47 protein-coding genes and 3 tRNA genes (2 of these 50 cut by a window edge) are annotated in these 57671 nt (G+C 45.3%); 24 read left to right on the forward strand and 26 right to left on the reverse strand.

The genetic code is table 11. The annotated features are described in order from the left end of the window. From rho to FEM33_RS18145, 4 genes are all read left to right on the forward strand, one after another. Positions 1–765, forward strand: the final stretch of a protein-coding gene (rho, locus tag FEM33_RS18135) for a transcription termination factor Rho (RefSeq protein ID WP_139013389.1). 1050 nt of this gene lie to the left of the window's left edge; only the last 765 of its 1815 coding nucleotides appear in the window; its start codon lies beyond the left edge, outside the window; its stop codon occupies positions 763–765. Positions 766–897: 132 nt separating this feature from the next. Next, on the forward strand, positions 898–1416 hold the full coding sequence (locus tag FEM33_RS18140) for an OmpA family protein (RefSeq protein ID WP_139013390.1): 519 nt from the start codon (positions 898–900) through the stop codon (positions 1414–1416). Positions 1417–1438: 22 nt separating this feature from the next. Further along, on the forward strand, positions 1439–1612 hold the full coding sequence (locus tag FEM33_RS26445; protein WP_161597183.1) for a hypothetical protein: 174 nt from the start codon (positions 1439–1441) through the stop codon (positions 1610–1612). A gap of 18 nt (positions 1613–1630) precedes the next feature. Beyond that, complete coding sequence (locus FEM33_RS18145; protein WP_139013391.1) at positions 1631–2140, forward strand: helix-hairpin-helix domain-containing protein; 510 nt, start codon at positions 1631–1633, stop codon at positions 2138–2140. Positions 2141–2199: 59 nt separating this feature from the next. Here the strand turns inward: FEM33_RS18145 and htpG are convergent, their stop codons facing one another. Continuing rightward, positions 2200–4038, reverse strand: a complete 1839-nt coding sequence (gene htpG, locus FEM33_RS18150; protein ID WP_139013392.1) for a molecular chaperone HtpG — start codon at positions 4036–4038, stop codon at positions 2200–2202. A 237-nt stretch (positions 4039–4275) separates the two neighbouring features. Here htpG and FEM33_RS18155 point away from each other — a divergent pair, with 237 nt between their 5' ends. Then, the gene (locus FEM33_RS18155; protein WP_139013393.1) at positions 4276–4827 is read left to right on the forward strand and encodes a hypothetical protein; all 552 of its coding nucleotides are present in this window, start codon (positions 4276–4278) and stop codon (positions 4825–4827) included. Positions 4828–4901: 74 nt separating this feature from the next. On the opposite strand, the gene FEM33_RS18160 is transcribed toward FEM33_RS18155, so the two are convergent. After that, complete coding sequence (locus FEM33_RS18160) at positions 4902–7409, reverse strand: TonB-dependent receptor (protein WP_139013394.1); 2508 nt, start codon at positions 7407–7409, stop codon at positions 4902–4904. A gap of 271 nt (positions 7410–7680) precedes the next feature. On the opposite strand from FEM33_RS18160, the gene FEM33_RS18165 reads away from it, so the two are divergent. Next, positions 7681–8403, forward strand: a complete 723-nt coding sequence (locus tag FEM33_RS18165) for a DUF6962 family protein (RefSeq protein ID WP_139013395.1) — start codon at positions 7681–7683, stop codon at positions 8401–8403. A 77-nt stretch (positions 8404–8480) separates the two neighbouring features. On the opposite strand, the gene FEM33_RS18170 is transcribed toward FEM33_RS18165, so the two are convergent. Next, on the reverse strand, positions 8481–9116 hold the full coding sequence (locus FEM33_RS18170) for a peroxiredoxin (protein WP_139013396.1): 636 nt from the start codon (positions 9114–9116) through the stop codon (positions 8481–8483). Positions 9117–9648: 532 nt separating this feature from the next. On the opposite strand from FEM33_RS18170, the gene FEM33_RS18175 reads away from it, so the two are divergent. From FEM33_RS18175 to FEM33_RS18185, 3 genes are read left to right on the forward strand one after another with little or no spacing between them, the layout of a single operon-like run. Beyond that, positions 9649–10827, forward strand: a complete 1179-nt coding sequence (locus tag FEM33_RS18175) for a cysteine desulfurase family protein (RefSeq protein WP_139013529.1) — start codon at positions 9649–9651, stop codon at positions 10825–10827. Beyond that, the gene (locus FEM33_RS18180) at positions 10793–11995 is read left to right on the forward strand and encodes an XdhC family protein (protein ID WP_139013397.1); all 1203 of its coding nucleotides are present in this window, start codon (positions 10793–10795) and stop codon (positions 11993–11995) included. Before FEM33_RS18175 ends, FEM33_RS18180 begins: the two co-directional genes overlap by 35 nt. Then, on the forward strand, positions 11995–12609 hold the full coding sequence (locus FEM33_RS18185) for a nucleotidyltransferase family protein (protein WP_229214304.1): 615 nt from the start codon (positions 11995–11997) through the stop codon (positions 12607–12609). Before FEM33_RS18180 ends, FEM33_RS18185 begins: the two co-directional genes overlap by 1 nt. 83 nt (positions 12610–12692) lie before the next feature. Here FEM33_RS18185 and pgl read toward each other — a convergent pair whose 3' ends face one another. The 14 genes from pgl to FEM33_RS18255 form a co-directional block, all read right to left on the reverse strand. Further along, entirely contained in the window at positions 12693–13424 is a 732-nt protein-coding gene (pgl, locus tag FEM33_RS18190; RefSeq protein WP_139013398.1) for a 6-phosphogluconolactonase, read from the reverse strand. Between the two features lie 3 nt (positions 13425–13427). Beyond that, entirely contained in the window at positions 13428–14936 is a 1509-nt protein-coding gene (zwf, locus tag FEM33_RS18195) for a glucose-6-phosphate dehydrogenase (RefSeq protein ID WP_139013399.1), read from the reverse strand. Between the two features lie 12 nt (positions 14937–14948). Next, the gene (gene gnd, locus FEM33_RS18200) at positions 14949–16364 is read right to left on the reverse strand and encodes an NADP-dependent phosphogluconate dehydrogenase (RefSeq protein ID WP_139013400.1); all 1416 of its coding nucleotides are present in this window, start codon (positions 16362–16364) and stop codon (positions 14949–14951) included. A gap of 233 nt (positions 16365–16597) precedes the next feature. Continuing rightward, complete coding sequence (locus FEM33_RS18205) at positions 16598–16879, reverse strand: hypothetical protein (RefSeq protein WP_139013401.1); 282 nt, start codon at positions 16877–16879, stop codon at positions 16598–16600. Between the two features lie 161 nt (positions 16880–17040). Beyond that, a complete protein-coding gene (locus FEM33_RS18210) occupies positions 17041–17274 on the reverse strand; it encodes a hypothetical protein (RefSeq protein WP_139013402.1) in 234 nt (77 codons plus the stop codon). Positions 17275–17422: 148 nt separating this feature from the next. After that, entirely contained in the window at positions 17423–19342 is a 1920-nt protein-coding gene (locus FEM33_RS18215; protein ID WP_139013403.1) for a T9SS type A sorting domain-containing protein, read from the reverse strand. A 219-nt stretch (positions 19343–19561) separates the two neighbouring features. Beyond that, a tRNA-Ala gene (locus FEM33_RS18220) sits at positions 19562–19635 on the reverse strand. 126 nt (positions 19636–19761) lie between these two features. Continuing rightward, the gene (locus tag FEM33_RS26865; protein WP_262710591.1) at positions 19762–19896 is read right to left on the reverse strand and encodes a hypothetical protein; all 135 of its coding nucleotides are present in this window, start codon (positions 19894–19896) and stop codon (positions 19762–19764) included. 93 nt (positions 19897–19989) lie between these two features. Further along, entirely contained in the window at positions 19990–20541 is a 552-nt protein-coding gene (locus tag FEM33_RS18230; RefSeq protein ID WP_139013404.1) for a 3'-5' exonuclease, read from the reverse strand. Positions 20542–20672: 131 nt separating this feature from the next. Continuing rightward, positions 20673–21695 (reverse strand): energy transducer TonB, encoded by a 1023-nt coding sequence (locus FEM33_RS18235; RefSeq protein ID WP_139013405.1) that lies wholly within the window; start codon positions 21693–21695, stop codon positions 20673–20675. A gap of 36 nt (positions 21696–21731) precedes the next feature. Continuing rightward, complete coding sequence (locus FEM33_RS18240; protein ID WP_138282045.1) at positions 21732–22085, reverse strand: PadR family transcriptional regulator; 354 nt, start codon at positions 22083–22085, stop codon at positions 21732–21734. A gap of 89 nt (positions 22086–22174) precedes the next feature. Further along, entirely contained in the window at positions 22175–22645 is a 471-nt protein-coding gene (locus FEM33_RS18245) for an Lrp/AsnC ligand binding domain-containing protein (protein WP_138282044.1), read from the reverse strand. Between the two features lie 616 nt (positions 22646–23261). Further along, positions 23262–25064: a RagB/SusD family nutrient uptake outer membrane protein gene (locus FEM33_RS18250; protein WP_139013406.1), complete on the reverse strand. Its 1803-nt coding sequence runs from the start codon at positions 25062–25064 to the stop codon at positions 23262–23264. 19 nt (positions 25065–25083) lie between these two features. Next, the gene (locus FEM33_RS18255) at positions 25084–28455 is read right to left on the reverse strand and encodes a SusC/RagA family TonB-linked outer membrane protein (RefSeq protein ID WP_139013407.1); all 3372 of its coding nucleotides are present in this window, start codon (positions 28453–28455) and stop codon (positions 25084–25086) included. Between the two features lie 772 nt (positions 28456–29227). On the opposite strand from FEM33_RS18255, the gene FEM33_RS18260 reads away from it, so the two are divergent. From FEM33_RS18260 to FEM33_RS18280, 5 genes are read left to right on the forward strand one after another with little or no spacing between them, the layout of a single operon-like run. Beyond that, the gene (locus tag FEM33_RS18260) at positions 29228–30532 is read left to right on the forward strand and encodes an SWIM zinc finger family protein (protein WP_139013408.1); all 1305 of its coding nucleotides are present in this window, start codon (positions 29228–29230) and stop codon (positions 30530–30532) included. Continuing rightward, positions 30529–31992, forward strand: a complete 1464-nt coding sequence (locus FEM33_RS18265; RefSeq protein WP_139013409.1) for a DUF5691 domain-containing protein — start codon at positions 30529–30531, stop codon at positions 31990–31992. Before FEM33_RS18260 ends, FEM33_RS18265 begins: the two co-directional genes overlap by 4 nt. Positions 31993–32001: 9 nt before the next feature. Next, on the forward strand, positions 32002–33084 hold the full coding sequence (locus FEM33_RS18270) for an ATP-binding protein (protein ID WP_139013410.1): 1083 nt from the start codon (positions 32002–32004) through the stop codon (positions 33082–33084). A gap of 45 nt (positions 33085–33129) precedes the next feature. Then, the gene (locus tag FEM33_RS18275) at positions 33130–35364 is read left to right on the forward strand and encodes a DUF5682 family protein (protein WP_139013411.1); all 2235 of its coding nucleotides are present in this window, start codon (positions 33130–33132) and stop codon (positions 35362–35364) included. Between the two features lie 9 nt (positions 35365–35373). Beyond that, positions 35374–36507, forward strand: a complete 1134-nt coding sequence (locus FEM33_RS18280) for a VWA domain-containing protein (protein ID WP_139013412.1) — start codon at positions 35374–35376, stop codon at positions 36505–36507. A 236-nt stretch (positions 36508–36743) separates the two neighbouring features. On the opposite strand, the gene FEM33_RS18285 is transcribed toward FEM33_RS18280, so the two are convergent. From FEM33_RS18285 to FEM33_RS18295, 3 genes are all read right to left on the reverse strand, one after another. Continuing rightward, positions 36744–38279: an IS1182 family transposase gene (locus FEM33_RS18285; RefSeq protein WP_139013413.1), complete on the reverse strand. Its 1536-nt coding sequence runs from the start codon at positions 38277–38279 to the stop codon at positions 36744–36746. 399 nt (positions 38280–38678) lie between these two features. Then, positions 38679–38752: transfer RNA gene (locus FEM33_RS18290), tRNA-Asp, on the reverse strand. A gap of 164 nt (positions 38753–38916) precedes the next feature. Continuing rightward, positions 38917–38993 (reverse strand) — tRNA-Asp (locus FEM33_RS18295). A 158-nt stretch (positions 38994–39151) separates the two neighbouring features. Between FEM33_RS18295 and FEM33_RS18300 the strand changes: the two genes are divergently transcribed. The 4 genes from FEM33_RS18300 to radC all read left to right on the forward strand — a co-directional run bounded on the left by FEM33_RS18300 (position 39152) and on the right by radC (position 43456). Further along, positions 39152–40252 (forward strand): Nif3-like dinuclear metal center hexameric protein, encoded by a 1101-nt coding sequence (locus tag FEM33_RS18300; protein WP_139013414.1) that lies wholly within the window; start codon positions 39152–39154, stop codon positions 40250–40252. Positions 40253–40353: 101 nt separating this feature from the next. Continuing rightward, positions 40354–41100 (forward strand): zinc ribbon domain-containing protein, encoded by a 747-nt coding sequence (locus FEM33_RS18305; RefSeq protein WP_138282037.1) that lies wholly within the window; start codon positions 40354–40356, stop codon positions 41098–41100. 61 nt (positions 41101–41161) lie between these two features. Then, entirely contained in the window at positions 41162–42694 is a 1533-nt protein-coding gene (locus FEM33_RS18310) for a hypothetical protein (RefSeq protein WP_139013415.1), read from the forward strand. A 57-nt stretch (positions 42695–42751) separates the two neighbouring features. After that, positions 42752–43456 (forward strand): RadC family protein, encoded by a 705-nt coding sequence (gene radC, locus FEM33_RS18315; protein ID WP_139013416.1) that lies wholly within the window; start codon positions 42752–42754, stop codon positions 43454–43456. Here the strand turns inward: radC and FEM33_RS18320 are convergent. The 4 genes from FEM33_RS18320 to FEM33_RS18335 all read right to left on the reverse strand — a co-directional run bounded on the left by FEM33_RS18320 (position 43453) and on the right by FEM33_RS18335 (position 46892). After that, positions 43453–44268 carry a PdaC/RsiV family protein gene (locus FEM33_RS18320; RefSeq protein WP_139013417.1) on the reverse strand — a complete coding sequence of 272 codons (816 nt, stop codon included), beginning with the start codon at positions 44266–44268 and terminating at the stop codon, positions 43453–43455. The two genes, radC and FEM33_RS18320, sit on opposite strands and share 4 nt — an antisense overlap. Before the next feature lie 27 nt (positions 44269–44295). Next, entirely contained in the window at positions 44296–45030 is a 735-nt protein-coding gene (locus FEM33_RS18325; protein WP_139013418.1) for a LytR/AlgR family response regulator transcription factor, read from the reverse strand. Positions 45031–45076: 46 nt separating this feature from the next. Next, complete coding sequence (locus FEM33_RS18330; RefSeq protein WP_139013419.1) at positions 45077–46138, reverse strand: sensor histidine kinase; 1062 nt, start codon at positions 46136–46138, stop codon at positions 45077–45079. 109 nt (positions 46139–46247) lie between these two features. Further along, positions 46248–46892 carry a histidine phosphatase family protein gene (locus FEM33_RS18335; RefSeq protein ID WP_139013420.1) on the reverse strand — a complete coding sequence of 215 codons (645 nt, stop codon included), beginning with the start codon at positions 46890–46892 and terminating at the stop codon, positions 46248–46250. Between the two features lie 84 nt (positions 46893–46976). Here FEM33_RS18335 and FEM33_RS18340 point away from each other — a divergent pair, with 84 nt between their 5' ends. The 6 genes from FEM33_RS18340 (at position 46977) to FEM33_RS18365 (ending at position 55436) form a co-directional block, all read left to right on the forward strand. Then, positions 46977–47402, forward strand: coding sequence for a hotdog fold thioesterase (locus FEM33_RS18340; RefSeq protein ID WP_139013421.1), 426 nt, complete (start codon positions 46977–46979; stop codon positions 47400–47402). 48 nt (positions 47403–47450) lie between these two features. After that, complete coding sequence (locus tag FEM33_RS18345; RefSeq protein ID WP_139013422.1) at positions 47451–48698, forward strand: chorismate-binding protein; 1248 nt, start codon at positions 47451–47453, stop codon at positions 48696–48698. Between the two features lie 137 nt (positions 48699–48835). Then, positions 48836–49936, forward strand: coding sequence for an efflux RND transporter periplasmic adaptor subunit (locus FEM33_RS18350; protein WP_139013423.1), 1101 nt, complete (start codon positions 48836–48838; stop codon positions 49934–49936). A gap of 30 nt (positions 49937–49966) precedes the next feature. Then, positions 49967–53056 carry an efflux RND transporter permease subunit gene (locus FEM33_RS18355; RefSeq protein WP_139013424.1) on the forward strand — a complete coding sequence of 1030 codons (3090 nt, stop codon included), beginning with the start codon at positions 49967–49969 and terminating at the stop codon, positions 53054–53056. Positions 53057–53115: 59 nt separating this feature from the next. After that, entirely contained in the window at positions 53116–54447 is a 1332-nt protein-coding gene (locus FEM33_RS18360; RefSeq protein ID WP_139013425.1) for a TolC family protein, read from the forward strand. A 149-nt stretch (positions 54448–54596) separates the two neighbouring features. Further along, positions 54597–55436 carry a CvfB family protein gene (locus FEM33_RS18365; protein WP_139013426.1) on the forward strand — a complete coding sequence of 280 codons (840 nt, stop codon included), beginning with the start codon at positions 54597–54599 and terminating at the stop codon, positions 55434–55436. 60 nt (positions 55437–55496) lie between these two features. Here FEM33_RS18365 and FEM33_RS18370 read toward each other — a convergent pair whose 3' ends face one another. Both FEM33_RS18370 and FEM33_RS18375 read right to left on the reverse strand, forming a co-directional pair. Beyond that, positions 55497–56768 (reverse strand): amidohydrolase family protein, encoded by a 1272-nt coding sequence (locus FEM33_RS18370; RefSeq protein ID WP_374756438.1) that lies wholly within the window; start codon positions 56766–56768, stop codon positions 55497–55499. 79 nt (positions 56769–56847) lie between these two features. Continuing rightward, a protein-coding gene (locus tag FEM33_RS18375) for an amidohydrolase family protein (RefSeq protein ID WP_139013428.1) crosses the window boundary here: on the reverse strand, positions 56848–57671 show its 3' portion. The gene runs 2206 nt beyond the window's last position; the window shows 824 of its 3030 coding nt (coding positions 2207–3030); its start codon lies off the right edge, out of view; it ends in the stop codon at positions 56848–56850.

A 57671-nucleotide genomic window follows, 5' to 3' on the forward strand; every position in this document is an offset into this window, starting at 1 on the left:
TTTGCACCGATCGGGAAAGGACAGCGTGGTATGATTGTGGCGCAGCCTAAAACCGGTAAAACGGTTTTGCTGAAAGAGATCGCCAATGCAATCACCCGTAATCACCCGGAGGTTTTTCTGCTTATACTTCTGATTGACGAACGTCCGGAAGAAGTTACTGACATGCAGCGCAGCGTGCGTGCCGAAGTAATTGCTTCCACATTTGACGAACAGGCTGACCGCCATGTGAAAGTGGCCAGTATCGTTCTGGAAAAAGCAAAAAGAATGGTTGAATGCGGTCATGATGTTGTGATTTTGCTGGATTCAATAACCCGTCTGGCGCGTGCGTACAATACGGTTGTTCCGTCTTCCGGTAAAATACTTTCCGGTGGTGTGGATGCCAATGCACTGCATAAGCCAAAACGTTTCTTCGGTGCTGCCAGAAACGTGGAACACGGCGGATCTTTAACCATCATTGCAACGGCCCTGATTGATACAGGTTCCAAAATGGACGAAGTTATCTTTGAAGAATTCAAAGGTACCGGTAACATGGAACTGCAGCTTGACCGCAAACTTTCAAACAAACGCGTATTCCCGGCCATTGATGTAATGGCATCCGGAACACGCCGCGAAGATCTGCTTCTGGATAAGGAAACGCTTAAGAAAGTCTGGATTCTCCGAAAACATATGTCGGATATGAATGCCATGGAATCCATGGATTTCCTGCTCGAACATATGAAAGGAACCCGGAACAATGAAGAGTTTCTGATTTCCATGAACCGATAAGTAAAGAAGCCCGGGTATATATCCGGGCTTTTTTGCTTTTTAGTATGTACTGTTGCAAGTTACAGGCAGGAAAGTTATTTTTAGAAAAGCAATAACAACTTTCAGGGTACATAAAATTTACTCTCAGGGAAAATGTTTAAAAGCAGGGCGTTCTGGTGGATACTTCTGGTTGCCTGGATGACTGGGGCAACTTACTGGCATGTCTGCAAAATAAAACAGCTTTGCGGCGTTACGCCTTATTACCGTTCCACAACTGTGGATGAATCCTCGCTCAACATCACGGACGGAAACAAACTGAACCTGGAATCTACCGGCAATATTACCTTTGCAAAATCACAGGCAGCCGCCAATTATGATGCCGCCAAACCGGAACTTGATTCCCTGGTCAGATACCTGAAAGCAAATCCGGCGAAATACGTGATGATAAAAGGTGCTTATCTGCCGGACGAAAAGAACTATACAACTTTTTCCAACCTCGGGCTGGCCCGCGCCTCCAACATTAAAAAATACCTGATCATTCAGGGTTTGCCCGATTCCATATTCACGATTTCAAGTCAGGTACGATCGAATAACGGAAACAGGAAAGATGCCATAGTCGGAGGAATCGAATTTCAGTTTTCCAGCCGCCGCTTACCCTCGCTCGTTCAATAATCCATTTTAAATTTCTGAGACCATGTTTGATCTTAATCCATACGGAAATTCCAGCGCTCCCTGGCAACATATCATGATGATCGCCGTTACGGCTTGCCTAGGTTTTCTTGCTGCCTATATGCCCGGCAAAAAGAAAGTGAGTGAAATGGAACATAAACTCAAACGCATCAGCAGCGAACTGGAAAGCTATCAATAAACAGCAATATCTTTTACAATGGAACTAAATCCCCAGAGCTTGTCAGGAGCAATTGCAGAAATACTGATCTTGCTATTCATTGCAGCAAGTACCGGATGGCTGTGCGCCAGAGCGATTATCAACAAACAGCTTTACAAGATCAATCTGGAAATCACGCAGAAAAAAGCGGATCTTGCCCATTACAAAATCACGCATCATGAACACACGTTTGAACCGACCGTAGCCAAAGTTTCCAAAACTGTTTATCCCGATCATATCAAAACAATTGCTGAACCCGATAATTTTCTGCTCATTGAAGGCATCGGACCAAAAACAGTAGAACTGCTGAACAAGGAAGGAATACTCACTTTTGAACAGCTGGCAGGAACTTCGGCCATTATGCTTTCCGGAATCCTGAAAAAGGCCGGCCCCAGGTTTCAGATTCAGGACCCGACGTACTGGCCGCAGCAGGCAAGTTTTGCAAAAGACGGGCAATGGGAAGAGCTGAAAGAGTATCAAACCTATCTGACAGCAGGAAAAAGCAACTAATTAGAACCAAAAAGGCCCGCACGCAAATGCAGGCCTTTTTTGCTAATATCAATTAGAACTTACAAACTTGTAACGGTTCTCTGGATAAACTTGGTCAGATCATTTCCTGTCAGCAATCCTTGTGAAAGCAATGCAAGATCGTAAACCTGTTTTGCAAGTGATTTCTGATCTTCTTCACCTTCCGTTTGAAGAATACGGCTGATCACCGGATGATTGGAGTTCAGGGAAACAGTATACATCAGCGGCATGTCACCAAACATAGAACGCTGTCCGGAACTTGCCTGCATGTCCGTCATACGGCGCATGAATTCAGGAAATGTAATGACAACCGGCAGCTCGTCAACCGGCATGGCTTCCACCTGAACGTGTGCACTTTTGCTTCCGGCCACTTCTTCAAACACTTTCTTCACTTTTTCCTGATCGTCACTCGAAAGGATGCTTTCCAGCTTGACATCTTTTTCAACCAGTTTGTCGAGCGTATCGGCATCCACACGTTTGATGCTGATTTTTTCAAGTTTCTGTTCCAGTGCGTTGATAAAGTGCGAATCAATGACGCTGTTTAGTGTCAGTACGTCATAACTTCTTTTCTTTGCCGACTGGATAAATGCATCCTGCTTGTTTTCGTCCGTGGTGTAAAGGAAAATCTGCGTGTCATTTTTGTCGGTCTGATTTTCCTTGATGTGTTCGCGGTATTCTTCAAAAGTGAAGTATTTGCCGTCTGTATTTTTCAGCAAACAGAAATCTTTGGCTTTTTCGTAGAATTTGTCATCGCTAATGATTCCGTATTTGACAAACAGGCCGATGTCATCGAATTTTTTCTCAAAACCTTCACGGTCATTCTTGAAAATTTCGGATAACTTGTCAGCCACCTTACGCGTAATGTAACCGTTTATTTTTTTCACATTTCCGTCGGCCTGCAGGTAACTTCTGGAAACGTTCAGAGGAATATCCGGCGAATCGATCACACCGTGCAACAACTGAAGAAAATCGGGAACAATGTCTTTAACTTCGTCCGTAATGAAAACCTGACGGCTGTAAAGCTGGATTTTTTCACGCTGTCCCTGAAAGTCGTTTTTCAGTTTCGGGAAGTACAGAACGCCGGTCAGATTAAACGGATAATCCACATTCAGGTGAATCCAGAAAAGCGGATCTTCGCTGAACGGATAAAGTTCTTTATAGAAAGCCAGATAATCTTCATCGCTCAGATCGGAAGGGTTTTTGGTCCAGATCGGGCTCGGATTGTTGATTATCTTATCTTCAAATTCAATTTCAACAGGCAGGAATTTGCCGTATTTTTCAAGAATGCCGCGCAGACGGTGTTCATCAAGGAATTCTTCGGAATCCGCAGCAATGTGTAGGATTATATCAGAACCGCGTTCCGTTTTGTCGGCTGCCGACAGTTCAAATTCGGTAGAACCGTCGCATTGCCAGCGAACGGCTTCGCTGCCTTCTTTATAGGATTTGGTTACGATTTCAACATTTTCCGCAACCATATAGGCCGAATAGAAACCTAGACCAAAATGGCCGATAATGCCTTTATCTCCTTTTCCGTCTTCGCCTTTGTCCTTGTATTTTTCAACAAACTCGGTCGCACCGGAAAAAGCAATCTGATTAATATATTTCTTGATCTCGTCCGCCGTCATACCGATCCCATTGTCGCTGATGGTGATCGTTTTGGCTTCTTTGTCAAGTTTTACAACAACTTTAAGATCGCCCAGTTCGCCGTTGAATTCGCCATACGAAGCCAGTTTTTTGATTTTCTGCGTAGCATCAACAGCGTTGGAAACCAATTCTCTTAAAAAAATTTCGTGGTCCGAATAAAGGAATTTTTTAATTATCGGAAATATGTTCTCGGTATGAATGCTTAAGTTCCCTTTTTCCTGAATCACTGATTCCATAGTTATTCTGTTTTGGTTTTATATTTTAGAATTGCTTTCTGTGTTGCAATACTGCGTAAAAATATGCGTTCCAATTACAATCATATTTCCGGTAAGCTGACACATTGTCAGGAATGCATCATTATGAAGAACGACAGGCAACAGACTGGTAACTGACTTGCTTTTTTCTTAATATTGCGGCGAGGAAACTGCTCAATCAAATTTTCAAACAAGTTCTTAAGAACACGAATTACAAGTATGAACCTGATTAAAAAACTTATTGCCGGCGTGCTGTTGTTCAGCGGGATATCTGCATGTACTACAATGAATTCCGTTCCTTTGTCCAATTACACTGTCTTTACAGAAGATTTGCGGAGAGACCTGGAAGCCGCCAATATTCCAATCAGTAAGGTTCAGTTTTTCAATGACAAAGCCATCAATATCCGCCGGGAAGTTTCCGACCCGAACGATATCAAGGTCAATCCGGAAGGCCAGATTACCATGAGCAACGGCAAAAGCATCCAGACGATCAATGTGCTTCCGTTTACGCCCGGCGTTGCACTGAGTTCGGATAACGGCGTTATAAACGTTTCCTGGGACGATACGCAACAGGATACCAAAGGAATGAAGTTCAACCTGAGTGGCCAGCACTATTTTCTGGACATTCTGCCAAACAATAAATTTGAATACAAAGAGCGTACATTCGATTTGCAGGGCGGAAGCGGAACGCGTCTCTTCGTAAAAAAAGACCTTTTGAAGCAGGTTAAAAATGAAAGGGAAACGCTGAAAGGAAGAAAAGTAAATCAGTAATTTATATAAAAGATAACGAAAAAAGTCCGGAACGTACGCTCCGGACTTTTTTCGTTAACAGAAGTGAAATAAAGTTATTTCTGCGCATCGCCGCCGCCAACAACATCCGTATTGTCTACCGATTTTGTCTTTTTCTTAGGCGCATTGAAGTTCATTTTTCCGATGGAATAATTGAAAGTGATTTTGAAGTTCCGGTTGTAAAGCTGCGTCTGTCCGGTTTGTATAAACTGTGCCGAATTCAGGTCAGAAGTGAAACGCACGCCTTTGGTAGCAAAGTTTTCAGCAGCAAATCCGATGCTTCCTTTTTTGTTTGCGAAATCCTTCTTGAAGCCCAGCGAATACATGTAAAAACCTGTACGCGTTCCCTGTAACTGGATTTCCTTGCCTCGGTAAAAGCCGAACGCCTGCAAACCCCAACCCTGCGGCAGTGAAAGTTGCGACATCAGCCTTCCGCCATAATTGAAACCTGAATTGCTGATGAGTTCTGAAGTGCCGGATTCCGTGACAGCCTGTCCTTCCAGGTACGAATGCAGGACGTCAACGCTTCCGTTCAGAGTCCATTTGGGAGTCAGATATACGTTTGCAAAAACGTTCATACCGTATGCCTGCTGCTTTCCGATATTCTCAAAAGTGGTTACAATGGCGCCTTGCAGCGTATCCACGGCCATTCTGACCTGCGTAATGGAGTTGTTGGTCTGCCGCATGAAAACGGACGCATTTACATATGTTTTCTTGATATTCGTACTCATTGCAAGTTCAAAATTATCCGTCAGTTCCGGGCTCAGAGCCGGATTTCCCGTACTGATACTTTGCGGATTGGAAAGGTTCACGTTCGGGTTCAGCTGCTGGATTCCCGGCCGCTGGATTCTGCGGTTATAAGCGGCTTTCAGCGTTGTACTTTCCGAAATGCTTTTGGATACGTTGATACTCGGAACGATGTTTCCGTAATTCGGAATGGCTACACTGCCTTTTTCACCCAGATCAGCCGCTATTCCTGTAAATTCATACCTTGTTCCCACCTTGAAAGTATACTTGTTTTTGGTCGAAAGCGAGTAGGAAACATAGCCCGCCGCTACATTCTGGTTGTAATTCAAAACGCCCGACGGATTGTTTGTGCTTAGCGAAAAATCACCCGATTCCGTCGCAGTCAAGTATTTAAAGTTGCTGTTTACCGTACGGAAAATGCCTTTTACACCAAACTCCACAAGCTGATTTTTACCTACCGGCGTTTGATAATCTGTTTGTAAAGTAAATTCTGTATTGTAATTCTTGTTATCGTTTTTCAGTCTGCCGCTGATCGCGCCGGATTCGTTCAGCAAGTCTGTGTTGAAATTGTTGGTTAAATTCGTTCTGCTGTAAAGTGTTGAAATGCTCCACTCCTGCTGCGGTTTGAACGTCCGGATGTAATCCACGTTCATATCCACGGTTCCGGACAAATCCTTGCGGTCTACTTTCCGCTGCGAGTTTTGGTCCAGAATGCTGTTTTCAAACTGGCTGATGTAAAGATTCTGTTTTTGAATAAAGTTTCGGGTTCCGTAACGCAGCCCGGCGGACAATGCCTGATTTTTGCCCAGATCATAATCCCAGCCCAGCGTATACTGCCCGAACAACCCTCTGTCTTTGGCATCCGAAGTCTGCTTAGTCAGATATGCATTGCCGTTTGAAAAAGTAGTCTGATCCAGCAACGATTCTGCTTTATTGTAAAATGCACGCCCAAATCCGCCGAGTGTAAAACCCATTTTACCTTTGCGGTAACTGCCGTTCAGGCCGAGGTTGGTGCCGCGGTTGCCGACGCCGGAATCAATGTTCAGCGTAAGTCCCTGCAGATTGTTTTTCTTGGTTATAATGTTGATGATCCCGCCCGAGCCCTCTGCATCGTATTTGGCCGAAGGCGAAGTAATGACTTCAACCGATTTGATCATATCGGCCGGAATCTGCTTCAATGCATCCGCTACGTTGCTGGCAATGATGGTTGAAGGCTTGTTGTTGATGAGTACGCGGATGTTGGAACTCCCTCTCAATGACACATTTCCGTCCAGATCTACGGAAAGCATCGGGACTTTTCTCAACAAATCGGAAGCATCGCCGCCTTTGGAGGTAATGTCTTTTTCAGCATTGAAAACCAGCCGGTCCACTTTTTCCTCGATCAGCGATTTCTCACCCGTAATCGTAACTTCTTTCAGGTTCTGGATGCTCGATGACAACTGAATGGAACCCAGTTCAATGTCTTTGCCTTTTTCAACTTTGATGTTGTCGATGGTTTTGTCCTTGAAACCGATAAAGGAAATAAGCAGCTTGTAATTGCCGGGAGCAACTTTCGTAATGGAGAATTTACCGGTTTCGTCAGCCGTGTTTCCGTCAATGGCCTTGTTGTCGGAAGCACTGAATAATGCAACACTTGCAAACTCAACGCCTTTGGCAGCAGCTGAATCCAGTACAATTCCCGAGATTCTGGAACTGCCTTTTACGGCCTGCTCACTTGTTTCCTGCGCGGGAGCCTGCGCCATTGTTTTGCCTGCACAAACTGTCAGCATGACTGTCAGCAAAACAATCCGGAATTTTGATAAAAACGTTCTTTTCATAATACAGACTGGAAGGAAAGAGGGCTTATTTGTTGTCTCCTGTTTAAATACAATTTTCATTACAAAGAAATAACAACTTTGAAACTTCAAATTTTATAATAGACAGAAAAGACGTTTTTGTCTGCGAAAAGGCATTTTCAGCATTTCGGTACCGGATCAGTCAACCGGACTTTGCGTAATTATTTGAATATTTGCAAACTGGTATAATTTTATTGCAGCTCCTTGCAGCCACCGATTTGTTCACTTCTTACTCAAAAAAACGCCTCAGTACATGAATGATGTTGCCATTGATTTCAGCAAGGTTCATCAGATCCAGGTTTTCGGAATTACCATTTTAGAACCTTCGACTGTTATCTCAAGCCTGATGATGACTGTCATTTGTATCTATGCGTTTGTTCAACTTGGCAAGCTGCAGCGTACGCACCGCATGTACAAACAGCTTCAGTACTTTTTTCTTTTTATGGGAATTGCTACGGCCATTGGCGGCGTTCTGGGACATGGCTTTTTGTATATGACCGGCATGCGGGGCAAAATCCCGGGCTGGTTTGCCAGTATGATCGCTGTCGCATTGATGGAACGCGCTGCTATCTGGCATGTAAAACCTCTGCTGCAACGAAGAGGCGGACTGATCCTCGGCTGGCTGAATTATGTGGAACTGGCCATTTTCTTTATACTGACTTTTGTTACGCTCAACTTTCTGATTGTCGAGATACATGCATTTTACGGACTGTTCCTGATGCTTTTTATGATTGAGATCTATGTTTACAAACGAAAGAAAGATCCGGGCAGCAAAGATGTATTCATCGCCACCTTTTTAGGGGCTGCATCCGCCGGCCTGCACGCGCTCAAATTCAGTTTCGGGCCGTGGTTCAACTATAATGACATCAGCCATATTACAATGGGCGCTTCCATCTGGTTCTATTATCAGGCAGCCAGGCATATGGTTTATTATGGTGAAGAGGTAACCAAGCCGGAAGAAGTAATTGAAAACTGATTTCCGTATAATATATAAACAAAAATGAGGGTGTCCGCTTGGACATCCTCATTTTTGTTTACCGCTTTTCAGCAGAATTATTTATTAGGCTGAGGCGTATAACGCAGATAAGGTTTAACGATATTCAGACCTTTCGTAAATTTCTTTTCAGCATCTTCGGTACTTACAGCAGGCACAACGATCACGTCGTCACCGTCATTCCAGTCGGCCGGCGTGGCAACGGAATAATTGGCAGTAAGCTGAAGAGAATCTATTACACGGAGAATTTCAGTGAAATTACGGCCTGTGGATGCCGGGTATGTCAGCGTAAGTTTGATCTTTTTATCCGGCCCGATGATAAATACCGAACGTACGGTGGCTCTTTCACTCGCATTCGGATGGATCATATCGTAAAGCTCGGCCACTTTACGGTTTTCATCCGCAATAATCGGGTAATTGACTTCTGTATTGTTAACTTCATTGATATCCGGAATCCACCGATTATGGGAATCAATGTCATCCACACTTACCGCAAGGACTTTTACATTACGTTTTTCGAACTCGCCTGTCAAAAGGGCTGTTTTTCCCAGTTCGGTGGTACATACCGGCGTAAAATCACCCGGATGTGAAAACAGCAATCCCCAGCTGTTACCCAACCATTCATGAAATTTAATAGGCCCTTGTGTGGTGTTTGCCTCAAAATCCGGTGCAATATCTCCTAGTCGAAGTGACATAATCTTAATATTTAAATGAAACAATTAATCTACTAACCTTGTAGGGTTTAACACAAAAATAATTAATAAGTTTCAATTTAGATACCAATTTATTTACCATTCCTGCATTCCGGGAAGTATTGGCACTTTTTACCTGCCCCGACCGGGAAAGTTACGTCTTCTCAACTTTAACCGCATTTTAAGTCGCATTTAATTGCGTTTTAATTGCCTGTAAGCTCCTTTGGGTATCAATTGAAAATCAGGGTAAATTCTGGTTTACGGTTACAAAAACCGGATTGTCCGGGCATCGTTTAATGCGTCAGATTTTATCACAGACGTACTTGCCATTATTCTGATTGATATCCATACAATGTAAAACCAGAAGCCGTCTCAGTGAAGGAAATGGCTGAAGATCTTCATAATTGTAGTTAACCTGTTCGTTTTAGTTTCAGAAACCATCTCATGCTTAAAATGGGATGGTTTTTTGTTTATATTGAACTATAAATAATGTTTTTGCTTTCTTGAATCAGAACAACATTGCAACCGAATGGCCCTGAAACTGCCCGTATATCTTGACAATAATGCAACAACGCCGATGGACCCGAGGGTTCTGGAAGCAATGCTGCCTTATTTTACAGAGAAGTTCGGCAATGCCGCCAGCCGTACGCATTCGTATGGCTGGGAAGCGGAAGAAGCCGTTGATATCGCACGTGAAAATGTGGCCGCGCTGATCGGTGCGCATCCACATGAAATCGTATTCACATCGGGCGCTACGGAAGCTGTCAATCTCGCCGTCAAAGGCGTTTTGGAAAATTTCTCCGGTCAGAACAAACACATCATTACCGTTGCCACCGAGCATAAAGCCGTTTTGGATACATGCAGGCATCTTGAAAAAACAGGAACCCGCGTTACTTATCTGCCCGTTTCCGAACAGGGCACCGTTGATCTTGATGCACTGGAAAAGGCAATTACGGACCAAACCGTTCTCATTTCGGTGATGTATGCCAACAATGAAACCGGCGTCATCCAGCCTGTTCAGGAAATCGGAAATATGGCCAGACAATACCGGATTCCGTTTATGACCGATGCAACGCAGGCTGTGGGCAAAATTCCTGTCGATGTAAATTCAGACAACATTGATCTGCTGACGTTCAGTGCACATAAAATATATGGCCCCAAAGGTACAGGCGTGCTTTTTGTCAGAAAAAAACATCCGGCAGTTTCCATTATATCACAGATCGATGGCGGAGGCCATGAACGCAACATGCGCAGCGGTACGCTTAATGTACCCGGGATAGTTGGTCTTGGCAAAGCCTGTGAATTATGCAACGAAGAAATGGATGCTGAAAACGAAAGGTTGATGCTGCTCCGCAATACTTTTGAAAATCAGTTGCTTGCGTTAAGCGACGTTCACATCAACGGGAAAGACAGCCTGCGGCTTCCGCATGCAACTAACATTTCATTCCGTTATATAGATGGTGAAAAGCTGATTTTCGAAGCCGGCAGCAACATGGCTTTTTCAAGAAGTTCTGCATGTACGTCTGCAACGCTTGAACCCAGTTATGTACTGAAAGCAATGGGCTTGTCGGATGAAATGATCCATAATTCCTTTCGTTTCAGCTTCGGCAGGTTTTCGACTGATGACGAGCTTTCGCATGCCGTTCAAATCATTTCCAAACTAGTAAAAGAACATCGCAATGAAAGAAATTACGGACATCATAAAATCCTATGAACGTGCCGTAACCGCCGGAAAAAGAATGGCGCTTGCAACCGTTGTACATGTGGAAGGTTCCTCCTATCGCCGCCCCGGCGCACGCATGCTCGTTACGGACGACGGACAGCTTACCGGCGCGATCAGCGGCGGGTGTCTGGAAGGCGATGCATTGCGGAAGGCACTGCTTGCCATTTCGCAGCAGAAAAACAAACTGGTTACTTACGATACAACCGACGAAACGGACACAACGCTTGGCGTTCAGCTTGGCTGCAACGGCATCGTACATATTCTGTTCGAACCCATTCTTCCCGATCAGCCGAATCATCCGGTTGCCCTGCTGAAAAGAATTACCGAAAAAAGGCAGAATGCGGTACTGATTACTTTATTTTCACTTCAATCCAGAAACGGAAATCAGCCGGGAACCTGTTATCTGGATCTTGAAACAGATCGAATTACGGTCAGCAATGTAGCGGAAACAGACTTTGACTCAATACTGCAGCAAGAAGCAAATCTGGCAAAAGAAAGACAGGAATCAGCTTTCAGGACATTCAGTTTCAAGAACCAGAAACTCACCGGATTCGTAGAATACCTGAAAATTCCGCCGTTGCTTGTGATTGCCGGAGCCGGAAACGACATTATTCCGCTGATGGAAATGGCTGCTGTGCTGGGTTGGGAAATCACCATTGTGGACGGCCGCGCCGGACATGCAACCACACAGCGTTTTCCAAAAGCCAAACATGTCTTTGTAACCAAATCATCCGGCGTTCTGGACTTGATCAGCGTGGATTCCCGTACGTTTTTTGTGCTGATGACACATAATTACAACTACGATCTGGCTTTGCTGAAAGAACTCATTGCATTGGAAGAATGCATTTACATCGGGGCTTTGGGACCCAGGAAAAAGCTGGAAAGGATGTTTGATGAACTGGAAAATAGCGGAATGACAATTACTGAACAGCAAAAGTCAAAAGTATTCGGGCCGGTCGGGCTGGACATCGGGGCTGAAACTTCCGAAGAAATTGCCTTGTCCGTACTGGCTGAAATCAAGGCGGTTTTGAACGGACGGACCGGTATTTCGTTACGCGGAAAGTCAGAGCCTATTCACAGCCGTACGGACCAGAAAGTAGATTATGCAAAAACGGCACGCGAAGATTTTCTTTGTGCGATCCAAACATCGGAATCCTGATGATGCAGTCAAATTCACAATACGGCATCGTTATTCTTGCAGCTGGCAATTCGTCCCGCCTCGGTGAGCCCAAACAGCTGCTGAAATATCAGGATAAAACCCTGATCTGTCATATTGCAGAAGCTGCGGTTGAAGCTGCCAGCCGGGAAGTTGTTGTCGTAACGGGTTCCGGCGCAACTTTAATCGAAAAAGAGCTCGAACCATTAACATTTCATCAGGCCTTCAATGCAAACTGGGAAATGGGCATGGGCTCATCCGTAGCGGCAGGAATTGCAAAGCTGCTGGAAGTAAATCCTTTGGGCAAAGGCGCTATTATTGCAGTCAGCGATCAGCCGTTTGTTACTTCCGATTTATTCAATGCATTGTTTCAAAAGTCGGAAGAAACCGGTGCCGGCATTGCGGCCTGTGCTTATGACGATACAATCGGAACACCCGTTTTTTTCAGTAAAAAATACTTTGATATACTGCTGAAACTAAACGGTGCAGATGGTGCCAAAAAGCTTTTAAAAAAATATGAAAGTGACGTTACAACGGTTTCTTTCCCCGCGGGAAGCATCGATATTGACACCGCTGCGGATTATCAGAAATTGCTGAAAAGCGGTTTAATTAACTAATGCGGGCTGTGATAAAACAAAAAAGCGCGCCTTATGTTAAGCGCGCTTTTTTATAATCTGAATTGTTCAGCTTCCGAAAAAATTCATTTTCCGGATTGATACAAACTTGCAGCTGCTTCATCGACAAACCAATGCAGTTGCCCGTTTTCAGGGTTTATGATTTGTGACGGATAAAGATCAATGTTTCTTTCTCCTTGGAGCACATTTTTCAAAGTTTCCGCTTTTCCGGAACCTGCCGCAAGAAAAACCACACACGCCGATTGATTAACCAGCGGAGCCGTCAGCGTAATCCGGTACATGTCCTGTGCAGGCAGAAAAAACGAAGTCGCCCATGCATTCTGCTCGTGAATCACATCCGTTCCCGGAAACAATGATAACGTATGACCGTCGTCGCCCATTCCAAGCAGCACCAGATCAAAAGTTGTTTCAGAATCCTGAAAATACGTTTTCAAAATACTTTCATACGCCTTTGCCGAAGAATCCGGATCAAGGTCCGTACGCATGACATGGATGTTTTCTGCAACGACAGGCACTTTGTCCAGCAGTTCTTCGAAACACATTCTGGCATTGTTCCGCGAATCCTCAAAAGGCACAGCCCGTTCGTCGCCCCAGAAGAAATGTATCCTGTTCCAGGGAATGGATTTCTTATAAGGCATTTCTGCCAGTTTGGAATACAGCAGTTTCGGAGTGCTGCCGCCGGACAGCACAAAGGTAAAGCGTTCCTTCTTTTCCAGAACCTGCTGAATGTAATGGCTTATCCATTCGGCCAGTTCATTACTCAGCTGTTCTGTATCTTTTGAAATGTGAATTTCCATAAATCAGGGAACTGGCGGTAAATTAATCCACGTATGTCCGTCGCGTGCAATCAATGCATCGGCATCGTCAGGGCCCCATGAATCCGGCGCATAGTTCGGAAAATCCTGAGGTGTTCTGCTTTCCCATGTTTCCAGAATCGGCATGATCACTTTCCATGCCGCATCCACCTGATCATTCCGCATAAACAAAGTCGCATCGCCTTCCATTACGTCCAGCAGCAAGGTTTCATATGCTTCGGGCGCATGGTCTCCGGCAATGGCGTCATAATCAAAAGTCATGTCAACGGGATCGAGCGTCATGGTCTGGCCGGGACGCTTGGACTGAAAACGGATGCTTATGTCCATGTTCGGTTGGATACTGATCGTCAGCCTGTTTGAACGCCACGTTTCAGCTGCTTCCGCCGGAAATGCATAGTGCGGCGCCGGTTTGAACTGCAACGTTATATGCGTTGCTTTCTGGTTCAGGTATTTTCCGGTACGCACATAAAACGGTACGCCCTGCCAGCGCCAGTTGTCAATATAGAATTTGGCGGCAGCAAAAGTATCAATGTTGGAATGCGGATCCACGCCTTCTTCCTGACGGTAGCCGACTACTTTCTCCCCTTTTTTCCAACCACCTGAATATTGTCCGCGGACGGCAAAGTCATGCACCTGATCCTTGGTAATACGGCGGATCGCGTTCAGTACATCCACTTTTTTATTACGGATTTCGTTGGCATCAAAGGAAACCGGCGGTTCCATGGCGATCATGCAAAGGATCTGCAGAATATGGTTCTGAACCATATCCCGCAATGCGCCGGCATGCTCGAAATAACCGCCCCGTCCTTCCAGACCCACACTTTCAGCGGCTGTAATCTGGATATGATCAATGTAATTCCTGTTCCATAAAGGTTCAAAGAGAGCATTTGCAAAGCGCAGGGCGAGAATGTTCTGCACTGTTTCCTTTCCGAGATAATGATCAATCCTGAAAATCTGCTCTTCGGCAAACATGCTGGAAAGCAAGGTATTCAGTTGATGTGCGCTTTCCAGATCATGCCCGAAAGGTTTTTCCACCACAATCCGCGTTGTGCTTTTTTCCGAGCAGATTTTAAGCGTACCCAGTTTTTGCGCAATGGAAGGCACAAGCTGCGGTGCAACGGCCAGATAAAAAATCACATTAGGGTGTACGCCCCACTCCTCTTCCTTCTGTTTGACCAGATCCGTAATCAGATGATAAGCCTCGGCATTGTCGGCATCCATCTGCAGGTAAGTTACATGCTGGCTGAATTCCTGCCAGTGACCGTTCTGCTGTCCTTTTCTGCGCGAAAAACGTGTGACGCCATCCAGCAAATGTTCATAATAAGCTTCATTGGTATAAGGACTTCTTCCAATGCCGGCAATGGCGAATTTTTCCGGCATCCAGTTGTCCAGAAACAGGTTATAAAGTGCAGGCGTTAACTTTCTGAAGTTAAGGTCTCCGCTTCCGCCAAAAATAAAAAGGATTGAAGCAGGCGGACGTTTATTGATTTGCATAGGATATCTGATTTATTGTGGCCCCCACTCTGTATGAAAAATACCGGGGATATCGATACGTTGATAAGTATGCGCTCCGAAATAATCACGCTGCGCCTGAATCAGATTGGTCGGCATGCTTTCCGTACGGAATGCGTCAAAATACGAAAGTGACGACATCAGACCGGCAGCCGGAATCCCTGAATTTGCAGCAAACGCAACCAGCGAACGCGTATTCTTTTCTACAGACTTAACGAGCGTGGCAACCTCTTGGTTCAACAGAATATTGGACAATTCCACCTCTTCCTTATACGCTTTGGCGAATGTTTCCAGTAAAGAAGAACGGATGATACAACCGCCGCGCCACACGCTGACTACATCCGGCAAAGGAATTTCCATGCTCAGATATTTGGAAGCCTGAAACAACATGGCCAGACCTTGTGCATAGCTTAATATCGTTGCAAAATAAAGCGCATCGTGAACCTGCTGAATGAATTCTTCGGTTGCAACCGGCACTTCGGTATTGTTCTCAGCATATAACTGGGAAGCTTTTACTCTTTCGTCCTTGTAACCGGACAAAGTACGCATGGCAACTGCAGTATCAATAACAGGCACGGCCACGGGCAGTTCCATGGAATCCTGCGAAGTCCATTTACCCGTACCTTTGGAACCTGCTTTGTCCGAAATTACATCCACAAGATCGGCAGCGGACTGATCATCTTTCTGCAGGAAAATATCAGCTGTAATTTCAACCAGAAAAGACTGCAGCTTGCCTTCATTCCAGCTTTTGAATACTTCATGCAATTGCTGGTTACTCAATCCGGCGTGCTTAAGAATGGCGTAAGTTTCACTGATGAGCTGCATAATGGCATATTCAATGCCGTTGTGGACCATTTTTACATAATGTCCGGCACCGGATCTGCCGAGGTATGCCACACACGGCGTGCCGTCTACTTTGGCTGCAATGGCTTCCAGCATCGGTTTTACATTCTTATATGCAGTCTGATCGCCGCCGGGCATGATACTCGGGCCTGAACGTGCGCCCTGCTCACCACCGGATACGCCCATCCCCATAAAGTGGATTCCTCTCTCACCCAGGTACTGCACCCGGCGCAATGTATCCGTATAATGGGAATTCCCTCCGTCAATGATGATATCCTCTTTTTCAACAAGCGGCAGCAGCGAATCGATCACATCATCAACCGGTTTGCCGGCAGGAACAAGCATCATTATTTTGCGGGGAGGCTGTAAAAGCTGAATCATCTGCGCAAGTTCGGGCACTCCCTTTACCGTAGTTCCCGGAGTAGCTGCCGATTCAAGCGCAGCGTTCTTGACTGCATCCTTATCAAAGCCGATGACAGAAAAGCCATGATCAGCCATATTGAGCAACAGGTTCCTACCCATTACACCAAGCCCGATCATTCCAAAATCGAATAGGTTATTTGACATAATTGAAGCGTCTTAAAAGAATAAAGAAGTTGCAATAATAAAGGAATTTACGCTACGGATTCGCTTTCAGCGTAATTTGTTGGGCTTTATCCTGAAATTAAATAACATCAGACATTTTGCACCTTTGCATATTGAAAAACGGAGGAAGCAAATAATAAATGCCTTTCGTTTTCTGTACTGCGATTACGAAAGGCATTTTCAGTAGATAAACATCCTGTAAAAATAACAGGCAATTATCCGCGGCTTATATCAAACCCGTGCGACCGGATCAGATCCACAAATCTGAATGGATTGGGCAAATCCCAGATTGCACCGTCGGCTTCAAAAAATGTCTTGCCGCTTTTATAGATAACAAGCTTGCGGTCATCGTTGAAAATAACAATACCTTCGCCGTCGTCAGTCAATTTTGTGTTGTAATTTGTTCCTTCCTTCTCACAGACAAAGTCAAAAACTTCCTGACAAGCTTCTTTATTCTCGGCAAGTGCTATCAATGGTTTACTTTCTGATGTGTTCATACAGATTATTGTTGGTATATGCAGCGGACCTAAAAAAGCCGTACCCGTACGAACATCTCATTATTTTTATGCGTATTAAAGCAGTTCAGGACGCTTGAATTTTGTTAAAAATACTGCTTTCAAACTGCTGATTTCGTAAAATCATGTTTTTACGAGCGTCTTCATTCTTTATTCCAGACATTGCTTTTCAGGTGTTCCCGCAGGTAAAATCCCTTTTCGGTCAATTCGCAATCCATAGGATATTCCTGATTTTTTTCCCAGGCACAGGCAATTGTATTATCCTGTTCAAGTCTTTTCAATGCCGAAATGATATTCGGCTGCAGTTTTCTGTCGGACAAAAATGAGTAACGGTCTTCATCCTTGAAAAACTTCATAGCTTCCAATTCGTCTTCCATCGCTTTTTCTAAATTGTTACAGGTTATTGTTAAGCTTTCCAATTAGTGCATTTCTTTGCAAAAATCCACATTTACCAAAAATATTTTAGCAAAAAAAGTAGGCCATTAACAAGTATTCCGGAATCGGATATAATCAGAAGTATTTACTTCATTTCCCGATTAACACCTTTTTTACCGAAGAGCTCCCGTCAGCCAGCGTAACCCGGACAAAGTAAATCCCGGTTGAAAAATCCTTAACAAACACACTCTGAACGGGCTTTTTACCAGAAATATATACTATATCAGAACGGCTGTTCAGCAGCTCCACGGTTTTAACCTTATGCCAGTCGGCCATTTCAATGTTCAAAACATCTGATGCCGGATTCGGGAAAATGTTCAATGCAACATCTGAATCAAAGTGCAGGCTTTGAATCTTGCTGTAAGTGAAACTGCCGTCTATGTCGATCATTTTAAGCCGGTAAAGGTTATCAACGCCATGTACGGGTTTGTTGTCAACCAGCATGTAATTGGCCGGCTTGTTTACATCACCATTGGATTTGACAGTAGCGATCAAATCCCAAGTTTTGCCGTTGAAGCTGCGCTGCACCTCAAAGCGGTCATTGCGGGTTTCGGAAGATGTGGACCAAGTAAGAAGCGCAGTTGTGTTTTCCTTTTGTGCGGTGAAGCTGGTGAGGGTAACGGGGAGTGGTTCGGGAGCGAGTTTAACTATCCAGTAGTCCTCATATCCGCGACTGTTTTCTGACTTTTCCCCACTCACAGGCGAATCAGAAAAACTGGCTAGGATAACACCTCCATCCTTGGTTGGCGCCAGTGATTGCAACCTATCTGTTTGTGACCCTCCAATTGTTCTGTCCCAAACTTTTGTCCTGTTTGAATCCAGCTTGACTACCCATACGTCCCGGCGTCCTCCTCTTGAAGGTTCTGATTTATCTCGCCCTGCACTGCTTCGGGAGCTTCCTCCCAGTAAATAGCCTCCATCACTGGTTTTGACTGCGGAAGTAAGAAAATTAAGATTGTATCCCTGAGCATCGTATCCGGATCCAATGGTTTTATCCCATAGTTTATTTCCCTGTGCATCGATTCTGACAATCCAGAAATCCTGACAAGACGCACAAATGTATTCACCTTGATCGTCTAAGGTAGTAGTTATAGCCTCTCCTCCAAGTAAAAAACTGCCATCATTTAATTGTTGTATAGATTTCAGGATATTATCACCAGCACCAGCAATGGTTTTTTCCCATTGTACAGCACCATTTTGACTTAATCTGGCGAGATAAAAGTCTTCTACATATTCATACAGAGGATTGGGGCCTTGGGAGCCGCCAATCAGATAGCCGCCATCCGATGTAAGCTCGACGATTGCACCTTCATTTCTGTAATGCATCCCATCCTGCCGTCTTCCCAGTACAACATCCCATTGCACTGTTCGGGATGCAGAAAGTTTCACAATCCAATGATCCGTATAGCCTTTATCCAAAGGTGCTTTTGTTTTGTTGTTACCAATTTCAGATTCAGAGCTTCCTGCCAGAATATAACCTCCGTCTTTTGTCGGTTTCACAGAGGTAAGCAGATCTATATCCGGACCTCCAATGGTTTTGTCCCACTCTACTGCTCCACTGGCACTGAGCTTAATGATCCAGTAATCAAGCTTATCTTCGGGGTATATGCCATACGCAGGCTCACTCTTTATGGGACCCACACCGGAATTGGAAGAAGTACCCACAATATATCCGCCATCAGGTGTTAGTTCAATAAAAGTATTTTGCTCTGTGCCTTCGCCTCCCAGGATTTTGTCCCATTGTTTGCTTCCATCAGCTGCTAATTTGATAATCCAAATATCACTGCTGCCATAACCCACCTGATTTTTGTCACCACTTAGGGTGGTTGTGCCACTAATAATGAACCCACCGTCTGCGGTTTGCTTGATAGAATTGGGCACATCGCCTCCGGTACCTCCATAAATCTTTTCCCACTCAATTTTGGGTTGCGCGAATACACTTGCCTGCACAAAGACCAGTAAGGCAAGCAGAAATTTGAAGATGTGCTGAGGAAGTAGAATTCTATTCATATCATGATAGGTTAGGCAATCTGTAGTTACAAATACAATTGTAAGTACAATTTTCTTCTATCTACTTCGCGAACTTATTTAACGGTAGCTATATGGTGCGACGAAAAATTTCTGACAAACAGTCAATATCGTAATTCTTGGTATTTTCTCAAATGGCGCCAAAACAAAAATGGCCTTTTGGTAATTAAACCAAAAGGCCATTTCATATGTAAAAAAATGTGGAGAATATCGGATTCGAACCGACGACCTCTTGCATGCCATGCAAGCGCTCTAGCCAACTGAGCTAATCCCCCGGGTTTAATCATGCCGGCAAAAACCTTTATTATGCCGGCCGGATTTTTTTATGGTGTGCAAAGATTAAACAGAGAACTTTGATAAACAAGCATACGCGCTAATTTTCTATCTGAAAACGGAAAACTTTATCCGCGCCGCCCTCCGCCAAATACTCTGGAAAGTGCCCATATTACGATTGCAATGATGGCAACAACAAGTATAACTCCCGTCCAGACTCCCGTTTTGAATATATCACCAATTGCTGCACAGCTGGTAAACATGACGGATATAAGAAGAATAACAAGGCAATTGATATAAGCTTTCATCGGGAAGAATAATTTAGTTTAGCAATTTTTAACTAAACTTCTAAAAAATCATTCCACGAAAAGGTCCGGCCTGCTGCTATACGAAGGTTCTACCGGAATCAGCTTCTTGCTGTCATTCGAAAGTAATTTTTCAAACAATCGTACGGTTGCTTCTGCATCGCCATGCGCGCGGTGCCGGTTTTCAATGTTGATCCCAAGGCTTTCACACAGCTTTCCCAGACTATACGATTTCAAACCGGGGAATATTTTTCTGCTGAGCTGAACCGTGCATAAAATATCACGCTGATAATATTCTTCCAAGGCGCCGTATTCCCTTTTTATAAATCCGTAATCAAACCTTGCGTTGTGCGCTACAAACCATGCGTCTTTGGTTATCGCCCGCAAAGCATCCTGAACGTCAAAAAATGTGGGTGAATCCCGTACCATTTCATTATCAATTCCGGTCAGGCGTGTAATGAACGGCGGAATGTAAATCTCCGGGTTTATCAGTGAATGAAAAGTGTCAACAACTTTTGAACCATCATGTCTGAAAACAGCTATTTCCGTTATGCGCGCTGTTCCTCCTCCTCCGGTCGTCTCTATATCAATGATGGCGTACATTAAATTTGCAGAATAAAATAAATATCAGGAAAGTTGAGCAGTAAATTTTATAGTACAAAAAAAAGAAAAAATCCCCGTTTTAACGAGGATTTTCTGTTATACAGGACGGTATTTACGCGATATACAGTATTTCAATTAAGCTGGAATGCAATCGGCAATGTAAAACGGACACGGACCGGAGCGCCTGACTGCTTGCCCGGAATCCAGTTCTGCATAAGTTTTACAACCCGCACTGCTTCTTCATCACACCCGAACCCGATTCCTTTGATTGCAGTAACGTTTTCAATCTTCCCATCCGTCCCCACTGTAAATTCGACGAAAACCCTTCCCTGAATTCCGGCTGCGGCAGCCGGGGACGGATATTTCAGGTTTTTCTGCAGAAATGCGCTCATGGCAGCAATTCCGCCTCTGTATTCCGGTGCCTGTTCCACAATCCGGAAAATTTCATCGTTCTTTGGCTTTACTTCCACGGCAACCGCCTTATCATTTGCAACCGGTGCCGACGGCGGCACGATGAAACCCATATCTTCAATCCCTTTTATATCTTCCTGTCCCGGCAACGCGGATTCCAGCTCTTCCTTTGTAGGCGGAATATTTTCAATCTCTACTTGATTGTCAGGCAATACAACCGGCGGCAGCGACCTTACCGTTTTTACCGACGGAGCAGCTTTTTCTGCTGGCGGCGGAGGTAACGGAACTTCCATCTTGATATCCACCGGATGAGCTTCCACAACATAGGCAATATCGGAGGCCTTCGGCTCCGGCACAAGCCGCGCATACAAATTCGGCAGCATCACCATCAGCAAAAACAGGGTAACCCCCATCAGCACTGAACGCTGGATGGTTTGTCCGTAACTTTTCCTCAGGTCATAGGCTCCGTAAAGCTTGTTTCTTCCTTCAAAAACGATGTCATTCAGTGATTTTTCCATGGCTAACAGATTTTTATGATCAACACTCAAATTCAGGAGCAATTGCGCATCAGCAGTTTCCGTGATTTCCTTGTATACCTGCTCAAACGGCTTACCGTTCCAAAGACATTCTTCTGCCTCGCAAGCCAGATGATCCAGTATTTCGGGAATCAGTTCCGGGTCCAGCTTGCTTGCCTGCAAATAGTTATTAATCAAATCAATGCGATTTTCCTGAAGGCGTTTCATCGGATTATCTGTTTAGATTTCAGCCATGTAAAGAATTTATTCTGAGGTCAGGACTCTTGGAGCCAACAATAATCTTACTGCTTCTATAAATCTTTCCAAATCAGTGGTTTTATCCCGTGCGGCTTCATTGCCGGGCGTAGTAAGTGAATAATATTTTCTCAGCCTTCCGTCCACTTCCACCGATTCCGTAATCAGCAAGCCTTCCTGTTCCAGCTTGTGCAGCACCGGGTACAATGCCCCGAATGTAAGCGCAATAGCTCCTCCCGTCCTGTCTTTAACTTCCTGCGTGATCTCGTATCCGTACATCCGACTATGTTCAGCAAGTAAATTCAATACGATCGTTTTCAATGTACCGCGTACATATTCGTTACTGGTTGCGTTGTTATCCATAAGTCATAATTTTCTTTACAAATATATATAAGTTTTTTATATATCAAACAAAGAACAAGAAATTTTGTTTTTAATATAAACATAAAGTTTCAGGATTCGGCAAGCGGAATGGAGCGGTTGATACGTTCTTCAAGTGAAATAAATGTTTCGGTCCGCTGGATGCCGTTCACTTTCTGAATCTTATCATGAAGAATTTCCCTTAAATGCCCTGTATCGCGGCAGACGATTTTTATAAAAATACTGTAAATACCCGTTGTATAATGAATATTGACTACTTCCGGAATGCTTTCCAGCTCGGTTGCTACTTGCTCATACAAAGAACTTTTTTCGAGGTAAATCCCTAAAAACGCGCTGATGTCCCAGCCGAGCTTTGCAGGATCGATAATCAGCTGGGAACCGCGTACAATTCCCATCTGTTCCAGCTTTTTCATACGCACATGCACAGTACCGCCGGAAACAAAAACCCTCTTGCCGATCTCGGTATAAGGCAGCGCAGCGTTCTCCATCAGCAGAGAAAGAATGCGCAAGTCTGTATTATCAATATCAGAATATTTTTGCATTTAGCCTGATTTGTTTGAATAATTTACAATAATAATAACCAAATTATGGAAAAATTGTAAATTTTGACAATTTTAAATGAAAAAATTTTATATTTAAGATGAGAAGTTTTAGTTTTGCACAATCAAATCGAGAAAGCAGTTTAAATGCTTTTCTGAATTGATTATCACATTGTAGGGTGATGAAATTGGCAGCCATGCCCTCCTGTCTCGGGGGTGGTGAATAAGGGATAAACGCGGCATAATGCCGACGCAAGTCGACTGGGGTGGACCACCAACAGTATTTGTACCGTAGCTAACCGCACCGTGGGTGGTTCGAATCCCCCTCCTACAGCAAAAAAAACTTGACAAGCGAATTTTTTCGTATTAGTTTTATTTGGTTTTTAGTTTGTTGATGAAGTGTAATTTGACACGCGGGTTCATTTTGAAACCTGCGTGTTTTTTATTTGCCACCATACAATCCGTAAAGGCCGTCTTTCCAAGCAATACAAATAAGGTTCTGCCCGCTCCTGCCCTATCCAAAACTGACCTTGTATTGAATGAAGCAATTGCCTGAAGCAAAGAACGCCGGGCAAAACTGCTGCCCGGCGTAAAAAATTCAAATCAACAAGCTGCAATTCTAATAACCTGAATTCTGCGTCAGAACCGAAGTTCCATTCTGGTTACTAAGGTCAATCTGCCGCTGCGGAATCGGGAAATAATCGTTTTTGTTGGCCGTGAAATTGGCTCCGCGGATATCCGTTGTTATGGTGCTTTCGTAAGCGAAGTAAGCATTCAATGTGCTCTGTGCAATTCCCCAGCGTACCAGATCAAAAAAGCGGTGACCTTCCATGGCCAGTTCCAGCTTTCTTTCAAAGTAAATGGCATTCAGAGCCCCGGCCTTACCCATTCCGGCAAAGGCACCTGCGGGATAAACCGCAATCTTGTAATTGGCAGCCGGCGTTGTGGAGAAACCCGCCAGCGGATTATTGTCATTGATGTACTTTTTAAGGTAATTAATCGGATCTGCCGCTCTTGCGCGTACCAGATTTACATAGGTCTGTGCCTGCGCCAGATTGTTGAGCTGTGCTTCTGCTTCGGCAGCCATCAGCAGCACATCCGCAAACCGGATGACATTATAATTGATGGCAGTTCCCGGCGCCCACACGCTCTGATCGGAATAAATATCCTGCGTTGCCTGCCAGTAAATGTTCTTTTTAGGCGAATAAGGTCCGGCATACGTCTGCCCCGGGCTGCGGATCCACTTTGCTCCGGGATGATACCCCCAGTCATGGTATGGAAGTCCGCGGCGTCCCACGGTCCAGTCAAGCCGCGGATCGAGCGGGCCGGGATCGGGTGTAAACGGCTGATTGGATGAAATTCCCTGATCGCTTTTTACCGGATGCAGATTGTAATCATTCAGATAAGGCAAACCCGCTTCTGTTGTTCTGTACGAGTTCACCAGATCCTGACTTGGCTGATAAAAACCGCAGCACCGGAACGGACTGTCGCCATACGGAAAATTAAGCATATCGCCCTGATTGCCGTTTGCAATGCTGTTTGTCCCGTCGTGTACCGCCATCTGAATGGCAAAAACCGTTTCGGAATTATTCTCCGTCGCTGCGTCAAAGTTATCTTCAAATCTTTTTGTAAGCGCGTATTTCAGTCCGTTCGTAGTAATGCCCTGCGCAACAACAACGTCAAAAAGCGTTTTGGCTTCCTGATATTTTTTCTCGTACAGATACGTTTTGGCAAGATAGGAAGCAGCCGCCCATTTATTAACTTTTCCAACTTCCGGCTGTGTGGCGGGAAGATTGTCATAAGCAAACTGAAAATCAGCTTCAATTCTCGGCCAGATATTTTCTGTGTTGGTCTGCAAAGGCGCTTCTGCGCTTGGCGTCGTTTCATCAATCCAGGGAACATTGTTCCACATTTTTTTCAGTTCAAAATAATAATGGCCCCGCAGAAAACGCGCTTGTGCGTTCAGGTTTGCGCGGTCGGCTTCCGAAATCTCAGGAACCTGCGCAAGTACCCGGATAACTGTATTGGTCCGGTTTACACCTTCATAAAGCGACCGCCATTTGCTGTTAAAAAAACTGTTGCTCGGATCGGCTGTAAATTTGGCAATGGCATCGATGCCCGGCTGGTCGCTGCCGTCACTTCCCTTGTGTGCCTCTCCGCCTGCAATACTGCCGAAAACCCAGTTGGTCGGCGACGCTTCCCATGCGTTTGTCCCGCTCAGGTTCTGCGCCGCGCCGTTCGTATACTGCTGCGCATCAAGGGCTGCATAAGCGCCGGTCAAAAGCGCGTCAACGCCTGCGCGATTAAGCAGTTGCTGTTCGCTCAGCGCACCCTGCGCTCCGATATCAAGATCATCTTTGCAGGAATCGAGTAAAATCCCGCTCAGTAGAAGTGCAATTAATATGTATGGTTTAAGCTTCATGATTTTAATTTTTTATGGATCAGAATGATAAATTAAGCCCGAAAATGAACTGGCGCTGGTTTGGATAAACGCCCTCGTCGATGCCGAATGAGGTTGATGAAGAAAACGACTGGTTCAGGCTGCCTCCGGATGTATTATTGGTATTGGCCGTCGTTCCGATTTCCGGGTCCAGACCTGAGTACTTCGTTATGGTGAACAAATTGGCCGCCTGCACATAGACGCGCATACGATCGATTTTCCATTTTTTAAGCATGTCCGGAGAAATGGTGTATCCGATCTGGGCATTTCTCGCCCGCAGATAAGATCCGTTTTCGACAAAATAGGAATTCGGCACATTGGCAGTACTGAACGAACCCACCGTTTCCTGAATCGGTGCTTTTGCATTGTGATTTTCCGGGGTCCAGGAATCGTACAGTGCCGTTTTGCTTTTTGCTCCCTGGAAATTGGCATTGAAATCCGTCCACCATCTTACGTTGTTCCAGATGTCATTTCCCTGCGATCCGTACAGAAAAATACTGAAATCAAAGCTTTTGTAGTTTCCGCCAAGGTTAAGGCCATAGGTAAAATCAGGATTCGGATTGCCCAGATAGGTTCTGTCGTCTGCCGTTACCAAACCGTCGCCATTTACATCTGCATAACGGAACCGGCCAACGGCCACATCGGCCTGATACAATGCCGAAGCATTTCCGGAAGCCTGCTGTGCAGCCGTATTGGCAGCCGTTATTTCCTCTTGCGAATTCCAGAACCCATCGACTTTGTATCCGAAAAACTGTCCGATCGAGTGGCCAACCGAATTCCGGACGATGTAGCTTCCGTTAAATCTCCTTCCCTCCTGATCAAAATAATCCACGCCTTCCGCCAGCGAAACAATCTTGTTGTTATAGGTAGTGAAAGTCAGTGTGGCGTTCAGTTTCAGATTATCGCTGACATCCAGATTGGTCGTTGCCGAAAGGTCAATACCGTGGTTTTTCATCCGGGCAATGTTCACATAAGGTACGGCGCCGAGGCCGGAAGTTCCCGCCAGCTCGGGATTGTAAAGCAGGTCGCGGATTTCCTTGCTGTAATAATCAACGGTAAGTTCCAGTTTGCCTTTGAAAAGCGCCGCATCAATACCGATGTTGCTGTTGATGTTCTTCTCCCACTTGGCGTCCGGATTTCCGATCCTTGTCCGCTGAAGTCCCATCATGGTAGTCTGGTTGGTTCCGTTGATGTCATAAAAAGAAGATGTCCGGTCCTGGCCGTAAGTTGTGTACGCATTGGAAGGATCAACATTCAGCTGATTTCCCATTACGCCGTACCCTCCTCTTATTTTCAGGTCGTCAATCCATGTAAGATTTTCCATAAACCCTTCTTTTGAAATACGCCAGCCCGCGCTTACAGACGGAAACCATCCGTAACGGTAAGTAAGGAAGCGGGACGATCCGTCGCGGCGGATTGTAGCACCGATCAGATATTTGTCTCTCAGTGAATAGTCAATCCGTCCGATCAGTGAAGCGAGTGCATCCTTGAAACGCGCACTGTAGTTGGTCGGCGTTCCGGAACCGGTTGACAAGGTTGTAAAATCAGGGTCAAACGTAAAATACCCCGTTGTGGTGCCTCCGACATAGTTTCCGCTGTTCTTGTAATTTTCAGTACCGATCAAAACCTTTACATCGTGGATATCGCCGAATACATGCTGGTAATTGATCGTATTGGTCCAGGTCCAGTTGAAGCCGCTGAATGAGTTTTCCGTATAGGAATTGATCGTGTTATTTTCCTGATTTTCATATTCAGGATACGCAAATGACCGGAAAGCACCAGTGTACAGTTCGCCTCCGAAACTGGTCCGCAACGTAAAATCCTTGAACAGATCCACTTCGGCATACATGTTCCCGAAAAGGCGGTTCCGCAATCCCTGATTATTTCTGGAACGCTGCTGAATCGCAACCGGATTTTCGGCATTTCCCAGACCCTGACCAAATCCGCCGCCATAATTTCCCATAATGTCATAAACGGGTATGATCGGCTGTTCCCGGAATGCCATCCCGATCGCGCTTCCTTCTGTCAAGGCGTTAACGCGCGGGTTATCTGACACGGAAAAAGCAATATTTTCACCGATCCGGACATGATTTCCTACGTTATACTGGCTGTTTGCACGGATTGTGTAACGTTTCAGATATGTATTGATCAGCGTGCCCTGCTGATTGAAATAGTTGAATGAAAACAGGTAATTACCCTGCGGACCGCCGCCGCTTGCGCTCAGGTTGTGGCTGGTGATCATGGCCGGCTTGAAAATCTCATGAAACCAGTCGGTACCTTCTTTGTTGGCGCGGGTAATCCTGTAAAAGTTATTATACTGATCCGTAGTCGTAAAATTCGGATTGACATTATACAAGGACTGATTTACGGAAGGATCGCCCTCGCTTGCGCCCTGCGGCGTGATATAATCCGGCAGCACAGGCACCGTGCCGCTTCCGTACAACGGATCATTGATCGGATCATTCGGGTTGACGTTCCTGAGCGCGTTGAATTTCAATTGTGCGGTTTCCTGCGGATTCAGCAGGTTCCATACATTGCCGGCTTTGGGAACCTGCACGCCGACATAGGCATCGTACTGGACTTTTATTTTTCCGCTTCCCCGGCGAGTCGTGATTACAATTACGCCGTTTGCTGCCCTGGAACCATAAATAGAAGCAGAACCGGCATCTTTCAACACCTGCATGGTTGCTACGTCATTCGGGTTTATATCATTGATATTCTGCGTAGGAACGCCGTCAACGATATACAAAGGCGAATTGTTTCCAAAAGTATTGATACCCCGGATCCTGATCTGCGGCGCTTCGCCGGGCTGTCCGGAACCCAGCACGGTTACGCCCGAAGCACGTCCCTGAAGCTGGCTCGTAATCTGTGAAGTCGGCTGCTGCTGCAGTTCGGAAACGTTGACGACAGCTACTGCGCCTGTCAGGTCTTTTTTCCGCTGTGTACCATAGCCCACAACCACAACCTCGCTCAATGCTTTCACATCCGACGCCAGTACAACGTCCTGCGTGGCATTGTTCCCCGGCTGGATTTCCTGAGTAGCATATCCTACAAATGAAAAAACGAGTGTAAAATTGGGGTCATCGGGAATATTGAGCGAATACTTGCCGTCTGCATCTGTCGTAGTTCCGTTCTGGGAACCTTTGAGCACTACGCTTACACCTGGCAACGCTTCATTATTATCGCCGCGGACCGTACCGGAAATAATCCTGTCTGCATCATTTACAGATTTTGCATCCATATGATTACCGGAAAGAATACGAAAATGGGCGCTGCCGGGCATTGCCATGGCCGCCCCTGTCATGCCTAAAGAAACTGCCAGATGAAGCAGCGGAATCCTTAGCGTAAAAAGGGAATTGTAAGTTTTTTTCATATGCTGTAAAACTTTGGAAGTTGCAGTTACCCGTCGCCAAGATGGAGTAACATACTGTTTCGGAATGATTGCATTTGGTACCGCACTGGGATTTTCAGGAACTGGTTCAGATTGGAGCACTATCCCATACCGGATGATTTTGACTTGATCATAATGTTTATTTTAGATGAAATTAGATTTTATTAATTCCGGCGGCTCAACAAAAAATATTCCATGTGTGCTTTTCAGGACTTTGAAATGCCAAACATTGTAAAAGGATCAGGAGACAGCCAGAAGAATTGATTTAAAATGATTGTTGCGGGAATGTGTGTATGTCACCAGGAATATACGGTGTAAAAAATCTACAAATTATTCCAAAGTACATTGAGTGGCATCAAAGAAGTAGTATGATCCGCATAGTTATTGTCTGTTTTACCGGCTTTCCGAAATTGAAATACAGGATAAACAGGAAGCTATTATATTCCGGAGGTGACATGGCAGCGTAAATGCCGCATGGCTTGTCAGATCAGCAGCATGTCCTTTTAAAGGTTTACGAATCCAAACAGGCCAGTTTTATTTACATGCAAGGGCCAGTCTTTTGAATTCAGGTATGGAATGTAATCAAGACAGCTGTTTTGCAGAGTTCCTGAAATGTGTTTATGTACTTTATCTGTTAAAAATGCTGCTTTATTGCAGTATATGACCTATACGCCCCAGACGCAGCAAACCTCTTGTAAATAATCAAAGCATAATAATTATTTTCGTTTCTGTATTACCCTTCATGATCCTACGAATGCATTATACCAGAGATCAGGTCCTGAAAATGGCACCTGACGATGCTTCTGCCAAGGCCGGGCAACAATTGGCAAACAACGCAAAATGGGCAGCTAAAAGCGTACACGACAAAGCACTCTGGGGCGATTGCCAGGGCAGCGGCAAAACGCCCTATAAAACCATTGTTGATCTTCAGAATATTGCTTTCAAGTGTTCTTGCCCCAGCAGGAAATTTCCCTGCAAGCACGGATTGGGACTGTTGCTGCTTTACACGCAACAGCCTGATGTGTTTACTGCATCAGAAATGCCGCAGCATGTATGCGAATGGCTGAGCAAACGGGAAGAAAAAGAAGTCACAAAGGAAATAAAAGAAGCCAGGCCGACGGATGAAGCAGCTCAGGCGAAACGGGCGGCTTCCCGGGAAAGAAAGGTGGATGCAGGCATTGAAGAATTGCGGTTATGGATTAAGGACGTTGTCAGAGCGGGTATTAGGAATGTACCGCAAAACAGCTATCAGTTCAATCAGCATATTACGGCACGTATGGTCGATGCGCAGGCCGGCGGACTTGCGAATCAGTTAAGGCAGATCAATAACATCCATTTTTTTAAGGAAGGCTGGCAACGCCTCCTGATCAAAAGGCTAGCCGGCATTTACCTGATTACAGAAGCATTCAGGCATGTGGACGGTCTGTCGCCGGAAATGGCGAGAGAATTACAAACGCTGATCGGCTGGACTACACCAAAAGAAGAAGTACTGCAAAGCATTCCGGTTCGGGATACATGGGTTGTGCTGTCCGTTACTATCACTGAAGAAAATAATTTAAGTACGGAAAGAATATGGCTTTACGGCTTGGCGAACAGCCGGTTTGCACTGCTGCTAAATTTCTATGCAGGCAGCCAAATGCCGCAGCACATGCTTTTTCCGGGTTTGCAACTGGAAGCGGATGTTGTCTACTTCCCAGGCATTACTTTCCGGGCCTTGCTCAAAGAACAGCGTGCATTGCCTGCTGCCGGAATCCCTATTGAATCCGGATGTTCCCTGCAATCCGTATTCAGCGGAATCACATCGCAACTGGCCCGAAATCCATTTACAGAACGGATTCCCTTTTTACTGAGCGAAGTACGGGTAACTTTTCAGGATAATACATGGCTGCTGTTTGATCAGGACAAACAAGGCTGCGCCTTAGCCAATCCGGAAGAAGCGTGCTGGCGGATGCTTGCATTTACAAAAGGCAAACCCTGCTCCTGCTTCGGTATTTATGAAAATGAGCAGTTCCGGATTCATACACTTTGGTCGGATGATAAAACCTATTTTATAAAATGACAGCCAACGAAATCCTGAAAGCTGCCTTGCTGGGAACAGATAATTACATGCCGCAGCCTTCGCTATCGTTACAGGAAACCGGCGAAAAGATAGCATTACAAAACACGGACAAAGAAGACCGCTTCCTTAAACTTGCCATTACTGCGCTTTTATACGAAGAAGCCGGCAGAAATCCGCTACGGGTCGAAAGTTGCATGCCGGAATGTCCGGCGGAAACATTGCCGCTGATCGGTGAAAAGATGCATGGCAGCATCATGGCCGCGCTGACGGCAAAAGATGAAGTATTGTTTCAATACCTTGTTTATGTTGTCAATAAAAGCAACCAGGTACTGACTTCCGAGCTGATCCCGCTGATTTTGAACAAGGCACTGGAACACAAAAAAGCAGCATTCCCGCTCATCAAAGCCTGTGGAGAAACAGGCAAATGGCTTTGTCAGCTTAATGAGAACTGGCGTATCTTTTTTGAAAACAGCGATGAAGAAAATGTATGGGAAACCGGAAGCTTTGAAAGCCGGAAAGCATTCCTGAAAAACATACGCAACAGTGATCCGCAAAGAGCCATCGAACTGCTGGAACAGACCTTTTCCACTGAAAATGCGGCAAATCGTCAGGCGTTCCTTGAACTGCTGGAGCAGAATCTTTCCATTGCCGATGAACCGTTTCTGCAAAGTCTGCTGAAAGACAAAAGCCAGAAAGTGCGGGAAACTGCCACTGAATTTTTGCGGAAAATCCAGGGATCGGCTATTAATAAAAGTTATCTGGAGTACGTACTGAATGTCATCAGCATTAAAGAAGAAAGACATTTACTGGTTACAAAAAAGAAAGTTTTAAGCATCAGGAACGATGTTTTGCCCGACGAAAACCTTTTTAAAACCGGCATTGAGAAAGTCAGTTCCTGCAAAGAAGTACCCGATTACATTTACATTACCGGCCAGGCGCTGCAATATGTTGACCCCGTTATATTGGCACAGCAGCTGGCAGTAACGGAGCCGGAACTGATTCGGTTGTTTATTCAGCACAAGGATTCCAAATACCTGCTCCGGCACCTGGCTTTTTCAGCTTCCTGTTTCAAGAGTAAAACCTGGGCATTGGCTTTGCTTCATACTCAGGAAGTGCAGGATATTATTTTGCTGAATGTCTTGACGGAGCCCGAACGTATGCCCTTTTACGAACAGTTTATAGAAGGAAATCTGCAACAGTTACTGACTTATCTGCTGGATGACAATTACAGCATCTTGCCGGAATCCTTGTCACAACGCCTGCTTGGATTTCTTCTCCAAAATCCGTATGAAATCACTCAGCCGGTTTATCATAGGCTGGCGCTGCACTTGCCTGTTCAGATTTTACCAAAATTAAAACACTATGCAGAAGATGCCGGCGAAGGTTATCAGCACAGGTATTTCAAAGTTCAGGCGCTGGAAATGATGCGAATAATTGATTTAAAAAATAATATAATCTGAAAACTCCTTATGTCATCAACTATTTTAAGAGCCTCCGCCGAACAGCAGTTTGCACAGGAAATAGAAGAACTTGCAAAACAGGATACAGTTACCCGACCGGCCAACTGGCTGCTCTCTCCGCAAGCCGTAGTAACCTACCTGATGGGCGGCACGTTAAAGAACGGTTTTACTGTAAGCCCGAAATACATAGGCAACAGAAGATTAATGGAAATAGCTGTGGCTACGCTTACAACAGACAGGGCTCTGCTGCTTTATGGATTGCCGGGCACTGCCAAATCCTGGGTTTCCGAACACCTGAGCGCCGCCATTTCCGGCAGTTCCGCACTAGTTATACAGGGAACAGCCGGCACAAGCGAAGAATCCGTACGGTATGGCTGGAACTATGCACAACTGCTTTCTTCCGGGCCTACCATGCAGGCAATTGTAGAAACGCCGGTCATGCGCGGCATGAAAGAAGGCAAAATCGTGAGAATAGAAGAGCTTACCCGCATCGGATCCGATGTTCAGGATACACTCATTACCATTTTATCCGAAAAGATCCTGCCCGTTCCGGAACTCAATACGCAGATACAGGCAGTTCGGGGCTTTAACATCATTGCTACTGCCAATAACCGAGACAAAGGCGTGAATGACTTGTCCAGCGCGTTGAAACGGAGATTCAATACCGTTATACTTCCGGTGCCGGTCACGATAGAAGAAGAAGTGCAGATCGTGCAGCAACGTGTTGCCAGTTTCAGCAAAGGCATAGACTTGCCTGTTGAAAAGCCGATTCTGGAAGAAATAAACCGGATTGTAACCATATTCCGTGAACTAAGGAACGGCGTATCTGCAGACGGCAAAACAAAGCTCAAATCGCCCTCGGGCACGCTCAGCACGGCCGAGGCCATATCCGTGATGAACAACGGCTTGTCGCTTGCCTATCATTTTGGTGACGCCAGCCTGAAAGCGGATGACCTTGCCAGCAGCCTTGTCGGTGCCATTATCAAAGATCCGGTGCAGGATAAAATTGTTTTTCAGGAATATATGGAAACAGTGCTGAAGCAGCGGGACGGCTGGAAGGATATTTACCGGGCATGCCGGGATATTGTTTGACAACCTGACCTTTTTCAGCCATAAACCCGTTAAACAGCAAAGTACATGTCGCTTCATCTTTTAGGCATCCGGCATCATGGGCCTGGCTCTTCCAGGCATGTGCTCAATGCACTTCACGCCATTCGCCCGGACATTATATTAATAGAAGGCCCTCCCGAAGGTGAGAACATGCTGCCATGGGTCATGCATGCGGACATGAAACCTCCGGTAGCCCTGCTCGCCTATGTTCCTGATAACCCGGATCAGGCCGTCTTTTATCCGTTTGCCGCTTTTAGTCCCGAATGGAACGCTGTCAGGTATGCATTGCAGCATAAAATTCCGGTCCGGTTTATTGATATGCCGCTTGCACACAGCCTGGCGAAAGCACAACAGCCTGAAATACAGATTGTACCTGCATTGGAAAGTTCAGAGGAAAATCAGGTACCAGACCATGCAGACATACTGACGATCAGAAAAAATCCGATTGCTTATCTGGCTGAGATCGCAGGCTTTGAAGATGCCGAAGAATGGTGGGAACACAAGTTTGAAATTGCAGATCATCCATCTGAGGTATTTAGCGCCATAGCCAGCGCTATGGAGGCTCTGCGGAAAGATTTGCCCCAGAACAAAAATGATGAAGAAGCGGTGCGGGAAGCCTTTATGCGTAAAGCCATACGGACGGCGCAAAAGGAAATGTACACGAATATAGCCGTAATATGCGGTGCATGGCATGTGCCTGCATTAAGCAACATGCCAAAGCAGAAAGAGGACGATGTGCTTTTGAAAAACCTGCCGAAAGTAAAAGTGGAAACCACGTGGATACCCTGGACCAATGACCGCTTGTCATTTGCAAGCTGGTACGGTGCGGGACTGGAATCGCCCGGCTGGTATCATCATGCCTGGCATCATCCGGAAGACAATGGCGCTTTATGGCTATCGCATGCAGCCCGCGTATTTCGTGATCATCAAATGGATATTTCGTCTGCACACATCATCGAGTCGGTTCGTCTTGCCAATGCGCTTGCAGGATTAAGACAATTGCAAAGGCCCGGATTAAAAGAATTCAATGAATCCATTCTGGCAGTAATGTGTATGGGTGATCCTATTTTCATGAAGCTTGTTCATCAGGAACTGATTGTAGGAAAGGAGTTGGGACAAATTCCGGAAGGCACACCGCAGGTGCCTGTTCAGAGAGATCTGGAGCAACTCATTAAAAAGCTGAGGTTAAAAATCAGTCCTGATGAAAAAAATATCAAACTGGACCTGAGAGATGAAAATGATCTGCAGAAGAGCATACTGTTCCATCGGCTTATCGTATTGAATGTGGATTGGGCCGGCTTGCAGCACAGCAGCGGAAAAGGCACTTTCAGGGAAGAATGGCGTTTGCTCTGGTATCCCGAACTGACCATTAAATTACTGGAAAAAGCGCCTTGGGGCAATACCATAGAAGAAGCTGCCAATAAATATCTGGAGCATGAAGCTCGCAGCTGTACCCGTCTGGATGAAATTACGGTTCTGGTACAAAAAGCTTTGCCGTCTGACCTGCAAAATGCCGCTGCATCTGCCATGAAACGGATGGATGAACTGGCTGCCAGTACTGCCGACACGACTGTCCTTATGAATGCATTCGTTCCGCTCGTACGGATCAGCCGTTATGGCAATGTACGCAAAACCGATCTGGATGCTGTGAATTTAATTTTAAAGGCAATTTTTTACAGAATTTCAGCCGGGCTTCCGCTGAGCTGTACGGGTATTGACGAAGAACAGGCCGCTGTGATTACTGAAAAAATAAAGGATGTAAACCAATCTGTACTCCTGCTGGATGACGAAGAACTGAAAACTGCCTGGATAGAAACCATAAGGAAAATGACAGCATTAACGCATGCGGCACCTAAGGTGCAGGGTTACTGCTGTAAAACATTGTACGATGCCCATGTACTGGACAATGAAGCAATGAGCGCTGAATTCTCCAAAGCTTTATCAATAAACAACAACCCTGATTTTTCGGCCGCCTGGCTGGAAGGCTTTTTAAATGATGCTGCAACAGTACTGATCCTTGACGACAACATCTGGAATATCGTAAACAAGTGGCTGCTTGGTCTTGAAGAAGCTGTTTTTCTGCAGATCATACCATTGCTGCGGCGCACTTTTTCCATATACAGTAATGTAGAAAAACGCAAGATCGCACAACGGGTAAATCAGGTAAAAGCAGAAACAGGCCATATACCCACACAGACGGAGATAGATGAAGAAAGAGCAAAGCAGGTGTTGCCATTGCTGGAAAAACTTATGGGCGTATAATCAAAAACGATGGACAATAAAGATGCAGTCAAACGCTGGCGCTTGATACTGGGTAAAGAGACGCACGAAGAATTGAATACGACATTTAGCAAAGAAGAAAATGGCATCGATAAAACATTGGAGGCGCTTTATAATAGCGAAAGAAAAGGCGGACTTGGCGCTTCTTCTCCCAATGTTTCCCGCTGGCTGGGCGACATACGGGAGTATTTCCCTGCTTCCGTAGTAAAAATAATGCAGCAGGACGCATTAAAACGGCTAAACCTCACCGCCATGCTCACGGAGCCGGAAATGCTGGAAACAGTAGTGCCGGATATTCATTTGGTAGCCAACCTGATGACGCTGGGAAAACTGATTCCTGAAAAAACAAAATCAACGGCAAGGCAAGTAGTTAAAAAGGTAGTGGATGAATTGATTCAGAAACTCTCCGGTCCGACACAGCAGGCTATTACGGGTATGCTGAACCGCGCGGCAAGAAATATTCGGCCTCGCCACAATGAAATAAACTGGAACGAAACGATCCGGAAAAATCTTAAACACTACCAGCCGGAATACAAAACCATTATTCCTGAAATCCGGATCGGATTTGGCCGCAAACGCAAAGCAATGAAAGATGTGGTACTTTGCATTGACCAAAGCGGTTCTATGGGCACTTCGGTAATTTACTCCGGCATTTTCGGCGCTGTAATAGCATCCATTCCTGCCATACAGACCAAAATGGTTGTTTTTGACACAGCCGTAGTTGATCTGACGGAAGAACTTAGGGATCCGGTGGAATTGTTGTTTGGTGTACAGCTGGGCGGCGGCACGGATATACACAAAGCCCTGAGCTACTGCCAGCAAATCATAAGCCGGCCTCTGGATACTGTACTGGTTCTGATCAGTGACTTATATGAAGGCGGCAATCAGGAAGAAATGCGAAAAAAGGCCGTTCAGCTTGTAAGCAGCGGTGTGCAGATCATTGCATTGCTGGCATTAAATGACGATGGCGCTCCTTTTTACGACCATCAGAATGCCGAATTTTTTGCAGCTGCAGGTATTCCTGTCTTTGCCTGTACTCCCGACAAATTTCCGGGTTTAATGGCTGCCGCGTTAAGCAAACAAAACCTGGCTAGCTGGGCGGGAAGCAATGACATCAAGTTGTAGCGACGCAAGCTGAAAAGTTTAGCACAAAGATTACATAATTGATATGTTCATATTGCTGCCAAATTTGACTATTTATGAAAACTTGAAGATCATATTACAACAAAAACGAGGGTGTCTCAAAAAAAGAGTGAGGCACCCTCTTTTTGTTATTTCAGGATAAAGTCAAACTACACTTTGATTTTGTGTGATTAATCCTCACAAAGTTTGTTATACGTTATAAGCCTTAGGGACCTTCTTTATGCGGCCTTTTTCCTAAGATTTTGGGCTATTGCAATTAATCCCCATTCGATTTCAACTTTTTTCCTACCGCGGAGCATGAACCTGCGGAAGCCATGGTTATTTTTGATGTTCCCAAAGACAGGTTCTACATCGAAGCATCGCTTCTTTCGTTTTCGTATCCCTTCTTCACTTTTTAATAGCTGATCTGCCTGTTGCTTTTGCCTTTCCAGTTTCACATTCACCTGTATAATCCGGTTTCCTTTTGATTTGTGGCAAGCGCCATTTAGTGGACATGTTTCGCAGTTGCTAGCTTTGTACATCCGGGCAGTTTGAAGGAAGCCAGTTACGGTCTTATTAGTCCTGTTACCGATGTAATGCATTTTCTGGCCCATTGGGCAGATATAATGATCACCTTGCTGATTGTAGAAGAGCTTGTCGGCGCTGAATGGGTGCTTTTTATTAAAGCTTTTATTCTGATGCTTGTCAAAGAGGCCATACTTCACATAGGCTGCGATTTGCTTTTCTTTCAAAAGGGTGTAGTTATCTTCCGAACCATAACCCGCATCCGCAGTCAATGATTTTAATGAACTACCAAAGCTCTTTTCATATTGGTCAAGATGGTTAGCTAGTGTATTAGTATCAGTTGGGTCCGAGTGGATTGTATAATTAACAATGAACTGGTTTGAAGTAGAAATTTGTACATTATAGGCTGGTTTTAACTGGCCATTCCGCATGTGGTCCTCCTTCAAACGCATAAAGGTTGCATCCGGATCGGTTTTGCTATAACTATTGCGGTTATCCAAAATAGCTTCCTGCTGCTCATAACGGGCCATGTTGGCAGGATAATGCTTGGTCACATAGTCCAGCCTGGCCTTCATCTTCTTGTCGACATTCTCCTTTTTACCTAATACCTCATTGAGCTTATCAACTGTATCCTTGACTTTCTCTTTGTTAATCCTGGTAAAGTCCGGCGGGTCAGGTAAATCATCTTCGGCAGCAGCCATACTCTGGGCATACTGCCAAATCTGGGCAAGCTGCTTCTTGATCTTTTCCTTGTTGGTAGCAATCGCCTTTCTCCAAACGAAAGTGTATTTATTGGCATTGACTTCGATCTTAGTGCCGTCCGTGTAGACTTCTTCAATGCTCAAAAGCCCTTCCTGAGCCAATAGCAGCACCACTTCTTCGAAAATCTTGCGAAATGCATCCTTCAAACGCACGCTTCTGAACCGGTTGATGGTGTTGTGGTCAGGGTAGCTCATTGAGCTCAGAAACATGAAATAAATACTCTCTTTACATGCTGCTTCCAACTTGCGACTTGAATAGATGTTGCTTACATAGCCGTAGACCAGCACTTTCAAAAGCATCTGAGGATGGTAGCTCGATGATCCTTTTATATGATAGGCCGCATTCAGCGGCTCTAAATTGATGTTATTGATTACTTCATTGACTACACGGCAAGCATGCTCTTTGGGGATCAATTCGTCTAAACTGGGAGGAAGCAGCATTAATTGATGCTGGTGATAGGGCTTAAAGATCGGTTGTCGTCTGGCCATCGGGTCCTGTATTGCTGTTAGCTAAAGATAACCAATTCCAAGAAATATGGCAAGGCCATTAATGCAAAAGAGGCTGCCTTTTTGAGACAGCCTCGTTTACTTAAACTTGAAGCGGTCTGGACGGGACTCGAACCGGGCGGCGTTCCGTCCGCGACCCCATGCGTGACACCCTGCGCAGGCCGGGCCATCGTAGCGCGGCATGTATTCTAACCAACCGAACTACCAATCCAGTACTTGTAAAGAACTTTATTTTAACCGACGGTATAAATGAAATTCGAACCGGACGGAAGTAGATAATCACTTGCAAAATGCAAGATCAAAGACATTCCTTTAATGGATTATTACTGGAAATAAAAAAAGCCCATAAAATATATTACGGGCTTTTACTTAAACTTGAAGCGGTCTGGACGGGACTCGAACCCGCGACCCCATGCGTGACAGGCATGTATTCTAACCAACTGAACTACCAAACCAATACTTGTAAAGAACTAAAATAAATTTGCCACTTCATTCTGCAAGTCCCCATGCGTGACACCCTGCGCGGGCCGGGCATGTATTCTAACCAACTGAACTACCAAACCAATACTTGTAAAGAACTTTAAACTTTCTGTTGTCTATTATAGACAAAACTTAAAACTGGCGGTCTGGACGGGACTCGAACCCGCGACCCCATGCGTGACAGGCATGTATTCTAACCAACTGAACTACCAAACCAGTTTATTTCACAGCTTTTCTGTAAAACGTGGTGCAAAACTACTATTATTATTTTCCGTTGCAATACTTACGACACCAATTTAGTTATTTTATTTGCAAATAAAAATAGATGAAGAAAGGAATATATTGAAAATGAAATAGTTGTAGCAAATAAAAAAATGACATATATAAGTGAAGTAATTCAGGAGCTGGAAAAACTGGCTCCGCCTGCGTATCAGGAAAGCTATGATAATGCAGGCCTTTTGGTAGGTTCCGCGCAAACCGGAGTATCAGGCGTGCTTTTCACACTGGACGTGACCGAAAAAGTGGTGGAAGAAGCCATTGAAAAAAAATGCAATCTGATTGTAGCGCATCATCCCATTATTTTCAAAGGTTTGAAAAAATTCAATGGAAACAATTATGTGGAAAGAACGGTAATCAAAGCTATAAAGAACGATATTGCCATTTACGCGATCCATACCAATCTTGATCATGTTGAAAAAGGAGTAAACTGGAAAATAGCCGAACGACTCGGACTTGAAAACGTCCGCGTACTTGCTCCCAAAAAAAATCTGCTGATGAAACTGGCTTTTTTTGTTCCGGTCAAGGATACAAAATCGGTTCTTGATGCTCTTTTTGCAGCTGGTGCAGGCCAAATCGGCCAGTATAAAAATTGCAGTTTCAGGACTGAAGGAACCGGAACTTTTTTGCCCGGCGAGTCGGCACATCCTGTAATCGGCACGGCAGGAAAGTTGGAAGAAGTGGAGGAACATCGCATTGAAGTCATGTTTCCGGCACACATGCAGTCAAAAGTCCTTTCGGCATTGCGTCAGGCTCATCCGTATGAAGAAGTTGCCTATTATCTGACTTCTCTTGAAAATGAAAATCAGGAAGTCGGAGCCGGCGCGGTCGGGGAATTGCCGGATGCGGTTGATCCAGCTGACTTTTTGGCCCTGCTGAAAGAAAAAATGCAGCTCAAAGTGATCAAACATACTGCCGCAGCCAGAAGTACGATCAAACGGGTTGCTGTGTGCGGAGGCGCGGGAAGCTTTCTTTTACCGGATGCAATCCGGGCAAACGCGGATGTTTTTATAACCTCGGATTACAAATATCATGAATATTTCGACGCAGAAAATAAAATTATGATCTGTGATATAGGACATTATGAGAGTGAAGTCTTTACTAAAGATTTACTCTTTAACTATTTATCAGGAAAATTTAGTAATTTCGCACGCTGTTTGTCAGAAGTCAATACCAATCCGGTACAATATTTTGTTTAGAAAGCAATTTCATCTCAACTTATTTAACTGATATTCTGTTAAAATTTAGGGCTGACTACCTTCACTTATTACGCATTGAAACAAGTCCATTAAAGACATACATGGAAAATACAATCGCACAAAAATTAGACGCACTCCTGAAGCTGCAGGAAATTGATTCAAGCCTTGACGAAATATTGAAAACACGCGGCGACCTTCCTGAAGAAGTCCGGGACCTTGAAGATGAAATCATTGGTTTCGAAACCCGCCTGGGAAAATTCAAAAGTGAAATTGCCACTTTGAATTCTGAAATAGACAACTTCAAAAATGCGCAGAAAGAAGGTGAAAAACTGATCAAAAAATACAAGGATCAGCAAATGAATGTCCGCAATAACCGCGAATATGATGCCATCACCAAAGAAATAGAATTGCAGGAACTGGATATGCAGCTGGCCGACAAGAAAATAAATGAAGCCAGGGCACGTATCCGCCTGATCGAAGAAGATGCCAATCGTGCCGAATCCGTTCTGAATGAAAGAAACGAAGATCTGAAGGCGAAAAAAGGCGAACTGTCCGTCATCACAAGTGAAAGCGAAGCCGAAGAAAAAGCCCTGATTGCGGAAAGAGAAAAACACGTTAAGAAAATTGAAGAACGCCTTCTGAAATCATATCAGAAAATCCGGGATAATTCCATGAACGGCCTTGCAGTGGTGCATGTGTCGCGCGGTGCCTGCGGCGGCTGTTTCAGCATTGTTCCGCCACAGCGTCAGGCTGACATTCGTGAACGCAAAAAACTGATTGTTTGTGAACATTGCGGTCGTATTCTTGCCGATGTGGAAAGCGTTGAACCAGTTCATCAGCGTCGCTAAAATTTTAAAAATATAGATTGTAAGGTTGTCTTGCCGGACAACCTTTTTTTGTGCCCGTAAAATGACACTCCGGAAACTGCTTTTTTACCCGAAGTATGCTTATTTAATAACAGGATTGCTGTTGCTGGTTTTTACCGGAAATCAGTCATTGGCTGAGAAAAACGATTACAAGGCAAGTTTTACTCCGAAGCTGCAAAAAGCATACTCCGACATTCAGAAGCTGCGCCTCCAGCCTGCACGCGCGTTACTGAATGCAGAACGTAAAACCCAGCCGGACAATGCGTTCGTACCTTATCTTGACAATTACGCAGACTTGCATTACCTGCTGATTTCGGAGGATAAAAATGCTTATAAACAACTGTCCCGGCTTGAAGAAGAACGTCTGGATAAAATAGCAAAGCTTCCGGACAACTCGCCGTACAAACGGTTTCTTCAGGCGGAAATACGGATGCACTGGGCATTTGCCAAGTTAAAGTTCGGAAATGAAATCAGCGGGTCATGGGAAATTATCAAAGCCTACAAACTGCTGGAAGAAAACCAGAAGAAATTCCCGAAGTTCCTTCCTACCCTTAAATCGCTCGGACTTTTGCACGTGCTGATCGGCTCCATACCGGAAAATTATACATGGGTTACCCGGATGCTGGGACTGAAAGGCAATATTCAGACGGGTATCCAGGAACTGCGCCGGGTTGCTGAAGAAGAACCTGTTTTCCGGCAGGAAGCCGAACTGATCGATCTTTTGCTGCATGCCTATACTTTGCATCTGTCTCCGGCGCAGCTTGCCAGAATGCGCCAGTTGCCGGAAGAACAGCCAGATAATCTGCTTTATCACTTTTTTGCTACAACCATTTTTCTGAAAGAAAACAAAGGTGAAGAAGCTGCCGGATTTCTGTCCAAGGCACCTTCCGGCCCTGCTTACATTCCGTTTCCGTTCCTGGATTATCTGCGCGGAGAAATAAAACTGCAAAAGGGCGATTACGAAAATGCTCTGGAGTCGTATCAACTTTTTCAGAGAAAATACAGCGGTTTCAATTACATCAAAGACAGCAGCCTGAAACTTTTCATGTGTCTTTGGCTGGATAACAAAGACAAGGAAGCGGTCAGGTTTATAAATAAAATAAATGCAGGCGGAAGTACGATTGTAGAAGCCGACCAGTCGGCGCAACGCTTTGCGGAGGATTTTCTTGCAGGAAAAATAAGCCCGTCAAACAAAACTTTGTATAAAGCAAGATATGCAACAGACGGCGGATACCTGCTGCAAGCCATGAACATCATGGATGCAGTTTCTGAAAATTCTTTTGGTTCAATGCCTGAAAAAGCAGAATTCAATTACCGAAAAGCGAGGATTTTTCAGAAATCGGGAAAAATAAACCAGTCCGTCCCTTATTATGAACGTGCTTTAACGTTGTCGCATAAAGCGGCACCCGGCTTTGGAGCTTCTGCTGCATTACAGCTCGGGTACATTTGCATGGATAAAAAAGATAAAGTCAAAGCTGCCGGATATTTCAAAACGGCCATGTCGTTCAAAAAACATGAATACAAGAACAGCATTGATAACAAGGCACGTGCCGCATTGACGCTGCTCGGCGAGTAAAAGTGACTTTACCGTTTCCGGAACGTCTAATCAGTAGCAATCCTGAAAACAGGCGTTATGTCACAGAAAAATTACAACAGTACAAGAAAAATCCGCAGCTGGTTTGAAGAAGACAGACCACGTGAAAAGTTGCTTCTGAAAGGAAGGGCAGCCCTATCCGATGCCGAGCTTATTGCAATCCTAATCGGTTCCGGAACAGTCGATCTTTCCGCAGTCGATGTTGGTAAACAGATCATGAACTCGGTCGGAAATAATATCAATGAACTAGCCAAACTGAGTGTTACCGATCTTACCAAAATCAGAGGAATCGGAGAAGCCAAGGCCATTACGATTGTTGCTGCTCTTGAACTCGGACGAAGAAGAAACGATATAACAAAAACCCAGAAGCGGAAAATAACGGCACCCGCTGATGTTTACGAAGAAATGAAGCAGTATCTGCTGGATAAAGCGCATGAAGAATTCTGGATCATGCTGCTGAACCGCGCCAACGATGTAACGCGTACAATTCAGGTCAGCGTCGGAGGCGTTTCAGGTACGGTCGTGGATGTAAAAGTAATTTTCAAACTGGCCATTGATCATCTTGCAAGTTCGGTAATTCTGGTTCACAACCACCCTTCCGGCCAGTTACAGCCCAGCCATGCGGACCGGCAGCTTACGATGCAGGTTAAAGAAGCAGGACGTTTGCTGGACATTCCTGTTCTGGATCATATGATCTTTACGGACAGCGGCTTTTACAGCTTTCTGGACTCGGGTGAAATCTAGAAGAATATTGCTTTATCCATCACGTTTTCCAGTTCGGAATAGGGAATGACAAACTGAATTGCGCCGCGTGCATAAGGCGCAATTTCGTACGGATTATAATAGAACAGAATGCCTTCGCGCGTCAAAGCGTAACTTGCGGGAATAAAAAACTTATGGTCGGAAAGGAAATAGCCGGCTTTTTCAAGGTCCATATCCGGCGCAAGATTTTCCGTTTTCCTGAAATGCTTTTCAACCAGTTTTAAAAAGGAAACCGAATCCGTTATACACTTTTTTATATCTGTTTCCTCGCCTGTTGTACGGTCAAAAATATGAAAAGACCGGAAGCTGTTCGGGTGTGCGCCGCCGGTAAATGCATAATGATCGAGCCGGTACTGCAGCACTTTCGGAGTTGTCATAACGGTATCCCCTTTCAGCTCTACTTCCCAGCAGCCGGGCGCATCGGGAAAATCCTTTTTAAAGTCGTTGTAATTCTTCTGGAATAACTTAAAAGCGTCATCAACACTTCCGGAAGCAGACGGCATGGAAGCCAGCGTCGCCGAATCCAGATACGAGTTGATCCTCTGCAATGACTTTGCGGTCAGAATGTTACTTATCGCTCCGGTTGCGCTGTTTGAATCCGAGGGTGTCCAAAGATTTATTTTCAAAGAAACGCCGCTATTGCTGACCGTATCGCATTTCCCGTAAGATGACCGGATCATTTTACCATGCACAGGTTCAGGTTTAACTTTTTCACCGGAATTTCCGGGAGTCCCGCATCCTGTAAACCAAACTGCCAACAACAGTAAAATGCAACCCGCAGCAATACGCATCATTTTTATTCAGGTTTGACCAATGAAATGTTAAAGGCTCATCAATTCTTTAAACCGGATCGCCTGACGACGGGAGATCTCGATTTTATCTCCGCCCTGCAGTGTAACGAGCAGCCCGCCGCTAAACCAGGGTTCAATTTTCTCGATCCAGTGAAGATTGATGATATGCTTGCGGTTGGCACGGAAGTATGTGTTCGGGTCCAGCCGTTCTTCCAGATTGTTTAACGATTTTAGAACCAACGGTTTCTGATCGTCAAAATGAAGCCTTACATAATTGCCCATGGATTCAAAAAGCCGGATTTTGCCCAATTTTACAAACCAGCATTTTTCTCCGTCCTTTACAAAAACCTGATCATTTTCGCCCAGCACTTTTTCTGCACGTTCCTGCGCATGCGCAGATGTTTCGGGCGGCGCCTGATTTTCTTCAATCCGGTGAATGGTTTCTTTCAGCCGCTCATTATCAATCGGTTTCAGAAGATAATCCAGTGCATTAAATTCAAATGCTTTAATTGCGTATGCGTCGTATGCAGTTGTAAAAATTACTTCGGGGCTTTTTCCTTCAATGGACGAAAGCAGCTCAAACCCGTTTTTTCCGGGCATCTGAATATCCAGAAACAGCAGTTCCGGCTGCATTTCCTCAATCATCACCAACGCTTCTTCCGCATTGGCGGCCTCGCCGATAATTTCAATTTTGGTATACGGTTCAAGCAGCCTTTTCAATTCGTTTCTTGCAAGGCGCTCATCGTCAACAATTAAAGTTCTCATGACCAATAAAATTAGGAATAATTAAGGTTAATGTTTAAACAGCTTTTTACCGGTTGCTCTCCTCTCCTGCCATCATAACATCTTCTGACAGCATCGGAATTTTTACTTCGGAGCATACGACATCTTCTTTTTCCTGAAAAATCCGGAAAGCAGCTCCTTTTCCGTATAGAATAGACAATCTTTCAGCGGTATTTTTCAGCCCTACGCCTCCGGAATCGGTATTTCCAAGATTGCCGGAATTCATGATTGTAATTACCAGCAAGTCATTGATGATTTCTGATCTTACTTCCACAAATCCGCCTTTGATTTCCTTGGAAACTCCGTGCTTGATGCCGTTTTCAACCAGCGTCTGCAGCATCATCGGCGGTACCTGCCAGTAAATGGCCTGTGGATTGGTAACAATGGAATAGCGCAAACGATCTTCATAACGGACTTTTTCCAGTTCTAGATAATCTTCAACGGTTCTGAGCTCTTCCTGCAGATCGACGGTTTTGCGCCTGTCGGCAAGCAATGAATTGCGCAGAATATTGGAAAGCTGCGTAATGCTTAGCTGGGCTTTGGTCGGATCTTCAAAAACAAGCGCCCGGATGCTGTTCAATGCATTAAAGGTAAAATGCGGATTAAGCTGTGAACGCAAAACTTTTGATTCGGCTTCACGCATGGACATTTTGAGCATGATTCTTTCATAGCCCGCCAGCCTTGTCTGTTCTACGTAATGATAAACCGTATAGGATAAAATCCACGCAAGCAGGTTTTTACACCAGTTTGAATAATATCCCCAGAAAAGCAATGGCTGATTCAGCAGATTTTCCTGCAGTACCTGCCGGTCCAGCGGCAGATTAACCATTGTCATGATCAGCCCAAGCAACAAAACCGATCCTATTACCCGAAGCGCCAGCCTTGGCAGCGGCAGCGAAGACCAGTTCCACTTTCTGATTACTAGTCTGTAAAAATGCGTGAGGCAAATGCCCAGAAGAATATTGGCAAGTGCGGTATAAAAAACGCCCAACTCAAACCCGAATTCCATGGTATATGGAATAAACTCAAACATCATGATTAATGTCCAGCCCAGGATTTGCAAAGTCCAATAAATATGCCTTTTGGACATGTAGTTTTATGTTCGCTGAGAATATGGATGTCAAAAGACAAATGTATGGATGCGTTATGATGTCCGGCTTATAAATACACCAAAGGAAACGAATCCACACAAACGGCTTTTATAATATCTGGGGAATTTCGAGGGAAAGCAAATGCGTAATGTCATTGGAAACCTCCAGTTCAAACTTGTTGGTTTCGTAGGAATAGCCGATTTTATACAGGCACAGATTGCTGTGCTCGTAATTATCCATATTTACAAGCGGCTCACCGAAAATGGTTGTAAGGAAAACGCGCATGGCACGGCCGTGCATGGCAATCAGGATGTTTCTTTCGTGCGGGCGCGATAAAATGGTTTCAATAACCGGAATCTGGCGTTCTCTTACCTGCACCGGGCTTTCTCCTTCTTCTGCTGCCAGATCCACCTGTCCGTTTTTCCAGGCCGTCACCAGTTCGCGGTAGTAATTGTTGTCACCCGTATTTGGCTCCCTTCCTTCCCGTGCTCCCCAAGAAATTTCGTTCAGTCCCGAATAACTTTCATGCGGTATGCCCAGTTTGATGAACCCGCGAACAGTTTGATGTGTTCGTTTTAAGTCAGAGGTGTAAATTTTATCGAAAGGAACATGTTGATAAGCATTGAAAAAAGCGGCTGCCTGCGCTTCACCCCATTCATTAAGCAAGGAATCAACACCACTTCCCTGTACAACTCCTCTGCGGTTAAAATCCGTTTCACCGTGACGAATGAGGTATATAGACTTTTTTTTCAAAATATAGGATTATTTAAATATAAATTTTGCAAATACCTTGTTTTCAGCCAATGAAGCCGTTACAAATTTATACATTTTTTAGATATGTTTATCAAATCCGTTACACTTCAGGCCATTCAGTCTTTAAGCCAGAACACACTTTCTGATCATCTCGGAATAGAGTTCACGGAAATCGGGCCGGATCATATTACGGCGCGCATGCCGGTCGACAAACGAACGCATCAGCCATTCGGAATTCTGCACGGCGGCGCATCGGTTGTGCTGGCCGAAACGCTGGGAAGCATTGCCTCTTTTCTCTGTCTTCCCGATTCTGAAAAACAACATGCGGTCGGTTTGGAAATTAATGCCAATCATTTACGTTCTGTTAAAGAAGGTTTTGTTTACGGTACAGTAAAACCGGTTCATGTAGGCCGTTCCACGCATGTGTGGGAAATCAGGATCGTGAACGAACTGGACAAGCCGGTTTGCATCAGCCGGCTCACAGTGGCTGTTGTGAATGCAGACCGCTGAGTTTAATTTGCAGGAAAATTAAAATACACGATTATCAGTAAAAAAATAATGCTTTCGGTTCAAACAGATTCCCAACTTTCCATCTTTGAAGGACTGCAGATTGACGAACTGTGGGAAGCATCGGTAAAGCTTGGATTTCCATCCGCCTTATGGAGGCTTCCGCATAAAAATGAGATCAAGCTACTGATTTCGATTCAGGACGGGATACGCAAATGCCAGCCCGATCTTGAAAAACTTTCACCGGGTTTTATCATCAGTGCCTTTCACTGGCGTGACGATCAGGAAGTGCTTTTTCTGGAAGGCGATATCATACTTACTTTTTCAGAAGACAGTAAAATCCGGGGCGTGGAAAATACGGTTGGCGAAGAACATCCGGAAGTTCAGAAACTGGTAAAACTGGCTGAGGAAATTTTAGAAGAAGAACCGCAAACATCCAGAGACATTTCCCTGACCATTCCGGAACTGCCCAATACGGATGCAAAACTGCGGTTTCAGCGTACGGTTGAACTTGCCATTGCAGCCATCCGGCAGAACCAGTTCAAAAAGGTGGTTTTGTCGCGTACCAAAGAACTGGCCTATTCCGAAAATTTCCAGCCTGCCAGAGCATTTTGCAAGCTTTCGAAAGTTTATCCGCATGCCTTTGTATCGCTCGTAAATCTTCCCGAACAAAATGAACTGTGGCTAGGCGCAACCCCGGAAGTGCTTGTACAGCAAACCGCAGATGGGATTTTCAGAACCATGTCGCTCGCAGGCACGCAGCATGCAAGAAATGAATCCGGCGAACTGATTCCTCGCTACGATATCCGCTGGGGAGAAAAGGAAATTGAAGAACAGGCGCTCGTAAGCCGTTACATTGTTGAATGTTTCAAAAAAATCCGTTTGCGGGAATATACCGAAACCGGCCCCAAAACTTTGCTGGCGGGCAATCTGTATCACCTGAAAACCGATTTTGAAGTAAATACCGTCCAGCTTCATTTTCCCGAACTTGCATCGGTTATGGTGCGGTTGCTGCATCCCACTTCGGCCGTGTGTGGAGTCCCCAAAGTTCCCAGTCTTGAATTCCTCACAAACATTGAAGGTTACGACAGATCTTTTTACAGCGGATTTCTCGGACCCACACAGGTGGATGCCGAAACCAGTCTTTTTGTAAACCTTCGTACAGTCCGCTTCAAAGACGGGAAAGCGACATTTTATGCCGGAGCAGGAATAACAGAAGACTCTGTACCTGAGCGCGAATGGGACGAAACGGAAATGAAGTGCGATACCTTGCTGAAAGTCATTGCAGATGAATTCTGAAAAAAAGTTTCTGGCACAGAACTTTTAAAAGTAGAAATCAGGCTAAACGGTTTTAGTTTAGTATATAATTTTGCAGACGCATCCTGAATACAACTTTTGTCAACCTAAATCTTTAAGCCCGGAATATAATCATCTGTATGAATTCTACCCAAAATTCTTCATTTCCTGACCTGCTTCTATTAAAAAAATCCTTCGCATCAGTTTTAATTACGGGTACGCTCCTCGCTGCATTTTCGTGCGGAGAAAAAAAAGATACGTTTCAACAAAAAGGGGGTGGCGGTCCTACAATCGTTGATGTAATCATTGCCAAAGCAGAAAAGGTCGATGACAAAGTTGAAGTAAACGGAACCGTTATTGCCAATGAATTTGCCGAACTCCGTCCGGAGGTCAGCGGACTGCTTACTTTCCTAGATGTTCCCGAAGGCAAAACGGTCCAGAAGGGAACTATAATTGCCAGGATCAACAATGCGGATCTTGTCGCACAGCTCAACAAGACCAAAATCCAGCTGGACCTTGCGCAAACCACCGAGCAAAGATTAAACAAGCTCGTGGCCATTAACGGCATTAATCAGGCTGATTATGATCTGGCCGTCAATCAGGTAAATACATTAAAAGCAGATCTTGTTTATACGCAGGCGCTTATTGACAAAACAATTGTACGGGCGCCTTTTACAGGAGTTATCGGGCTCAGAAAAGTAAGTGAAGGCACTTTTGTGACGCCAAACTCTGTCATTTCCACCATGCAGCAGCTTTCCAATCTGAGAATCGATTTTACCGTACCCGAAACTTATCAGAAATACATTTCCAAAGGCGGCAACGTGGAAGTGCTGCTGGATCAGAATGGCGGGAAAAGAGTGAATGCAAGAATTATTGCCATTGAACCCCAGGTTAACCAGACAACCCGCAACATTACAGCAAGGGCCGTACTGAATTCAGGATCAACGAGTCCGGGTTCATTTGCAAAAGTATACCTGAATGCCAACGCCGAAAAAAGCAGCATACTGATTCCTGCCAACAGTATAATTCCCGAAGCACAAAGTAAAAAAGCAATCGTTGTAAAAGGCGGAAAGTCCGTTTTCGTTACAATAGAAACCGGAGAACGCCAGGAAGCTTATGTCGAGGTTACGAAAGGTCTGAATGTCGGAGACTCCGTTGTTGTCTCAGGGGTTTTGTTCGCCCGTCCTAATGCACCCGTGAAGGTGAGAAGCGTAAGAAGCTTGAAAGTTGCAAGTAAGTAGCATGATGACATCCAGTTTGAGATACAATCTATGAACATTTCAGAATTATCCTTGAAACGACCGGTTCTTGCCATTGTCATGAACCTGCTTATTATCCTGTTCGGTGTAGTCGGCTATAACTTTCTCTCCCTGCGCGATTATCCGGCTATTGACCCTCCTATCGTAAACGTGCGTACGAGTTACACGGGTGCCAATGCGGATATTATTGAAAGTCAGATTACCGAGCCGCTGGAAAAAAGCATCAACGGAATTCCGGGTATCAAAAGCATCAGTTCTTCCAGCCAGATCGGTTCCAGCAATATTACGGTGGAATTCAACTTGGAAGCGGATCTGGAAGGCGCTGCCAATGACGTGCGGGACAAAGTAAGCCAGGCACAGCGGAACCTTCCGCAGGATATTGATGCGCCGCCGGTTGTAAGCAAAGCGGATGCAAACAGTGATTTTATTTTGCTGCTGGCCGTTCAGAGTCCGTCCAAAGGGCTTCTTGAACTCAGCGATTATGCAGAAAACGTTTTGCAGCAAAGCCTTCAGACGATTGACGGCGTAAGTGCCATCAACATTTTCGGGCAGAAAAGATATGCGATGCGCATCTGGCTGGACCCGGATCAGATGAGTGCCTACAATGTTTCCTTCAATGATATTTCAACTACATTAAGCGCTGAAAACGTAGAGCTTCCGGCTGGTAAAATCTACGGGAACAACACGGAACTGACGATCCGGACAATGGGCCGGCTCACCAGTGAAAAGGAATTCAGTGATCTTGTAATCCGCAACGACAGCTCCGGAATCGTGCGCCTCGCCAACGTTGCCAAAGTAGAACTGGGTCCTGAAAATGAAGAACAAAGCTGGAAATACAATGGCATGTACGCCGTAGGGCTTGCCGTCATTCCGCAGCCCGGTGCCAATTATGTGGAAATTTCAGACGAGTTCAACAAACGTCTGGCCGAAATCCAGAGATCCAACAAATCCGATATTACGTTCAATGTACTGATTGATAACACTCGGCTGGTGCGGCAGTCCATTGAAGAAGTGGAAGAAACGCTGATGATTGCTTTTGCACTTGTTGTAATAGTAATCCTTTTCTTTTTCCGGAACTTTCTCGTTGCTGTGCGTCCGCTTATTGATATTCCCATATCGCTCGTCGCTACGTTCTTTATCATGTACATGTTCGGTTTCTCGATCAATATCCTGACGCTGCTCGGCATTGTGCTCGCCACAGGGCTCGTGGTCGATGACGGTATTGTGGTGACGGAAAACATTTTCCGAAAGCTTGAAAGCGGACTTCCGATCCGGCAGGCCGCACTCGAAGGAAGCCGGGAAATTTTCTTTGCGGTTATTTCAACATCTCTGACGCTTGCCGTCGTGTTCCTGCCCGTCATCTTTCTGGAAGGGTTTGTCGGCAGCCTTTTCCGCGAATTTGGGATTGTGGTTGCATCCGCCGTATTGATCTCTGCTTTCGTATCGCTTACAATCACACCGGTTCTGAACGTTCTGCTGAACCGTAAAAACTCCGGTCATGGCTGGTTTTATAATAAAACGGAGCCTTTTTTCACGGGAATGGAAGATGGTTACAACCGTATTTTAAAGGGTCTTATGAAAGTGCGCTGGGCGGCGTGGGTGCTTGTAGTAGCCTGCGGCGTGCTGATCTGGTTTACTTACGGAAATCTTCAGAGCGAACTGGCGCCTATGGAAGACAGAAACAGCATCCGTTTCAACCTTTCCGCGCCGGAAGGAACAAGTTACGATCAGATGCAGAGTGTTGCAGACGAACTTGGCAATTTCCTGAACGACTCCATTCCTGAAAAAGCATTTACGTTTTCGGCCACGCCGGGATTTGGCGGCGGCGGTGTCAACAGCGCGACAGGCCGTATCGGGCTTGTGCCGGCGGAACAAAGGGTGAAAAGCCAGAACCAGATTGCGCAGGAAATCAATAAAAAACTGGCCCGGTTCAACGATGCACGGATATTTGCAACGCAGGAACAGACCATCTCCGTAGGTATCGGATCAAGAGGTTCGCTGCCGGTGCAATTCGTACTTCAGAATCTGGACTTCCGCAAGTTAAGCGAGGTTTTGCCCAAATTCCTGGATGAAGCCCGGCAAGATCCTACTTTCCAGAATGTGGATGTAAACCTGAAATTTAACAAACCGGAAGTGCAGCTTACAATCGACCGTTTGAAAGCACGCGACCTCGGACTTTCCACTGCCGACATTGCCGCTACGATCCAGTCTGCATTCAGTGGCAGAAGGCTTGCTTATTTTATCATGAACGGACAGCAGTATCAGGTTATCGGACAGGTTGAACGCGCGGAAAGGAACAAGCCGGCCGATATTTCGAAATTATACGTCCGTAACAACCGCGGAGAAAGCATTCCGTTAACTTCTGTCGTAAACATGGCCGAAGAAAGCGGACCGCCAACCATTTATCACTACAACCGTTACAAAAGTGCGACGATTTCGGCTTCGCTTGTGGAAGGAAAAACAATCGGTGACGGTGTGGCCGCAATGGAAAAAATCGGTTCCAAACTGCTGGACGAAACATTCCAGACTTCACTGACCGGGCCTTCGCGTGACTTTGAAGAAAGCTCATCCAATACAAGCTTTGCATTCGGGCTGGCGCTTTTACTGGTTTACCTTGTTCTGGCCGGTCAGTTTGAAAGCTTTACCGATCCTTTTATCATCATGATTACGGTACCCCTTGCACTTGCGGGCGCATTGCTGAGCCTTTATATTTTCGGGCTCACGATCAATATCTTTTCGCAGATCGGTATGATCATGCTCATCGGGCTGGTTACCAAAAACGGGATTCTGATCGTGGAATTTGCCAATCAGAAAAGGGAACAGGGAATGGAAAGAACCGCGGCAGCTATTGAATCCGCAACGCAGCGCCTCAGACCGATATTAATGACCAGCCTGGCAACTGCATTCGGCGCTTTGCCGATTGCGCTGAGCCTAGGCGCCGCCGCTACAAGCCGTGTTCCATTAGGTGTTGTTATTGTTGGCGGACTGATGTTTTCGCTGATCCTTACGCTGTTTGTAATCCCTGCGGTTTATACATTCATTTCTCCTAAAAAACATAAGGTAACCGAAGAACAGAAAATGGCAGAAGAACTTGCTGTCTAGCGTTCACTGAAGTTTACTGTTCTGAAGAAATTGTCCATATAAATCATTATTGTTTTTGCATGAACCTGCTTTCTCTTTTCACAAACAAAAAAAGTACACTTCTGTTTTTTCTGCTTTGCGGCAGTCAGGCGCTTTGTCAGCAAACGGTAGACAGTCTGACGATTACGCTGGATAATGCCATTGCCCTTGCCTTGAAAAACAGTTATGACATAGAAATTGCAAAAAACAATGTAGAGGCCAATACAATCCTGAACAACTATGGCGTTGCCGGCGGTTTGCCGCTGGTGACCGCAACGGCCACCAATACAGAACAAATTACAGAGATTAATCAGAGACTGACGGACGGCACGGTAATCAACCGCAATGCAGCTGCGGGTAACAATACACAGGCAAGCCTGGCGGCGGGGATTCTGCTTTATAACGGCAAACGCGTTGTTTCCACCAAAAAGCGCCTTGCGGAACAGCAATTCCAAAGCACCGAAGTGCTTAATTCACTGGTTCAGAATACAATTGCACTCGTTATGACGAGCTATTATGATGTGGTGCGGCAGTTGAGTTACGTGAATACAGTCAGAACTTCGATTCAGGCTTCTGAAAAGCGGCTGGAAATTCTTAAAGTCAGAAAGGAAGCCGGAATGGCGAATAATGCCGATATTTTTCAGGCACAAATTGACCTGAATACGCTGAACCAGACTTTACTGGACCAGCAAATGATTGCGCAGGTTGCCAAAACGGAGCTGCTGAGAATTCTGACGCTTGACCCAAAGTCTGCAGTAACCATCAAAGACACGATTACGGTGGACAACAACCTGAATCTGGATACCATTCTGGAACGCATAACGCTGAATGCCGACGTAAAGGCAGCCGATCACCAGATTCGTATCAATGAACTGATTACGAGAGAAACGGCTGCGCTGCGGTATCCAACGGTACGTTTCAATACGGCATACAATTACTCACGGAACCAGAGTGCGGCGGGATTTACGCTGCTGAACAGGACCGTTGGGCCCAATGCAGGAATCAGCCTCATTGTTCCGATTTACAACGGCTCTGCCTATAAAAGGCAGCAGCAGGTGGCGGAAATCAATACGTCCAGTGCAAAATTGCAGAAAAGTTCACTGGTAAGGGACTACAATGCAGTTGCCGTTAAAATGTATCAGACTTATCTGAGCTCGCTGCAGCAGCTGGAAACGCAAAAGCTGAATTATGCACTCAGCAAGCAGTTGCTGGATCTTACATTGCAAAGGTTCGAGCTTATTCAGGCCACCATTATTGATGTTCGCGAAGCGCAGAGAAGTTTCGAAGATGCCGGTTTCAGAATGATCAATCTAAACTACGCAGCAAAGGCAGCCGAAATTGAACTGAAAAGACTGAGCAATATTCTTCAGTAAACAAAGGAACATGCATCCGGAATAGTTTTAGCGATTTGGCAAGCCCGGAAAAAGTACATCAAACTTTGTTTCAAATCAGGCAGAAGCTCAAAAAATCCGATTGTAACCCGAAAGCGTTACCTTTACACCAAACTACAGAAGAATAACGAATGCTTTTTATAGGAAAATATAATAACCTTACTATCCAGCGCCTGACGAGCGTAGGCATGTTCCTGAGTGATGTGGAAGGTGAAGAAGTGCTGCTGCCCAATCAATATATTACAGACGAGATGCAGATCGACGATACAATCCGCGTATTTGTATACCTCGACTCCGAAGACCGGCCGGTAGCTACAACTGAAACCCCGAAAATCATTCGCAACGAATTTGCCTTTCTGGAAGTCAAAGATGTGACGGAACACGGCGCTTTTATGGACTGGGGTTTGATCAAAGACCTTTTTGTCCCGTTCCGCGAGCAAAGTACGCCGATGCAGCCGGGCGAATGGCATGTCGTTTTTCTTTATCTGGACCAGAAATCATCCCGTTTGATTGCTTCTACCAAAATTGACCGCTTTCTGGAAAATGAAAGGCTTACGGTAAAAGAAGGCGATGAAGTGGATCTTCTGATCTGGCAAAAAACGGATCTTGGATACAATGCGATTGTAAACCAGTACCATAAAGGCCTAATTTATGCCAATGAAATTTTCAGGGAAATCAAAGTCGGCGATTCCCTGAAAGGCTATGTTAAAAAAATCAGGGAAGAAAACAAGTTGGATATCAGCCTTCAGAAAAGCGGTTACGAAGTGGTGGAACCGACTGCGCGGCAAATTCTGGATGAACTGAAAAAAAGCGGCGGGTTTCTGAATCTTTCGGACAACAGTTCCCCGGAAGAAATTTATAAGAGACTTCAGATCAGCAAAAAGGTTTTCAAAAAGGCCATCGGAGGCTTGTACAGACAAGGACAAATTAAAATTTCCGATGACGGAATACGTCTGATCAGCGAAGATTGAACCTTATAATGAACTATCAAAACGAACCATGCCGGAGCTTTCCGGCATGGTTCGTTTTATTTATTTCTGGTTGTATTTTACTTTGTACTTCTCGTAAAGCCGCTTCTGCTTATCGTCCAGATTAACCTTTCCGCCTTTCACAAAAACCATTTTCACCACGTTGCCGCGCATATCGAGGATATCGCCTTCTGCCACGAGCAAAGATGCATGTTTTCCCTTTTCCAACGTCCCGACTGTATTTTCAGCACCGATAATTTCCGCTGCATTGCTGGTTATAAACTGCAATGCTTCTTCCGGGGTTACATTACCGAATCCTGCCGAAGTTCCGGACAGAAAAGCAAGGTTTCTGGTGCGCCACCATTCGTCTGTGTATGTAATGGCCACTTTAACGCCGGCTTTTTGCAGCATGCCCGGCAATTCGTAAGGCAAATATACATTTTCATCAACACGGTTTGGAAGGCGGTGCGTCGGGTTCAGAATGACAGGAACCTGATTTTCTTTCAGGAAACTGGCCACTTTGTACGATTCATCCCCGCCTGCAATCACGACTTTTTTGACACCAAACTCACGCGCAAATTTTACAGCCTCCACAATATCTTTTGCGTATTCCGCACGAATATAAAGGTTTGCAGAACCATCGAATAACGGTTTCATAGCCGCCAGTCTGAGATTTGCAACGGCAGGCTGCTGAATTTCCGCATAAGCTTTTGCATCGGAGAAAGTAGCCCGGAACACTTCAAGTGCTTCCTGGCGCTTTTCATTTCTTTTTACCGTAACTCTGAAATCCTCGCTGCTAAAACTGCTTTCCAGGAACGGCGACCAGCTCAGCCATATTCCGTCGTCTTTTTTCAGAACGGCATCTTCCCAGTTCCAGCCGTCGGTGTAAAAAACGGATGAAGAACCCGAAATGATACCGCCCTGCGGAACAGCCTGGGAAAGCAGGACTCCGTTTCCACGCAAGGTCGGGATTACTTCCGAATCCGTGTTGTAAGCAATTAATGCGCGTACGTGCGGGTTAATTTGTCCGACTTCATTATAATCCAGCGTAGCACGTACGGAGGCAACTTCCTGCAGGCCAACAGTCGTATTCAGCGAAATAATGCCCGGATAAATATGCTTGCCGCTTACATCGATTGTTTCGGCGCCGGTTACAGCAGATACAGAACCCGCAGCGCCGATCTGCGTGATGATTCCTTTGTCAAAAGCAATGGCGCCGTTTGTCAGTACCTGTCCGTTTCCGATGTGAATGGTTGCACCCGTCAGAATCACGGGCTTTGTCTGCGCAGTTGCCGGTACCGGGTTTTGCGCAAAGCTGCTGCTGCTGATCAGCATACAGGAAACCAGCAAACTGTATGCTGAGAAAATAAACTTACTTTTTATCATGATATACCTTGAAGAATTTTACTGAATATTACCTCGACGCCTCATGTTCTGCATGCATGCCGACAACATCCTCGCAATGCCACATGCGCGGCTGCGACGATTGCGGTTTCTGAACCGGCTTGCCTTCCGCCTTGTCGCTGATCATTTTCTGGATCAGTCTTTCCCGTTCGGCTGCGATGGACTTTTGCTTTTCCTCGTCTTTTTTACGGTCGAAATAAACAGTGCCTTCAATCATTGTAAATTCAGGACGTGCATAAATGGACAGCGGATTGGTATTCCAGAGAACAAGATCAGCATCTTTTCCGGACTTGATACTTCCGGTACGATTGTCAATATGCAGTAATTTGGCAGGGTTTAAAGTAACCATTTTCCAGGCTTCGGCTTCGGGAACACCGCCGTACTCAACCGTTTTGGCTGCTTCCTGATTCAGGCGCCGTGCCATTTCCGCATCATCCGAATTGATTGCAACCGTAATTCCTTCATGATACATCAGAGCGGCATTGTAAGGAATGGCTTCTTTTACTTCCATTTTATAAGCCCACCAATCTGCAAATGTCGAACCGCCGATTCCGCGTTTGGCCATTTTGTCCGCTACTTTATAACCTTCCAGAATATGCGTGAACGTGTTGATTTTAAAGTTAAGCGAATCCGCTACGTGCATCAGCATGTTTATTTCGGACTGCACATAGGAATGGCATGTTATAAAACGCTCGCTGGCAAGGATTTCAGCGAGTGCGTCCAGTTCAATATCACGTCTGGGCGCGCCGGAAGCTGTTTTTTTCGATGCTGCATTGTAGGCTTTCCATCTGTTTGCATATTCCTTTGCCCTCAGAAAATGGTCAAAATAAACTT

It is taken from the genome of Dyadobacter flavalbus (assembly GCF_006149045.1).
GTDB classification, from domain to species: domain Bacteria; phylum Bacteroidota; class Bacteroidia; order Cytophagales; family Spirosomataceae; genus Dyadobacter; species Dyadobacter flavalbus.

Bases quoted from the DNA above. Each gene is read 5' to 3' on its own strand.
- FEM33_RS18140 (WP_139013390.1), top strand. From the start codon at position 898: ATGTTTAAAAGCAGGGCGTTCTGGTGGATACTTCTGGTTGCCTGGATG.
- FEM33_RS26445 (WP_161597183.1), top strand. From the start codon at position 1,439: ATGTTTGATCTTAATCCATACGGAAATTCCAGCGCTCCCTGGCAACAT.
- FEM33_RS18145 (WP_139013391.1), top strand. From the start codon at position 1,631: ATGGAACTAAATCCCCAGAGCTTGTCAGGAGCAATTGCAGAAATACTG.
- htpG (WP_139013392.1), bottom strand. From the start codon at position 4,038: ATGGAATCAGTGATTCAGGAAAAAGGGAACTTAAGCATTCATACCGAG.
- FEM33_RS18155 (WP_139013393.1), top strand. From the start codon at position 4,276: ATGAACCTGATTAAAAAACTTATTGCCGGCGTGCTGTTGTTCAGCGGG.
- FEM33_RS18160 (WP_139013394.1), bottom strand. From the start codon at position 7,409: ATGAAAAGAACGTTTTTATCAAAATTCCGGATTGTTTTGCTGACAGTC.
- FEM33_RS18165 (WP_139013395.1), top strand. From the start codon at position 7,681: ATGAATGATGTTGCCATTGATTTCAGCAAGGTTCATCAGATCCAGGTT.
- FEM33_RS18170 (WP_139013396.1), bottom strand. From the start codon at position 9,116: ATGTCACTTCGACTAGGAGATATTGCACCGGATTTTGAGGCAAACACC.
- FEM33_RS18180 (WP_139013397.1), top strand. From the start codon at position 10,793: ATGAAAGAAATTACGGACATCATAAAATCCTATGAACGTGCCGTAACC.
- FEM33_RS18185 (WP_229214304.1), top strand. From the start codon at position 11,995: ATGATGCAGTCAAATTCACAATACGGCATCGTTATTCTTGCAGCTGGC.
- pgl (WP_139013398.1), bottom strand. From the start codon at position 13,424: ATGGAAATTCACATTTCAAAAGATACAGAACAGCTGAGTAATGAACTG.
- zwf (WP_139013399.1), bottom strand. From the start codon at position 14,936: ATGCAAATCAATAAACGTCCGCCTGCTTCAATCCTTTTTATTTTTGGC.
- gnd (WP_139013400.1), bottom strand. From the start codon at position 16,364: ATGTCAAATAACCTATTCGATTTTGGAATGATCGGGCTTGGTGTAATG.
- FEM33_RS18205 (WP_139013401.1), bottom strand. From the start codon at position 16,879: ATGAACACATCAGAAAGTAAACCATTGATAGCACTTGCCGAGAATAAA.
- FEM33_RS18210 (WP_139013402.1), bottom strand. From the start codon at position 17,274: ATGGAAGACGAATTGGAAGCTATGAAGTTTTTCAAGGATGAAGACCGT.
- FEM33_RS18215 (WP_139013403.1), bottom strand. From the start codon at position 19,342: ATGAATAGAATTCTACTTCCTCAGCACATCTTCAAATTTCTGCTTGCC.
- FEM33_RS26865 (WP_262710591.1), bottom strand. From the start codon at position 19,896: ATGTTTACCAGCTGTGCAGCAATTGGTGATATATTCAAAACGGGAGTC.
- FEM33_RS18230 (WP_139013404.1), bottom strand. From the start codon at position 20,541: ATGTACGCCATCATTGATATAGAGACGACCGGAGGAGGAGGAACAGCG.
- FEM33_RS18235 (WP_139013405.1), bottom strand. From the start codon at position 21,695: ATGAAACGCCTTCAGGAAAATCGCATTGATTTGATTAATAACTATTTG.
- FEM33_RS18240 (WP_138282045.1), bottom strand. From the start codon at position 22,085: ATGGATAACAACGCAACCAGTAACGAATATGTACGCGGTACATTGAAA.
- FEM33_RS18245 (WP_138282044.1), bottom strand. From the start codon at position 22,645: ATGCAAAAATATTCTGATATTGATAATACAGACTTGCGCATTCTTTCT.
- FEM33_RS18250 (WP_139013406.1), bottom strand. From the start codon at position 25,064: ATGAAGCTTAAACCATACATATTAATTGCACTTCTACTGAGCGGGATT.
- FEM33_RS18255 (WP_139013407.1), bottom strand. From the start codon at position 28,455: ATGAAAAAAACTTACAATTCCCTTTTTACGCTAAGGATTCCGCTGCTT.
- FEM33_RS18260 (WP_139013408.1), top strand. From the start codon at position 29,228: ATGCATTATACCAGAGATCAGGTCCTGAAAATGGCACCTGACGATGCT.
- FEM33_RS18265 (WP_139013409.1), top strand. From the start codon at position 30,529: ATGACAGCCAACGAAATCCTGAAAGCTGCCTTGCTGGGAACAGATAAT.
- FEM33_RS18270 (WP_139013410.1), top strand. From the start codon at position 32,002: ATGTCATCAACTATTTTAAGAGCCTCCGCCGAACAGCAGTTTGCACAG.
- FEM33_RS18275 (WP_139013411.1), top strand. From the start codon at position 33,130: ATGTCGCTTCATCTTTTAGGCATCCGGCATCATGGGCCTGGCTCTTCC.
- FEM33_RS18280 (WP_139013412.1), top strand. From the start codon at position 35,374: ATGGACAATAAAGATGCAGTCAAACGCTGGCGCTTGATACTGGGTAAA.
- FEM33_RS18285 (WP_139013413.1), bottom strand. From the start codon at position 38,279: ATGGCCAGACGACAACCGATCTTTAAGCCCTATCACCAGCATCAATTA.
- FEM33_RS18300 (WP_139013414.1), top strand. From the start codon at position 39,152: ATGACATATATAAGTGAAGTAATTCAGGAGCTGGAAAAACTGGCTCCG.
- FEM33_RS18305 (WP_138282037.1), top strand. From the start codon at position 40,354: ATGGAAAATACAATCGCACAAAAATTAGACGCACTCCTGAAGCTGCAG.
- FEM33_RS18310 (WP_139013415.1), top strand. From the start codon at position 41,162: ATGACACTCCGGAAACTGCTTTTTTACCCGAAGTATGCTTATTTAATA.
- radC (WP_139013416.1), top strand. From the start codon at position 42,752: ATGTCACAGAAAAATTACAACAGTACAAGAAAAATCCGCAGCTGGTTT.
- FEM33_RS18320 (WP_139013417.1), bottom strand. From the start codon at position 44,268: ATGATGCGTATTGCTGCGGGTTGCATTTTACTGTTGTTGGCAGTTTGG.
- FEM33_RS18325 (WP_139013418.1), bottom strand. From the start codon at position 45,030: ATGAGAACTTTAATTGTTGACGATGAGCGCCTTGCAAGAAACGAATTG.
- FEM33_RS18330 (WP_139013419.1), bottom strand. From the start codon at position 46,138: ATGTCCAAAAGGCATATTTATTGGACTTTGCAAATCCTGGGCTGGACA.
- FEM33_RS18340 (WP_139013421.1), top strand. From the start codon at position 46,977: ATGTTTATCAAATCCGTTACACTTCAGGCCATTCAGTCTTTAAGCCAG.
- FEM33_RS18345 (WP_139013422.1), top strand. From the start codon at position 47,451: ATGCTTTCGGTTCAAACAGATTCCCAACTTTCCATCTTTGAAGGACTG.
- FEM33_RS18350 (WP_139013423.1), top strand. From the start codon at position 48,836: ATGAATTCTACCCAAAATTCTTCATTTCCTGACCTGCTTCTATTAAAA.
- FEM33_RS18355 (WP_139013424.1), top strand. From the start codon at position 49,967: ATGAACATTTCAGAATTATCCTTGAAACGACCGGTTCTTGCCATTGTC.
- FEM33_RS18360 (WP_139013425.1), top strand. From the start codon at position 53,116: ATGAACCTGCTTTCTCTTTTCACAAACAAAAAAAGTACACTTCTGTTT.
- FEM33_RS18365 (WP_139013426.1), top strand. From the start codon at position 54,597: ATGCTTTTTATAGGAAAATATAATAACCTTACTATCCAGCGCCTGACG.
- FEM33_RS18370 (WP_374756438.1), bottom strand. From the start codon at position 56,768: ATGCTGATCAGCAGCAGCAGCTTTGCGCAAAACCCGGTACCGGCAACT.